This window comes from Caballeronia sp. LZ029 (assembly GCF_031451275.1).
GTDB lineage: Bacteria > Pseudomonadota > Gammaproteobacteria > Burkholderiales > Burkholderiaceae > Caballeronia > Caballeronia jiangsuensis.
This window is the reverse complement of record NZ_JARUXO010000093.1, coordinates 1-57,450: the sequence shown is the minus strand read 5'-3', so window position 1 is coordinate 57,450 and position 57,450 is coordinate 1. Positions and strand designations below refer to the sequence as shown.

The 57,450-nt window shown below is 65.5% G+C and carries 51 protein-coding genes and 1 pseudogene (1 of these 52 only partly in view); 27 read left to right on the top strand and 25 right to left on the bottom strand.

Features of this window, described 5'->3' with window-relative positions:
* The 9 genes and pseudogenes from QCE73_RS34465 to QCE73_RS34425 form a co-directional block, all read left to right on the top strand.
* A protein-coding gene (locus QCE73_RS34465; protein WP_309885397.1) for an ABC transporter permease crosses the window boundary here: on the top strand, positions 1-157 show its 3' end. The gene continues 815 nt to the left of window position 1, outside the view; the window shows 157 of its 972 coding nt (coding positions 816-972); the start codon falls outside the window, past its left edge; it ends in the stop codon at positions 155-157.
* Positions 154-987, top strand: coding sequence for an ABC transporter ATP-binding protein (locus tag QCE73_RS34460; RefSeq protein ID WP_309885396.1), 834 nt, complete (start codon positions 154-156; stop codon positions 985-987). The genes QCE73_RS34465 and QCE73_RS34460 overlap by 4 nt, the downstream gene beginning before the upstream one ends.
* Positions 974-1,783, top strand: a complete 810-nt coding sequence (locus tag QCE73_RS34455; RefSeq protein ID WP_309885395.1) for an ATP-binding cassette domain-containing protein — start codon at positions 974-976, stop codon at positions 1,781-1,783. The genes QCE73_RS34460 and QCE73_RS34455 overlap by 14 nt, the downstream gene beginning before the upstream one ends.
* Before the next feature lie 148 nt (positions 1,784-1,931).
* Positions 1,932-3,101 (top strand): porin, encoded by a 1,170-nt coding sequence (locus tag QCE73_RS34450; RefSeq protein ID WP_309885394.1) that lies wholly within the window; start codon positions 1,932-1,934, stop codon positions 3,099-3,101.
* A 78-nt stretch (positions 3,102-3,179) separates the two neighbouring features.
* Complete coding sequence (locus QCE73_RS34445) at positions 3,180-5,291, top strand: hydantoinase/oxoprolinase family protein (protein WP_309885393.1); 2,112 nt, start codon at positions 3,180-3,182, stop codon at positions 5,289-5,291.
* Positions 5,288-7,129 carry a hydantoinase B/oxoprolinase family protein gene (locus QCE73_RS34440; RefSeq protein ID WP_309885392.1) on the top strand — a complete coding sequence of 614 codons (1,842 nt, stop codon included), beginning with the start codon at positions 5,288-5,290 and terminating at the stop codon, positions 7,127-7,129. Before QCE73_RS34445 ends, QCE73_RS34440 begins: the two co-directional genes overlap by 4 nt.
* A complete protein-coding gene (alr, locus tag QCE73_RS34435; protein ID WP_309885391.1) occupies positions 7,126-8,259 on the top strand; it encodes an alanine racemase in 1,134 nt (377 codons plus the stop codon). The genes QCE73_RS34440 and alr overlap by 4 nt, the downstream gene beginning before the upstream one ends.
* Positions 8,260-8,424: 165 nt before the next feature.
* Positions 8,425-9,573: pseudogene (locus QCE73_RS34430) on the top strand (2-isopropylmalate synthase); the annotation flags it as partial.
* Positions 9,574-9,761: 188 nt separating this feature from the next.
* A complete protein-coding gene (locus QCE73_RS34425) occupies positions 9,762-10,856 on the top strand; it encodes a branched-chain amino acid aminotransferase (protein ID WP_309885390.1) in 1,095 nt (364 codons plus the stop codon).
* Between the two features lie 79 nt (positions 10,857-10,935).
* Here QCE73_RS34425 and QCE73_RS34420 read toward each other — a convergent pair whose 3' ends face one another.
* From QCE73_RS34420 to QCE73_RS34345, 16 genes are all read right to left on the bottom strand, one after another.
* Positions 10,936-11,826, bottom strand: a complete 891-nt coding sequence (locus QCE73_RS34420; RefSeq protein ID WP_309885389.1) for a LysR substrate-binding domain-containing protein — start codon at positions 11,824-11,826, stop codon at positions 10,936-10,938.
* A gap of 75 nt (positions 11,827-11,901) precedes the next feature.
* Complete coding sequence (locus QCE73_RS34415; RefSeq protein ID WP_309885388.1) at positions 11,902-12,627, bottom strand: amino acid ABC transporter ATP-binding protein; 726 nt, start codon at positions 12,625-12,627, stop codon at positions 11,902-11,904.
* A 43-nt stretch (positions 12,628-12,670) separates the two neighbouring features.
* Entirely contained in the window at positions 12,671-13,327 is a 657-nt protein-coding gene (locus tag QCE73_RS34410) for an amino acid ABC transporter permease (protein ID WP_035498348.1), read from the bottom strand.
* The gene (locus QCE73_RS34405; protein ID WP_309885386.1) at positions 13,324-14,088 is read right to left on the bottom strand and encodes an amino acid ABC transporter permease; all 765 of its coding nucleotides are present in this window, start codon (positions 14,086-14,088) and stop codon (positions 13,324-13,326) included. Before QCE73_RS34405 ends, QCE73_RS34410 begins: the two co-directional genes overlap by 4 nt.
* Positions 14,089-14,131: 43 nt before the next feature.
* Positions 14,132-14,944 (bottom strand): transporter substrate-binding domain-containing protein, encoded by an 813-nt coding sequence (locus tag QCE73_RS34400; protein ID WP_309885385.1) that lies wholly within the window; start codon positions 14,942-14,944, stop codon positions 14,132-14,134.
* Positions 14,945-14,981: 37 nt separating this feature from the next.
* Positions 14,982-16,055, bottom strand: coding sequence for an ABC transporter ATP-binding protein (locus tag QCE73_RS34395; RefSeq protein WP_309885384.1), 1,074 nt, complete (start codon positions 16,053-16,055; stop codon positions 14,982-14,984).
* A gap of 13 nt (positions 16,056-16,068) precedes the next feature.
* Positions 16,069-16,911 (bottom strand): ABC transporter permease, encoded by an 843-nt coding sequence (locus tag QCE73_RS34390; protein WP_187603258.1) that lies wholly within the window; start codon positions 16,909-16,911, stop codon positions 16,069-16,071.
* Entirely contained in the window at positions 16,908-17,828 is a 921-nt protein-coding gene (locus tag QCE73_RS34385) for an ABC transporter permease (protein ID WP_404989849.1), read from the bottom strand. The genes QCE73_RS34390 and QCE73_RS34385 overlap by 4 nt, the downstream gene beginning before the upstream one ends.
* A 5-nt stretch (positions 17,829-17,833) precedes the next feature.
* Positions 17,834-18,931 carry a PotD/PotF family extracellular solute-binding protein gene (locus QCE73_RS34380; RefSeq protein ID WP_035498338.1) on the bottom strand — a complete coding sequence of 366 codons (1,098 nt, stop codon included), beginning with the start codon at positions 18,929-18,931 and terminating at the stop codon, positions 17,834-17,836.
* Positions 18,932-19,092: 161 nt separating this feature from the next.
* Positions 19,093-20,568, bottom strand: coding sequence for an aldehyde dehydrogenase family protein (locus tag QCE73_RS34375; protein WP_309885381.1), 1,476 nt, complete (start codon positions 20,566-20,568; stop codon positions 19,093-19,095).
* Positions 20,565-22,262: a 5-guanidino-2-oxopentanoate decarboxylase gene (locus QCE73_RS34370; protein WP_309885380.1), complete on the bottom strand. Its 1,698-nt coding sequence runs from the start codon at positions 22,260-22,262 to the stop codon at positions 20,565-20,567. The genes QCE73_RS34375 and QCE73_RS34370 overlap by 4 nt, the downstream gene beginning before the upstream one ends.
* Positions 22,263-22,558: 296 nt before the next feature.
* On the bottom strand, positions 22,559-24,076 hold the full coding sequence (locus QCE73_RS34365) for a hypothetical protein (protein ID WP_309885379.1): 1,518 nt from the start codon (positions 24,074-24,076) through the stop codon (positions 22,559-22,561).
* A gap of 78 nt (positions 24,077-24,154) precedes the next feature.
* Positions 24,155-25,141: an ABC transporter permease gene (locus QCE73_RS34360; RefSeq protein WP_035498336.1), complete on the bottom strand. Its 987-nt coding sequence runs from the start codon at positions 25,139-25,141 to the stop codon at positions 24,155-24,157.
* Positions 25,138-26,118 carry an ABC transporter permease gene (locus QCE73_RS34355; RefSeq protein WP_035498335.1) on the bottom strand — a complete coding sequence of 327 codons (981 nt, stop codon included), beginning with the start codon at positions 26,116-26,118 and terminating at the stop codon, positions 25,138-25,140. The genes QCE73_RS34360 and QCE73_RS34355 overlap by 4 nt, the downstream gene beginning before the upstream one ends.
* Entirely contained in the window at positions 26,115-27,677 is a 1,563-nt protein-coding gene (locus QCE73_RS34350; RefSeq protein WP_309885378.1) for a sugar ABC transporter ATP-binding protein, read from the bottom strand. The genes QCE73_RS34355 and QCE73_RS34350 overlap by 4 nt, the downstream gene beginning before the upstream one ends.
* Before the next feature lie 35 nt (positions 27,678-27,712).
* Positions 27,713-28,840: a sugar ABC transporter substrate-binding protein gene (locus tag QCE73_RS34345; RefSeq protein ID WP_035498332.1), complete on the bottom strand. Its 1,128-nt coding sequence runs from the start codon at positions 28,838-28,840 to the stop codon at positions 27,713-27,715.
* Between the two features lie 378 nt (positions 28,841-29,218).
* On the opposite strand from QCE73_RS34345, the gene QCE73_RS34340 reads away from it, so the two are divergent.
* The 9 genes from QCE73_RS34340 (at position 29,219) to QCE73_RS34300 (ending at position 38,119) form a co-directional block, all read left to right on the top strand.
* Positions 29,219-29,947, top strand: a complete 729-nt coding sequence (locus QCE73_RS34340; RefSeq protein ID WP_309885377.1) for a FadR/GntR family transcriptional regulator — start codon at positions 29,219-29,221, stop codon at positions 29,945-29,947.
* Positions 29,948-30,022: 75 nt separating this feature from the next.
* Positions 30,023-31,507 carry a HAMP domain-containing sensor histidine kinase gene (locus QCE73_RS34335; protein ID WP_309885376.1) on the top strand — a complete coding sequence of 495 codons (1,485 nt, stop codon included), beginning with the start codon at positions 30,023-30,025 and terminating at the stop codon, positions 31,505-31,507.
* A complete protein-coding gene (locus tag QCE73_RS34330) occupies positions 31,492-32,874 on the top strand; it encodes a sigma-54 dependent transcriptional regulator (RefSeq protein ID WP_309885375.1) in 1,383 nt (460 codons plus the stop codon). Before QCE73_RS34335 ends, QCE73_RS34330 begins: the two co-directional genes overlap by 16 nt.
* Positions 32,875-33,012: 138 nt before the next feature.
* Entirely contained in the window at positions 33,013-33,801 is a 789-nt protein-coding gene (locus QCE73_RS34325; RefSeq protein WP_309885374.1) for a hypothetical protein, read from the top strand.
* A 51-nt stretch (positions 33,802-33,852) separates the two neighbouring features.
* Positions 33,853-34,413, top strand: a complete 561-nt coding sequence (locus QCE73_RS34320) for a hypothetical protein (protein WP_309885373.1) — start codon at positions 33,853-33,855, stop codon at positions 34,411-34,413.
* 80 nt (positions 34,414-34,493) lie between these two features.
* Complete coding sequence (locus QCE73_RS34315; protein ID WP_309885372.1) at positions 34,494-35,735, top strand: MFS transporter; 1,242 nt, start codon at positions 34,494-34,496, stop codon at positions 35,733-35,735.
* Positions 35,736-35,742: 7 nt separating this feature from the next.
* Complete coding sequence (locus QCE73_RS34310) at positions 35,743-36,996, top strand: arsenic transporter (RefSeq protein ID WP_309885371.1); 1,254 nt, start codon at positions 35,743-35,745, stop codon at positions 36,994-36,996.
* A gap of 22 nt (positions 36,997-37,018) precedes the next feature.
* Positions 37,019-37,465, top strand: coding sequence for a DMT family transporter (locus QCE73_RS34305; RefSeq protein ID WP_238213069.1), 447 nt, complete (start codon positions 37,019-37,021; stop codon positions 37,463-37,465).
* Positions 37,466-37,471: 6 nt separating this feature from the next.
* A complete protein-coding gene (locus QCE73_RS34300; RefSeq protein WP_309885370.1) occupies positions 37,472-38,119 on the top strand; it encodes a CHASE3 domain-containing protein in 648 nt (215 codons plus the stop codon).
* A 7-nt stretch (positions 38,120-38,126) separates the two neighbouring features.
* Here QCE73_RS34300 and QCE73_RS34295 read toward each other — a convergent pair whose 3' ends face one another.
* From QCE73_RS34295 to QCE73_RS34265, 7 genes are all read right to left on the bottom strand, one after another.
* On the bottom strand, positions 38,127-39,755 hold the full coding sequence (locus tag QCE73_RS34295; protein WP_309885369.1) for an FGGY-family carbohydrate kinase: 1,629 nt from the start codon (positions 39,753-39,755) through the stop codon (positions 38,127-38,129).
* A gap of 63 nt (positions 39,756-39,818) precedes the next feature.
* Entirely contained in the window at positions 39,819-40,547 is a 729-nt protein-coding gene (locus QCE73_RS34290) for an SDR family oxidoreductase (RefSeq protein WP_035498318.1), read from the bottom strand.
* 25 nt (positions 40,548-40,572) lie between these two features.
* Entirely contained in the window at positions 40,573-41,856 is a 1,284-nt protein-coding gene (locus QCE73_RS34285; RefSeq protein WP_035498316.1) for a sugar ABC transporter permease, read from the bottom strand.
* Positions 41,857-41,883: 27 nt separating this feature from the next.
* Complete coding sequence (locus tag QCE73_RS34280; protein ID WP_035498315.1) at positions 41,884-42,687, bottom strand: ATP-binding cassette domain-containing protein; 804 nt, start codon at positions 42,685-42,687, stop codon at positions 41,884-41,886.
* Between the two features lie 62 nt (positions 42,688-42,749).
* Positions 42,750-43,808 (bottom strand): sugar ABC transporter substrate-binding protein, encoded by a 1,059-nt coding sequence (locus QCE73_RS34275; RefSeq protein WP_309885368.1) that lies wholly within the window; start codon positions 43,806-43,808, stop codon positions 42,750-42,752.
* Between the two features lie 134 nt (positions 43,809-43,942).
* Positions 43,943-44,914 (bottom strand): AraC family transcriptional regulator, encoded by a 972-nt coding sequence (locus QCE73_RS34270; RefSeq protein WP_309885367.1) that lies wholly within the window; start codon positions 44,912-44,914, stop codon positions 43,943-43,945.
* 204 nt (positions 44,915-45,118) lie between these two features.
* Positions 45,119-46,180, bottom strand: coding sequence for a LacI family DNA-binding transcriptional regulator (locus tag QCE73_RS34265; protein WP_309885366.1), 1,062 nt, complete (start codon positions 46,178-46,180; stop codon positions 45,119-45,121).
* Positions 46,181-46,416: 236 nt separating this feature from the next.
* On the opposite strand from QCE73_RS34265, the gene QCE73_RS34260 reads away from it, so the two are divergent.
* From QCE73_RS34260 to QCE73_RS34240, 5 genes are all read left to right on the top strand, one after another.
* Positions 46,417-47,793 carry a uracil-xanthine permease family protein gene (locus QCE73_RS34260; protein ID WP_250487687.1) on the top strand — a complete coding sequence of 459 codons (1,377 nt, stop codon included), beginning with the start codon at positions 46,417-46,419 and terminating at the stop codon, positions 47,791-47,793.
* A 9-nt stretch (positions 47,794-47,802) separates the two neighbouring features.
* Positions 47,803-49,233: an amidohydrolase family protein gene (locus QCE73_RS34255; protein ID WP_309885365.1), complete on the top strand. Its 1,431-nt coding sequence runs from the start codon at positions 47,803-47,805 to the stop codon at positions 49,231-49,233.
* 12 nt (positions 49,234-49,245) lie between these two features.
* Positions 49,246-49,965 (top strand): sulfite exporter TauE/SafE family protein, encoded by a 720-nt coding sequence (locus QCE73_RS34250; protein ID WP_309885364.1) that lies wholly within the window; start codon positions 49,246-49,248, stop codon positions 49,963-49,965.
* 52 nt (positions 49,966-50,017) lie between these two features.
* Positions 50,018-51,106 carry a porin gene (locus QCE73_RS34245; protein ID WP_309885363.1) on the top strand — a complete coding sequence of 363 codons (1,089 nt, stop codon included), beginning with the start codon at positions 50,018-50,020 and terminating at the stop codon, positions 51,104-51,106.
* A gap of 91 nt (positions 51,107-51,197) precedes the next feature.
* The gene (locus tag QCE73_RS34240; protein ID WP_035498308.1) at positions 51,198-51,593 is read left to right on the top strand and encodes a hypothetical protein; all 396 of its coding nucleotides are present in this window, start codon (positions 51,198-51,200) and stop codon (positions 51,591-51,593) included.
* Positions 51,594-51,604: 11 nt separating this feature from the next.
* Here the strand turns inward: QCE73_RS34240 and QCE73_RS34235 are convergent, their stop codons facing one another.
* On the bottom strand, positions 51,605-52,552 hold the full coding sequence (locus QCE73_RS34235) for a GlxA family transcriptional regulator (protein WP_309885362.1): 948 nt from the start codon (positions 52,550-52,552) through the stop codon (positions 51,605-51,607).
* A gap of 175 nt (positions 52,553-52,727) precedes the next feature.
* Between QCE73_RS34235 and QCE73_RS34230 the strand changes: the two genes are divergently transcribed.
* Both QCE73_RS34230 and QCE73_RS34225 read left to right on the top strand, forming a co-directional pair.
* Positions 52,728-53,528, top strand: a complete 801-nt coding sequence (locus QCE73_RS34230; protein WP_309885361.1) for an SDR family oxidoreductase — start codon at positions 52,728-52,730, stop codon at positions 53,526-53,528.
* Positions 53,529-53,551: 23 nt separating this feature from the next.
* A complete protein-coding gene (locus QCE73_RS34225) occupies positions 53,552-54,418 on the top strand; it encodes a type 1 glutamine amidotransferase domain-containing protein (protein WP_309885360.1) in 867 nt (288 codons plus the stop codon).
* A gap of 87 nt (positions 54,419-54,505) precedes the next feature.
* Here QCE73_RS34225 and QCE73_RS34220 read toward each other — a convergent pair whose 3' ends face one another.
* Complete coding sequence (locus tag QCE73_RS34220) at positions 54,506-55,552, bottom strand: LacI family DNA-binding transcriptional regulator (protein WP_035498299.1); 1,047 nt, start codon at positions 55,550-55,552, stop codon at positions 54,506-54,508.
* 185 nt (positions 55,553-55,737) lie between these two features.
* On the opposite strand from QCE73_RS34220, the gene hisD reads away from it, so the two are divergent.
* The gene (hisD, locus tag QCE73_RS34215) at positions 55,738-57,051 is read left to right on the top strand and encodes a histidinol dehydrogenase (protein ID WP_309885359.1); all 1,314 of its coding nucleotides are present in this window, start codon (positions 55,738-55,740) and stop codon (positions 57,049-57,051) included.
* 20 nt (positions 57,052-57,071) lie between these two features.
* Positions 57,072-57,410: a hotdog domain-containing protein gene (locus QCE73_RS34210; protein WP_309885358.1), complete on the top strand. Its 339-nt coding sequence runs from the start codon at positions 57,072-57,074 to the stop codon at positions 57,408-57,410.
* Positions 57,411-57,450: the final 40 nt, after the last annotated feature.

Below are 57,450 nucleotides of genomic sequence, written 5' to 3'. Positions count from 1 at the left end.
GATCTTCACCGATTTCTGGTGGGTCTCGATCTTTCCCGGCGCGGCGGTGTTCGCGAGCGTGCTGGCGTTCAATCTCGTCGGCGACGGCATGCGCACGATCCTCGATCCGCGGCGCCGTCGCCGCGTGGCCGACGCGACGCAGGGAGGTGCGGCATGAACGGCGCGCTGCTATCGGTGGAAGGGCTGCGGGTCGCTTACGGGCAAGGCCGCGACGCGCTCGAAGTGCTGCACGGTCTCGACCTGACCGTGAGCGCCGGCGAGGCGGTCGGCCTCGTCGGCGAGTCGGGATCGGGCAAGAGCGTCGCGTCGCTTGCCGTGCTCGGCCTGCTCGGTTCGGGCGGGCACGTGACCGGCGGACGCATCGTCTTCGAAGGCGAAGACCTCGCGCGGGCCGGCGAAGCGCGTCTGCGCGAGTTACGCGGCAAGCGTCTGTCGATGATCTTCCAGGACCCGGGTACCGCGCTCAATCCGGCGTTCACGATCGGCACGCAGATCGCCGATGTGATCCGCGCGCATCGTCCGGTGCGTGGCCGCGCGCTCGCGGGCGAGATCGAAGACATCCTCGCGCGGGTCGGCTTCAGGGATCCGCGTCGCGCGGCTCGCGCCTATCCGCACGAACTGAGCGGCGGCATGAAGCAGCGCGCGCTGATCGCGGCGGCAATCGTGTGCGAGCCCTCGCTCCTGATCGCCGATGAACCGACCACCGCGCTCGACGTCACCGTGCAGGCGCAGATCGTCGCGTTGCTGCGCTCGCTGGTGCGCGACCTGAACATGGGCCTCGTCTTCATCACGCACAACCTCGACCTGATGGCGGAGCTGTGTTCGCGCGCCGTCGTGCTGCGTCATGGCGAGGTAGTGGAGCACGGCGAAGTCGCGCAACTTTTCATGCAGCCGGCGCACGCCTACACGCGCCAGTTGATCGACAGCATTCCGCGCCTGCCGCGCGAGGCCATGACCGGGGAGGGCCGCAATCATGCCGCAATCTGATCGCGCCGTGCCGCTGCTTCGTTTGTCCGATGTGGGCAAGTCGTATGCGCTGGGGCGCTCCGCGCTCGCGCGCCTCTTGAGGCGCGAGCACTTTCACGCCGTATCGGCGTTGTCGTTCGATGTCGCGGCGGGCGAGTCGCTCGCGATCGTCGGCGAGAGCGGCAGCGGCAAGTCGACCGTGGCGCGCATGATCGTGCGCCTCATCGAACCGACTGGCGGCGATATCGAGTTCAATGGGCGATCCATCGTGCAACTCGCGGGCGGCGATCTTGCCGCGTTCCGCAAGCAGGTGCAGATGGTGTTCCAGAGCACGATGAACTCGCTCAATCCGCGCAAGACGGTCGCCACGGCGCTCGCCGAAGCCATCGGCCGCGACGGCGTGCCTATTTCCGAACTGCTCGACATGGTGCGCCTGCCGCGCACGGTGCTCGCGCGCCTGCCGCATCAGTTGTCGGGCGGGCAGCGGCAGCGCGTCGGCATCGCGCGGGCGCTGGCGCGTCGGCCGACGCTGCTCGTCGCCGACGAGCCGACCTCCGCGCTCGACGTGTCGATTCAGGCGGAGATCATCCGCTTGCTGCGCGAACTGCATCGCACGGCGGGTGTGACGCTCGTGGTCATCAGTCACGATCTCGCGCTCGTCGGTGAACTGTGCGAGCGCGTCGCCGTGATGCAGACAGGCCGACTCGTGGAAATCGGCAGTGCGAGCCAGGTGCTGCACGCGCCGCGCGAACGCTACACGGCGGAACTGCTTGCAGCGATTCCCCGAGGACTTGCAGGACGGCACGCTGCCGCGTGAGCGGCGCAACAAACCCACTACGCGATTGAATCGAAGCCCGGACATTCGGTGGACTGCATGAAAATCCACGCGATATGAATCGATTCATTCGCGCACATCAATCGTCGCCGCGACCGGACCACCGGCGACGCCAGTCTGGAGAGAAGCAGTGAAGATCAGATCGCTCGGCATGCTCGCGCTCGCGGGCGCGAGTTGTGCGGCCCACGCGCAGAGTTCCGTCACGCTGTATGGCGTCATCAACGAGGCGCTGACGTGGTCGTCGAATCAGGGCGGCCATCACGCCGTGCAACTGACGGGCAACGGCGAGTACGGCAGCCGCTGGGGCCTGAAAGGTGCGGAAGATCTGGGCGGCGGAACCCAGGCGATCTTCACGCTGGAGAACGGCTTCAATCCCGTCAACGGCGCGCTCGGGCAGAACAACCGCATGTTCGGGCGTCAGGCGTACATGGGCGTGGCCAACGCGCAGTACGGCACGCTGACCTTCGGGCGCCAGTACGACGCCATCGTCGGCACGCTACAGACGATGACCTCCAACGGCGCGTGGGGCGGCGTGATGTTCTCGCATCCCTACGACAACGACAACACCGACAACTATCTGCGCGTGAACAACTCGGTGAAGTACACTTCGCCGAACTTTCACGGCTTTACCGGCATCGCGATGTACGCGTTCAGCAACGCGGCCGGCGACTTCTCGAACAATCGCATGTGGTCGGTCGGCAGCATCTATACGCAGGGACCGTTCTCGATCGCGGCGGCTTATTCGCTCTACGACAGGCCCGGCGTCAACACTACGCCGACGGTCAACACCGGCGGCGCGATCACGTGTTGCGATGCGCCGATCACGTCGAAGCGCGAGCAGATCGCGGGCATCGGCGCGTCGTACATTTTCGGGCCGGCGAAGTTCAGCCTGATGTACAGCAACGCGATCTACAACAACGTGGGCACGTCGCTCACGAGCGGCATCAACTATCGCTTCAACAACTACGAGGCGAACGTGCGCTACACGATCACGCCGACTCTGCTGGTCGGCGCGGCCTACACCTACACGAGCGACAACATCACCGGCGGCCCCGATGGGCCCGCGCAGGTGCACTGGCATCAGGTGAACCTGCTCGTCGATCAGATCCTCTCCAAGCGCACGTCGGTCTATCTGGAAGTGATCTGGTTGCGGACCGGCGGCGGGGTGTTTCCGCGCCCGGTCGGCGGTCCGCTGCCGGCGACGTCGGACGGCACGCTCGCTTCGCAGGTCCAGACGATGAGTCCGTCGTCGTCGAAGAATCAGGCGGTGGCGAGCATCGGCTTCGTGCACAAGTTCTGAGCGGCTTTTTTTGACGCTTTAGATGAATCGATTCACTGACGCGCTTTCGGCGGCGTCGAACATGAAGAGGCGGTGAGCATGTCAGAAAGACTTTATCGGGCAGGCGTGGATATCGGCGGGACGTTCACCGATATCGTCGTCATCGACGATCTGGGCGTGGTGCACACGAAGAAGGTGTCGTCCACGCCACAGGACTACGGCGTGGCGATCGTCACGGGACTGGAGGCGTTGCTCGCGTCGCTCGGCGCGACGCCGCGTCAGGTGACCGAGCTCGTGCACGCGACGACCATCGCCACCAACACGGTGCTGGAAGGCAAGGGCGCGCGCACGGCGCTGGTGACGACGCGCGGCTTTCGCGATGTGGTCGAGATCGGCCGGCTGCGCGTGCCGATGCTCTACAACCTCGCGTATCGCAAGCCCGCGCCGCTCGCGAAGCGCCGTCATCGCCATGAAGTCGACGAGCGTCTGAATGCCGACGGCTCCGTCGCGAAGGCGCTCGACGATGCCGAAGTCATCGCGGTGGCCGAACGGATCGCGGCGCAGGATATCGAATCGGTCGCGATCAGCCTGCTGCACGCGTATGCGAATCCGGAGCACGAGATCCGCGTTCGCGACCTGTTGCGCCGTGTGCTCGGCGAGCGCGTCTATCTGACGTGCTCGCACGAGATTCTTCCGGAGATCCGCGAATACGAGCGCACCAGCACGACCGTGGTGAACGCGTATCTCGGACCCGTTGTGGTGAGCTATCTGCACTCCTTGATCGCGAGGCTGCGCGATGTCGGCATGCGCGGGCCGGTGCAGATCATGCATTCGAATGGCGGCGTGATGAGCGCGGCGGCCGTCATGCAGAAGCCGGCGGCGATCATCGAATCCGGTCCGGCGGCGGGCGTGATCGCGGGAGCATCGGTGGCGTCGGCGTCGGGTTATGCGGACTGCATCACCGTCGATATGGGCGGCACGACCGCGAAGGCCGCGATCATCGAGGGCGGCGAACCGGCGCGCACGACGGAATATGAAGTCGGCGCGGGCATCAACCTGAGCAGCAAGCTCGTGAAGGGCGGCGGCCATGCGGTGAAGCTGCCGTTCATCGATGTGTCGGAGATCGGCGCGGGCGGCGGCAGCATGGTGCGCATCGACGCGGGCGGCCTCGTGAAGGTCGGGCCGGACTCGGCCGGTTCCGTGCCTGGTCCGGTTGCCTACGATGCCGGCGGCACGACGCCCACGCTCACCGACGCGGTTCTCGCGCTCGGCTATCTGAATCCGCATTATCTGGCGGGCGGCGAGTTGCGCATCGACCACGCGAAAGCCTGCGACGCGATGCGCGCGCACGTGGCCGAACCGACGAACACGGAACTGCACGAAGCCGCCTACGGCGTGTTCTCGATCGCCGCATCGACGATGACGCGCGCCGTGAAGGCCGTATCGACGTATCGCGGCCGCGACCCGCGCGACTTCGCGCTGTTCGCGTTCGGCGGCAACGGGCCGATCATCGTGCATGCGATCGCCGCGCTGCTCGACATGCGCACGGTGATCGTTCCGCCGAGTCCCGGCGTGTTCAGCGCGCTCGGCCTGCTGTTCTCGACGACCCAGCACGAATTCATGCAGACGATGTTCCGCCGGGTCGATGCCGACGCCGCAGCGCCGCTCTGCGATGCGCTCGAAGATCTGGCCGCGCGCGCCCGCGCCGAGATGATCGAAGAAGGTCTTGCGCGCGATGACATCGAGTTGCGCTGCTCGCTCGATCTGCGTTACGCGGGGCAGGCGTATGAACTCGCCGTGCCGCTCGCGTGGCAATCGGGCGAGGCCGTCGATATCGAGGGAGTGAAGCGCGCCTTTCACGCGGAGCATGAGCGTACATACGGTCATGCATCGCAGGACGATGTTGTCGAGCTCGTCAATCTGCGCGTGCTCGGCAGCCTGAAGTCGGAGCGCTCACGCGTGTACGACGCGCGGCGCGCGGGAGGCGCCCGCGCCGATGCGGGAACGCGCGTGATGCGGCGCGCGTACTTCGGTTCCGCGCACGGTTTCGTCGATACGCCGGTCATCTCGCGCGCGACGCTGCGCGCCGGGCCGCTTAACGGGCCGGTGATCGTCGAGGAATACGACTCGACCTGCGTCGTGCCGCCGGGCGCGCACGCCCGTGTCGACGCGCATGAAAACATCGTCATCACGCTGGGAGACAACACATGACATCCGCCACGCACACGCCGTCTCCGGACGACGCCATCACGCTCGAAATCGTCAAGAATGCGCTCGGCTCGGTGGCGGACGAGATGGCGCTCGTCGTGCTGCGCTCGGCCTATTCGCCGATCGTGCGCGACTCGATGGACTTCTCCACCGCCGTCTTCGACCGGCAAGGCCGCGTGATCGCGCAGGGTCTCACGCTGCCGATCCACCTCGGCGCGTTTCCCGCGGCGATGCGCAACGTGATCGAACGCTTCGGCGCAAGCGGCCAGCCGGGCGACGTCTACGTGATGAACGATCCGTACACCTCGGGCGGCATGCATCTTCCCGACGTGTATCTGATTCAGCCCGTGTTCTTCGGCGGAAGCATCGAAGGCTACGTCGCGACGATCGTGCATCACGCCGATATCGGCGGCATGGCGCCGGGCAGCATGGCGATCGGTGCGACCGAGATCTTTCAGGAAGGCTTGCGCATTCCGCTGCTCAAGCTCTTCGATGCGGGCGAGCCGAATCACACGCTGATCGCGCTGCTCGAAATCAATTCGCGTATGCCCGATCAACTGCGCGGCGATCTGCGCGCGCAGGTCGCGTCGTGTCGTGCGGGCGCGCGCGGCCTTGCGCAACTGATCGAGAAATACGGTGCCGATGGCTTCGCCCGGCTCGTCGATGCGCTGCACGACTATGCCGACCGGCTGACGCGCCAGGCGATCGCCGCGATGCCCGACGGCGAATACTGCTATGACGACTTCATCGACGGCCTGGGCGACCGGCCGCAGCCGATCCGCTTTCGCGTCAGGGTGACGATCGCCGGCGACGAAGTGACGATCGACTGGAGCGGCACCGATGCACAGGTGGCCGGCGCGATCAACGGACCGTTCGCGACGACGCAATCGGTCGCATACGCGGCGGTGCGCTGCGCGATCGGCGTCGACGTGCCGAACTGCGAGGGCTTCTCGCGGCCGGTGCATGTGTTCGCGGAGCCGGGCTCGATCGTCAATCCGCTGGAACCGGCGGCGTGCGCGGCGCGCGGCATCATGGCGTATCGCATGTTCGACGTGCTGCAAGGCGCGTTTGCGCAGATCGTGCCGGATGCGATGCCGGCGCTCGGCGAAGGCGGTCCATCGGTGGTGTCGATCTCGGGACGCGGCGCGGCGGGCAACTGGCTCATCACGGACGGCATCCTCGGAAGCTGGGGCGCAAGCGGGCGGTCCGACGGCAGCGAGGGCATCGCCAATCCGCTCGGCAATCTGTCGAATCAGCCGGTCGAGCTGATCGAGGCGCGCTTGCCCGTCGTCATCACGGAGTATGGTTTCGTGCCGGATTCGGGCGGCGCAGGCAAGCATCGCGGCGGACTTGCGATGCGCCGCACGTATGCGCTGCGCGCGGAAAGCGCGTCGCTGGGCTTGCGCTCGGACCGGCGCGAGCATCGGCCCGCCGGTTCGCACGGCGGACTGGACGGCTCGCCGTCGTTCAATCTGCTCACGCGCGACGGCGAATCCGTGCTGCTGCCGAGCATGCCGAGCTCGGTCATCGCGCTCGGGCGCGACGATCGGGTCTGTCATATCGCGGCGGGCGGCGCGGGCTACGGTCCGCCCTGGGAGCGCGAGCCGCAGGCGGTCCTGGAGGATGTGCTCGACGGACTGATCTCCGGGCGCATGGCGCGCGATCTGTACGGCGTGGCCATCGACGGAGGCGAGATCGATCCTGTCGCGACCGAAGCGGCACGCGCGGCGCTTGCGCAATTGCCCGCCGATGAACTGCGCGCGCGGCAGGACCGCGTCTTCGCCGAATCGAACGGCTTGCAGGAAGCGCTGTCTTTTCAGACCGGCGAGGAGCGGACATGAATGCATCCGCCGACGACCTGCGCGATTACCGTCTGCTGCGTCCCGCGTGGGTGGAGATCGATGAAGGCGCGATCGCCGCGAATCTCGCGGTGGCGCGCAAGCTCGCGGGCGGCGCGAAGATCTGGTTCGTCTGCAAGGGCGATGGCTTCGGTTTCGGCGCGGCGAAGGTCGCGCGCCTCGCCGACGCCGCCGGTGTCGATGGCTTTTGCGTCGGCAGTCCGGAAGAGGGCATGGCGATCCGCGCGGCGGGCGTCATGCGCGACATTCTGCTGTTCGCATCGACGCTGCCGGAGGATGCTGCGCGCGTCGCCGCGCTCGGCCTGATCGTCACGATCCAGAGCATGGAGAGCCTGCGCGCGTTCGTGGCGGCGGGCGTTCCGGTCGATGCGTTCATCGAGATCGATCCGGGCTTCGGCCGTTTCGGTTTTCTCGCGTCGCAATGGGCAGAAGCGTTCGCCGTGCTCGCGCAGCAGTCGAGCGTTCGCCTGAAGGGTGTCTACACGCACCTGAGTTCGCCTGGCGACGAAGCGATCACCGCGCGCCAGGCGGGCGTTTTCGATGCCGCGCTCGCCGATGCGCATTCAGCGGGTTTGCGCGATCTGGAGACGATGCTCGCGAGTTCGCGCGTGATGATCGCGCATCCGGAACTGCGTTACAGCGCGGTCGATCCGGGACGGCTGCTCTACGGCGCGCTCGATGCCGAATGGATGGCGCGCGTGCCGTTGCGCCCGATGCTCAGCGCCATTCGCGGACGCATCATCCATGTGCAGGAGCATCCGGCGGGATCGACGCTCGGTATCGGCTATGCGGCGCCCATTCGTCTCGAACACGCGATGCGCGTGGGCGTCGTGCCGATCGGCTTCGGGGACGGGCTGAATCACGTGCCGCCGTTCGGACGCGTGCTTGTCGGCGGACGCGACGCGACGATCATGGGGCGACGCTCGCTGCAGCACACGGTGATCGATCTGAGCGCGTTGCCCGAGGCCGGCGTCGCCAGCGTCGAGACGATCGTCGGCGAGGACGACGGCGGGTACATCGGCATCGACGAACTGGCCGATGCGATGCGCATTCCGGTGATGGAGTTGCTGCCACGCGTCGTGCGGATGTTGCCTCAGATATCGCGGACTTGAGTCGGGAGATGCGAACCAATCGATGCGGGTTGACCCTAGATTTGCCCGCGTCATCGTTAGCTATAATCGCGCGGTCAGGCGCTGTGATCCAGCGTCACGACAGGCAGGAAGGGTTACCCCCCATTCCCTGATCAACGCAATTGCCGTTCCCCACAGGAGACTGGCATGTCAGACCGACTCATCATTTTCGACACCACCTTGCGCGATGGAGAACAGTCGCCGGGTGCCTCGATGACCAAGGACGAAAAACTGCGCATCGCCCGACAACTCGAACGCATGCGCGTCGACGTGATCGAAGCAGGCTTTGCCGCGAGTTCCGAAGGCGACTTCGAGGCGATTCGGGCGATCGCCGGCGAGGTCAAGGACAGCATCGTCTGTTCTCTGGCGCGGGCGAACGAGCGTGACATTTCGCGTGCCGCCGAGGCGCTGAAGCCGGCCAGCCGGTTCCGCATTCATACCTTCATCGCCACATCCGCGCTGCACATGGAAAAGAAGCTGCGCATGTCGCCCGATCAGGTCTATGAACAGGCGCGGCGCGCAGTGCGTCTCGCGCGCGGTCATACCGATGACGTCGAGTTCTCGCCGGAAGACGCGAGCCGCTCCGACCTCGACTTTCTCTGTCGCGTGATCGAAGGCGTGATCGACGAAGGTGCGACGACCATCAACGTCCCCGATACGGTCGGCTATGCCGTTCCGGATGGCTACGCTGCGTTGATCCGCGAACTTCGCGAACGCATCCCCAATTCCGACCGGGCGGTCTTTTCGGTCCACTGTCACGATGATCTCGGCCTGGCCGTGGCCAACTCGCTCGCGGCTGTCAAGTCGGGCGGGGCCAGGCAGATCGAATGTGCGATCAACGGCCTCGGCGAGCGGGCGGGCAATACGGCGCTCGAGGAAGTCGTGATGGCAGTCAGAACGCGACGGGATGTCTTCGGCCTCGATATGCGCGTGGACACGACTCAGATCGTCGAAGCCTCGCGACTGGTTTCGGAGATCACGGGGTTCACGGTGCAACCCAACAAGGCGGTCGTCGGCGCCAATGCGTTCGCTCATGCGTCGGGCATCCATCAGGATGGCGTGCTGAAAGCGCGCGACACCTACGAAATCATGCGCGCGGAAGACGTGGGCTGGAGCGCGAACAGGATCGTGCTCGGCAAACTGTCGGGTCGAAACGCGTTCAGGCAGCGGTTGCAGGAGCTGGGAATCGAGATCGACAGCGAAGCCGAACTGAATGCGGCGTTCGTTCGCTTCAAGGCGCTCGCCGATCAGGAAGCTTCCGTGTCCGACGACGCACTCGTCGCCTTGTCGCGGCAGGGCAAGATAGCGGATACGGCCGGTTCGCAACCCTGACGACGTGCGCCGGATGCAACGATGCGGTCCGAAGAAGACATGCCTTCGAAAACGCCATTTCCGGGAGACGAACGCGTCCGCGTTCGCTCTCCTTTCATTTCAATCCCTCGCGAGTCTGGTGGGACCCGTCCCGTCATTGGTCGCATGAAAGTATGAAAACCGATATGCCTACACAGTTTGCCGTTTCCCCGAGCGCGACGCCGACGGCGCACGATCAGATCGTCGCGAGCATTTCAAACCCCGTGTTCGGTAAGGTGTTCACCGATCACATGGCAACGATGCGCTGGACCAGCGCGCTCGGCTGGCACGATGCCAAGGTCGAGCCGCGCCGGCCGTTTCAGATTGATCCCGCTTGCGCGGTGTTGCACTATGCGCAGGAAATCTTCGAAGGCATGAAAGCGTACCGCGGCGAAGACGGTTCGATCTCGCTGTTCCGCCCTTTCGAGAACGCCAGGCGCTTTCGTGCGTCGGCCGCGCGTCTTGCCATGGCCGACCTCCCGGAAGCGCTCTTCGTCGATGCGGTGGAATCGCTCGTCAAGGTAGACCGGGACTGGGTGCCCGGTGGCGACAGCAGTCTCTATCTGCGTCCGTTCATGTTCGCGTCCGAGAGTTTCCTCGGTGTGCGCGCGTCCCACGAATATGTGTTCTGCGTCATCGCCTGCCCGGTAGGTCCGTACTTCAAGGCAGGCAAGTCGTCGGTTACCGTCTGGGTGTCCGACCAATACACTCGCGCGGCGCCGGGTGGAACGGGCGCGGCCAAATGCGGCGGCAACTATGCTGCCAGCCTGATCGCGCAGACCGAGGCGGCGGCCAAGGGTTGCGACCAGGTCGTTTTTCTCGATGCCGCCGAGCACAAATGGATCGAAGAGATGGGCGGGATGAATCTCTTCTTCGTCATGGACGATGGCTCGCTGACGACGCCGCCGCTTTCCGGCACGATTCTGCCGGGCATCACCAGAGCTTCGATCATCGAGCTTGCGAAGCGTGAAGGCATCGTAGTCAACGAAACGCCTTATGCATTCGATGCATGGCGTGCGGATGCCGCGAGCGGCCGTGTCCGCGAGGTATTTGCTTGCGGGACCGCTGCTGTCGTCACTGCGGTCGGCGAGGTTCGCCATGCCGCCGGAGAATTTCAGATCGGCGACGGGGGCGAAGGACCGGTGACGCAACGCATGCGCACGCAGTTGACCGGAATCCAGCGCGGCAGGCTCGCCGATCCTCTCGAATGGGTGTATCGCATCGACTGAGGCCGGTTGGGTCTTAAGTCGCGCTCGCCTCTTCGGCATGGGTGCGTGGCGTCACGCGTCGCGCACTCTAGCCGCGAAGTTATCCGACAGCCAAAACAGCATCCCGATTGCGCGTGATCCATTCGCTGAAGAGCTTGACCTTCGGCTGATTCGCGACGCAATCCGGATAGACGAAGTAGTAGCGCGACCCCGTCTCGAGCACGGTGTCGAAGGGCATGACGAGCCGCCGGGCGGCCACGTCTTCGCTGACCAGCGTGCGGTCGCTGATCGCGACGCCGAAGCCCTGCATCGCGGCGTTCGTCGCCAGATCGAGCGTTTCGAATGTCGGGCCGAGCGTCGCGTCGATATCGCTCGCGCCCGCACGATCGAGCCACAGCTTCCAGTCGCGATGATCGCGCGTCGGATGCAGCAGCGCATGATGCGCCAGATCCGCCGCTGCGGCGAGCGGCCGTTCGCTGAGGAGATCGGGCGAGCACACGGGCGTGAGCTGCTCGTTGAAGAGCGGCACGGCGTGCACGTCCGCGCCGGGCGAGGAACCGTAGATGATCGCCGCATCGAACGATTCCACCTGAAAATCGACGTCGTGCTGCCAAGTCGTCGTGATCTGCAATTGCAGTTCGGGATGCTCGCTCTGAAAGCGCATGATCCTCGGCAGCATCCAGCGCATCACGCAGGTCGGCACTTTCAGCGCGAGATCGGTGCGCTGGCGCGTGAGACGCAGCGATACCTCCTCGATGCGCGCGAAGCCCTCTCTCACGACGGGCAGCAGCACGTCGCCTTCAGCCGTCAGCGTCAGCCCCCTTGCGCCCCGCTTGAAGAGGGGAAAGCCGAAATACTCTTCCAGCGTGAGAATCTGTCTGCTGATCGCCCCTTGCGTGAGGCACAGATGCTCCGCCGCACGCGTGAAACTGCGGTGACGCGCGACCGTCTCGAAGATCTGCAGCGCATTGAGCGGAGGAAGTCGTCGCATGGGGCGTGTCTCCGATCATGGAAGGCATGTCAGTCGAAACTATAGTAGCAAGTCCGACGCGACGTGACGGCGGTGTTAGTGGAGTATCTTGCTCAGGAATTCCTGCGCCCGTTCGGAGCGTGGATGCGCAAAGAACGCATCCTTGGCGTCGTCTTCGACGATGCGCCCGTGATCCATGAAGATCACCCGATGCGCGACCTTCCTCGCGAAGCCCATTTCGTGCGTGACGCACATCATCGTCATGCCTTCCTGGGCCAGCTCGACCATCACATCCAGCACTTCGTTGATCATCTCCGGATCGAGCGCGGAAGTCGGTTCGTCGAACAGCATCGCAACGGGGTCCATCGACAGCGCACGCGCGATCGCCACGCGTTGCTGCTGGCCGCCGGAAAGCTGTCCCGGATACTTGTCCGCGTGCGCGCGCAGGCCGACGCGCTGGAGCAGGCGCAGCGCCTTGTCGGATGCTTCGTCTTTCGAGCGCCCCAGCACTTTCGTCTGCGCGAGCGTGAGGTTCTCCGTGATCGACATATGCGGAAACAGCTCGAAATGCTGAAACACCATCCCGACCTTCGCGCGCAGTTTCGACAGATTGGTCCGCTTGTCGTGGACGGCCTCGCCGTTGATCGTGATGCTCCCGCTCTGGAACGGCTCGAGTCCGTTGACCGTCTTGATGAGGGTCGATTTGCCGGACCCCGACGGCCCGCAGACCACGACCACTTCGCCTTTACTGACTGTGGTGGTGCAATCGGCCAGAACCTGAAACTGGCCGTACCACTTCGACACGTTACCGATGGAAATCATGCGCAAATCCGTTTTGAAAGGACGTTGGACACCGAGTCGAGCTTCAGCGATGCCTGCCGATCCGATACCGGCGTTCGAGCGCGCGCGCATACCAGGTCAGCGGAAAGCACATCGCGAAGTACAGCAGCGCGACGAGGGCGTAGATCGGGAAAGGGCGAAACACCGCGTTCGTGATCATGGTCCCGGTCTTGGTCAGTTCCGTGAGCCCGATGATCGACGTGAGCGCCGTGCTCTTCACGACCTGCACGAGAAAGCCGACGGTAGGCGGTACCGCGATCTTCCATGCCTGCGGCCAGACGACATAACGCAACTGCTGCGTCCATGTCATGCCGAGGCTCGCCGCCGCGCTCCATTGACCGCGCGGCACCGCCTCGACGCAGCCTCGCCAGATGTCGGAGAGATAGGCGCCCGTATACAGCGTGAGCGTGACCGTTGCCGCAGCCCACGGCGACACCTCGACGCCCAGCATCGGCAAGCCGAAGAAGCCGAGGAAGAGCTGCATCAGGAGCGGCGTGCCCTGGAACACTTCGACATACAGCACGACGGCCCTGCGCAGCCACGGCAGCGGCGAAACGCGCATGGCGAGCAGCACCAGCCCTGTCAGGCCGCCGCCGGCGAACGCGATCAACGAAAGCAAAACGGTCCAGCGCGCGGCGAGCATCAGATTGCGCGCGATATCCCATAGCGTGAATTCGATCATCGTGAACGCTCCTTCGGAAGGCCGGGATCGGCCACGGCTGCACGCATGGAGAAGAGGCCGCGCAACCCGCGTCGAGGCGCGATCGTGACGCCGCGAGCGGCGCGCCCCGCGAATAGCCGCCGGCCGAGCCGGTTGATCAAGAGGCGCAGCACGATCGACAGCAGCAGATAGATCGCGGTGACGATCACGTAGCATTCGAACGAACGGAAGTTGCGCGACTGAATGAAGCTGGCGGCATGGGTCAGGTCCGGCACCGAAATCTGCGATACCACCGCCGAGCCGAGCATCACGATCAGCACCTGGCCGAGCAACGCCGGAAATACGTTGGCGAGCGCCTGCGGCAACACGACGTGGCGAAAGACGTGCGGACCCCGCAAGCCGAGCGCCATCGCGGCCTGGACCTGTCCGCGCGGAATCGAGTCGATGCCCGCCCGGACGATTTCCGTCGCATACGCACCGAGGTTCACCGTCATCGCAAGCACGGCGGCCTCGATTTCGCCGATGTGCACGCCGAGGCTCGGCAGCCCGAAGAACACGAAGAACAGTTGCACCAGAAACGGCGTGTTGCGAATCAGCTCGACATACGCGGCGACGACGGCACGAAGCGGCTTCGGCCCCGCCACGGCGATGCACGCTCCGCCGATGCCGACCAGACCGCCCAGGAGCGTCGATACGGCGGTGAGGCCGAGCGTGACCGCGACGCCATGCGCGAGCACGTCCAGGTAGAGGCCGAAGTCGCTGAAATCGAACGTGTAGGTCATCGAAGCATCCTCGGCGTGCGATTGAACGAAAAGGCTAGGCGCATCACAGATCGGCCGGCAGCGGCGCGCGCAGCCACTTCTGCGAGATGGCGTTCATCGTGCCGTCCTTCTTCGCGGCGGCGATGGCCTCGTCCACCTTCTGCTTCAGACGCGGCTCGTTCTTGTTCAGGCCCACGTGATCGGGCGAGCTGAAGAGCGAAAACTTCTGCTCGGGATCGATCGAGGGGTGACGGGCGATGATCGTCGCGCCCACGTCGTTACCGACCACGAGCAATTGCGTCTGCCCGGCCAGAAACGCGGAGATCGCGCCATTCGGGTCATCGAATCGCTTGATGGTCGCCGACGACGGCGCGACCTTGCTCACGCTCAGGTCTTCGAGCGTGCCGCGCGCCACCGCGATGCTCTTGCCGCCCAGATCGCCCGCGTTCTTCACGGCCAGCGACTTCGGACCGAACACGGCGAGGTTGTACGGCGCATAGGCTTGCGAGAAGTCGATCACCTTTTCGCGTTCCGGTGTCTTGCCGACCGAGAGCAGCATGTCGGCCTTATGGTCGACGAGGTACGCCATGCGGTTGTCGCCCGTGACCTGAATCAGTTCGACCTTCGCGTTGAGGGTCTTGCCGATCAGACTGGATACGTCGATGTCGTAGCCTTGCGGCTTCATGTCCGGACCGATAGAGCCGAACGGCGGATAGTCCTCGAACACGCCGATGCGCACCACGCCGGATTTGCTGATCGAGTCGAGCGCATCGGCCTGCGCGAGCGGCGCGAATGCGCCGAGGCCCACGACGCCTGCGAAGGCGAGCGTGACGGACGCGCGTTTGAGGAAGCGCTGCACGGAAGTCGTCGTGTTCATAGGGTGTCTCCTGTGACGATGGTTTGGTCTGCGTGAATCAATGCGCGGTACGTGCCGCGATGAGCTTGCAGGCATGCGGCGGCAATTCCGCGAAGATCGGCATGCCAACCCGAAGATCCGGTGTTTCGCGCGGGGTCGTGGCCGCGGTGAGCGTGAAGCCGGCGCAATCGATGGTGGCTTCGAGCGACGAGCCGACATCCCGGATGAACGCCACTTTGCCGGCCAGCACGTTGGGTCCGGGATTGGCCGTGACCGCCTGCATCGATACGTCCTCGGGGCGAATCAGCAAGCGGACGTCATCGGTTGCGGCGCCTGCGCGCGGCGCGCCATCGACTGTGATCTGCTGGCCGTTTGGAAGCGCGATCCGGTTCGTGCCGTCGAGCGTGACGGGCAGGATGTTGCCGAGCCCGATGAAATCGGCGACGAATTCGCTGACGGGATTGCGATAGATATCGAGCGGCTTGCCGATCTGGGCGATGCGTCCTTTTTCCATCACGACGATTTCGTCGGCCATCGTCATGGCCTCGCGCTGGTCATGCGTCACCATGATCGTCGTGATGCCGAGACGTTGTTGCAGCAGACGGATTTCGACCTGCATCGCTTCGCGCAGCTTCGCATCGAGCGCGGAGAGCGGTTCGTCGAGCAGCAGCAGCTTCGGCGACGACGCGATCGCCCGGGCGATGGCCACGCGCTGGCGCTGCCCGCCCGAGAGCCGCGAGACCGGACGGTCCGCCATATGCGGCAACTGGATCAGTTCGAGCAGCTCGGCGACGCGCGCCGCCTGCGCATCTTTCGCGACGCGGCGCAGCCGCAGCGGATACGCGATGTTCTGCGCCACCGTCATGTGCGGGAAGAGCGCGAGCGACTGGAACACCATGCCGAAATCGCGCTGGTTCGCCGGCACGTTCGTCAGATCGCGCCCGGCGAATGCCACGGTCCCCGACGTTGCCGTTTCGAGGCCCGCGATGATCCGCAACAGAGTCGTCTTGCCGCAGCCGGACGGTCCGAGAAAGCACACCAGCTTGCCGTCGGGCACGGCGAGGTCGACGTGATCGACTGCGTACGCGGTGTGAAAGCGCTTCGTCACCGCCTGAAGTGTCAGATGAGTCATGAGGGTTCCCTCGTTAAAGCGCGACGCCTTCGTCGCCGACCAGCTTTTCGAGCAGCCAGATCAGGGCGAAATCGATGAGCACGATGACGACCGCGAACGAAAACACCGTCGGATCGAGCGACGACACGGTGCGGCTGTACAGCCAGACGGGCAGCGTCATCGTGTTGATGTCGTACAGAAAGAACGTCACCGTGAACTCGTTGAAGGAGATGATGAAGGCGAACAGCATGCCGGCGAGAATGCCCGGACGCATGAGCGGCAAGACCACATCGACGATGGCGCGGCGCGGGCTCGCGCCCATCAGGCATGCGGCTTCCTCGAACTCGGGGCCGATCGAGGCGACCGATGCCGCGCAGTTCTTCACGGTGAACGGCAGGACGAGAATCACGTGCGCGATGATGAGCCGCAACAGGCCGAGTTCGACGGGCAGCACGTTGAACACGAGCAGCAGCGAAAGCCCGAGCATCACGAGCGGATAGACGAGCGGCAGCGCCACGAGCTGTTCGATCACGGCCTTGCCGCGAAAGCGGTAGCGCGAGAGCGCGTAGGCGGCGGGCACCGAGACCGCGGTGGCGATGATCATCGTCGAGACCGCGACGATGAGGCTCGTCGTCAGGGCGGTTCCCATCGAGAGCACATCGCTCGCATCGGGCGATACGAACGTGTGCCACGCGGCCTGATACCAGCGCAGTCCGAAGCTCGGCGGCGGGAATTCGAGCGTATCCGAATTGCCGAACGACATCGTGATCATCGTGAGGATCGGCAAGGCTGCGAGAAACAGCACGGTCGTGGCGAGCAGGCTGGTTGCACGGCCCAGTCGTCCGGGCATGGCCGAGGCAAGGCGCAAGGTACTCATGAGCGGGATTCCTCCGTGCGTTGCATGCCGCGCACGAGCCGTTGCGAGACCGACATGACGACGAGCGTCGCCGCCATCAGCACCACGCCGGATGCCGACGCGGCCGGCCAGTTCAGAAGCGGGGCCACCTGGTCGTGCACGAGCACGGCGAGCATGGGCACGCGTCGGCCGCCGAGCAGCAGCGGGACTGCGAACGCGCTCGCGTTGTAGGCGAAGACGAGCAGAGCGCCGGAAACGAGGCCGGGCATCGCGAGCGGCAGGACGATGTGGCAGAGCGTCTGCCAGCGGGTCGCGCCGAGCGTGGCGGCCGCTTCCTCGTAGGCGCGCGAGATGGCGCGCATCGCGCTCGCGAGCGGCAGCACGGCGAGTGGGAACGCGGTCTGGATCAGGCCGAGCAGCACGCCGTTCTCGCGATAGAGCCACTGCACCGGGCGCTGCACGACGCCGGCGGCGAGTAGCGCATGATTGAGCAGGCCGGCCGGTCCGAGCATGACGAGCCAGCCATAGCCTTGTAGCAGCAGGTTGACGAGCAGCGGCAGAAGCACGCCTGCGAGGAGCAGCCGGCGCGCGAGCCGCGACTCCGTGCGCGCCATGGCGAGCGCCACGGGAATCGCCAGCAGCACCGCGCAGACCATGCTTTGAAACGCGAGTTTCAGCGTGAGCCAGAGCGAGTGCAGGAAGTACGAATCGGCGAGGTCCGCGTAATTGCGCAGCGTAAGCGCGTGCCACTCGTTCCCCGACACGCCGAAGCTCATGCGCAGCACCACGAGCGAGGCTGCGACGAGCACGGCGAGAAAAGCCAGGATGGGCGCGAGCAGCACCCACGGCGGCACCCTCGGCAGCGCAGGAGCCGACGCCTGCCCGTGGGCGACGTCTGCCATCGCTGCCGTCCTGCGGCGAAAAAGTAGTGCGGACATGGGGCTCAGGCCGAGAAGAGTTCCGTATAGCGCTTGATCCAGGCGGGCTGTACCGCCGCCAGCGCCTTGTCGTCGTGCAGCACGGCGTTCTGAGCGATCTGCTGAGCCGACGGCACGAACGCACGGCTTTCGGCGGGAATCAGCGCCTTCGAATTCACCGGACCGTTCAGCACATCGGCGGCCATGCGGCCTTGCACGCCGGCATCGAGCGAATGGTTGATGAACGCGTGGATCAGGTCGATGTCGCCCGGATGCGCCTTCGGGATGACCGTGAACATCAACTGGGTCGCGAAACCTTCCTTCATGCCGTACGTGACGGCCATCTTGTACTCGGGCTTGCGCAACTGGTTGGGGAAGAACGCCGGGGAGTAGATGCCGCCGATGTCCAGCGATCCGGTGCGAAACAGGTCGGCGACCTGATTCGGATTCTCTCCGAGCGTGAGCACCCGGTCCTTCAGTTGAGCGAGCTTCTTGAAGCCGGGCTCGATGTTCTGCTGCGAGCCGCCGGCCATCTTCGCCGCGATGATCGCGAGATCGACCGCTTCGGCCCATTCCGGCGGCGGCAGGAAGATCCGGCCCGCATACTTGGGATCCCACAGCGCCTCGTAGCTCGACGGCGCCGTCTTGACCGACGACGTGCTGTAGATAAGCCCGTCCGACCACAGCAGGTAGCCGATGCCGAAGCCGTTGGCGCCGGTCTGGTACTGCGGGGCGACATCCTTCAGGTTGGGCAGCCGGTTCAGATCGGGCTTCATCAGCAGGCCGGCATCCGCGAGACCCGAGGCGCCCACGCCTGCGAGCGTGATCACGTCGTAGGTGGGCTTCTCGCCGGCCGCTTTCACTTTCGCCACCATGCCGGAGGTGCCGTCCGCGCGATCGGCGATGACCTGCGCGCCGGTCTTCTGACTGAAGGTCGCGGCGATGTTGCGCAGGGCCGCCGCGCCCGTGTCGTCCGACCATGTAAGCAGTCGCAGCGTCTTGCCGGCGAAGCTCTTTTCCTGCGCCCGCGCCGTGCTGATGAACGGCATCGGCAGGCTCGATGCAGCGAGCGCCATGCCGATGGTCTTGATGGCCTGCCTTCTGCCTCGTTTGATGTCCTGCATGGTTATCTCCTCGCTGAGCGTGCAGCAGTCGGTCGATGCGGTCGGTCGATCTGAAACGGCGTTGGTGAGAACACTCTAGGGATGCCAAATTTCGGCAACAATCGAAATCTCGGCATGGTTGCCATGAGCCGAGCGCATGGCTAGAAGCTTCGAAAAGCCTTTCAAACCGGGCCCGTTGCGCTCAGGACCTGCTTGATTTCCTGGAAAGCCGCGAGCCCGAACGGCCCGAGTTCGCGGCCGATGCTGCTCTTCTTGTAGCCGCCCCAGGAAGTCTGAGGAAAGATCAGTTGCGGTGCATTGATCCAGACGACGCCCGCGTGCAGCGCCCCGGCGACCCGCTGGCCACGCGCCGCGTCGCGCGTGACGATGGAGGCGACCAGCCCGAAGTCGGTGTCGTTGGCCGCCGCGATCGCGTCGTCGTCCGTATCGAACGAGCGCACGCACATCACGGGTCCGAAAATCTCTTCGCGCCAGATTGCACTGTTCGTGGGCACGTCGACGAACATCGTCGGCTGCACGAAATATCCCGGTCCTTGCGGCACCGAGCCCTCGACCACGAGACTCGATCCGTCCGCCTTGCCTCGCGCGATGAAACGCTGCACGCGCTCGTACTGCGCGCGGTTCGTGAGCGGCCCCATCTGCACGCCGGAGTCAAACGGATCGCCGACGACGGTTCGCGCCACCCGGTCGGCGAGGCGCGCGATCAGCGCCTCCGCGAGCGGCCGCTCGACGAGCACGCGCGACGTGGCCGAGCACATCTGTCCGGCATTGAAGAATGCGCCGCCCGTGACGAGATCGACGGCGAGATCGAGATCGGCGTCCGCGAAAACGACGATCGACGACTTGCCGCCCAGTTCGAGGCTCACGCCCTTGATGGATTGCGCCGCCGCTTTCATGACCTGCTCGCCGACCGCCGTGCTGCCGGTGAACGACACCTTCGACACGAGCGGATGCGTCGTGAGCGCCGCGCCGACCTCTGTGCCGGTGCCCGTCACGACGTTGAATACGCCCGGCGGCAGACCCGCGCGCTCGACGATCGCGGCCAGTTCCAGCTCAGGCAAAGGCGTGAATTCGGACGGTTTCAGCACGACGGTGCATCCCGCGGCGAGCGCGGGGGCGAGCTTCCATGCGGTCGTGACCATGGGAAAGTTCCACGGCACGATCAGGCCGACCACGCCCGCCGGTTCACGACGGATCACGGCGCGGTGATCGCTGCTCGGAATCGCGATCTCCTCTTCCGCTGCGTCCAGCGTTTCGGCGAGGCCCGCGTAGTAGTCGAAGGTCGCGACCACGTCGCCGACGTCGATGCGCGATTCGGCAATCGGCTTGCCGTTGTTGAGCGACTGAAGCGCGGCGAGTTGCTCGCCGTGCGCCTCCACGCCGCGCGCAATCGCACGCAGAAAACCGGCGCGCGCCGCGCCCGATGTCTGTTTCCAGCCGCGAAATGCACGCGATGCTGCGCGCACCGCGCGATCGACATCGGCGGGGCCGCCGGCCTCCACTTCGACGATCGTTTCCTCAGTCGACGGATTGACGACGGGCAAACGCTGCCTCGTCTCGGGCAAGCACCAGCAGCCATCGATGAAGAGCCGGGTGCGCAGCGGAAAGTCGAAAACCGGGCGTGCCTGCGCGCTCATGACGGCACCCGTGCAAACCAAGCGGCTTCGCGGATCTCGATCACGGTCGGGACTTCGCGCGATACCGCCCGCCGCAATTGCGCGTCGAGCGCCGGTGGATCGTCGACGCTCGCGGCCTCGCATCCGAAGGCTCTTGCCAGCGCCATGAAATCGGGCGTGTAGATATCGACGCCAACGGGCGAGATATCGCGCTGGTCCATGTATTTGCGAATCTCGCCGTAGCCGAAGTTGTTCCAGAGCAGCACGATCACGGGCACGCGCGCTTCGACCGCGCTCGCCAGTTCCGGCAGCGTGAACTGAAGGCCGCCGTCGCCGATCAGACACACGACGGGCCGCTCACGCGCGGCGAGCTTCGCGCCGATCGCGGCAGGCAGCCCGTATCCGAGCGTGCCGTAACCGGTCGACGAGTTGAACCATGAGCGCGGGGCCGGCGCATCGTGGAGGAAATTGCCCGCGTAGACCGGGCTCGTCGAATCGCCTGCAATGATGACGCCGGGCAGCGCGTGCACGATCGTGTCGATCAGGCGCTTCTGCGATCGCATCGCGGCGTCGCAGTTGGCGAAGATGGCGTCGCGCACCGTCGTCACGCGCGCCGCGCCCCAGTCCGGCGATGCGGGAAGCACCTCTCGCTCGTGCAGTCGCGTCGACAGTGCGCTCAGCGTCTCGCGCGCATCGCCGACGATAGCCACGTCAGGCCGGGCATTGCGCATGACCTGCTGCGCATCGATATCGACGCGGATGAGTTTTCCGTCGATCGCGAAGCCGCCATCGAAGAGCACGTCGTAGTCGGTCTCGCCCAGTTCGGTGCCGACCGCGAGCACGACGTCGGCTTCGCGAATCATCGCGCGGGTCGGCGGCAGCGATTGCGTCGAGCCGATGAGAAGCGGGTCCGCGCCCGGCAGAAGTCCTTTCGCGTTGGTCGTGAGCGCGACGGGCGCCTGCAGCCGCGCGGCGAGTTCGCGCAATTCGACAGCGGCGTGAGCCGCGCCGCCGCCGGCGAGAATCAGCGGGCGGCGCGCATCGGCGAGCAGGTCCACGGCCGAAGCGAGCGCGGCGGGATGGGCGGCGGGTTTCGCCGCGCGCACGGCGGGCGCAGCCTTCGTCGCGTTCGCCGGCGACACGATGACATCGAGCGGAATCTCGATATGCACGGGCCGCGGCCTCGCGCTCTCGAACACGGCGAACGCGCGCGCCAGCACCTGTGGCAACTCGGCGGCATCCAGCAAGGTATGAGAGAACGCGGCGAGCCCGTCGAATACTTCGCGTTGCGAAGGAAGCTCATGCAGACGTCCGTCGCCGTTGCCGAGGTGGCTACGTGCATTGACGCTCGATATCACGAGCATCGGAATGGAGTCGGCATAGGCTTGCGCCATCGCGGTCGCGATGTTGGTCATGCCCGGCCCGGTGATGATGAAGCACACGCCGGGCTTGCCCGTGACACGCGCGTATCCGTCGGCCATGAAGCCCGCGCCCTGTTCGTGACGAGGCGTCACGTGGCGGATCGACGAGTCTGCCAGCCCGCGATACAGTTCCACGGTGTGCACGCCCGGGATGCCGAAGACATACTCGACGCCATAGGTTTCGAGCAACGTGACGAGCGCTTCGCCACAGGTTCGAAGGCGTGCGCCCGCACGGCCGTTCGCCGCTCGTGCATTGCGTTCGTCGAAGTGCTTGCTGGATTCGCGAAGGTTCATCGGTCGTCGCATTCCTGGTTGGTTTGAGCGCGGACGCAGTCGGCTGGACGAGCCGACAATGCGCGCCGGTCTCGGGCATCGGTGGAATCATTCTCGATGCGGCCCGGCCGCGACGACAATCGAAAAGATCTCATGGGGCGCATGACTTCCCTGCATGAGGCAGTGAGGGCGTGAGCAGACGGATATCGTCGGAGATGGCGATCGAAGAGATCGCGCTGACGCGGCGGGCGCGCGTCGGGACGACGGAGCAGGGCGTTACCGGGAAGGCGCGGACTGGACTCGGGCCACGTGTCGTTTCATTGTTCGTCGCAGGCGCTGGGGCCGTGATCCGGGTCGTTCGGCAGGTCGGTATCGCCGAACATCTGGCGCACGAAATCGAGCAATGCGGGATTCATCACGTCGCCGTGTCCGTCGATGATGCTCGAGTCCGCCTTGACGTTCCAGACGAGCGTCTGCGCGTTGACGACGCCATCCTTCGCCTCGACGTCGAGCGTGGCGCCGCCGCAGAACTTGCGTTGCCATGTCGATGGAGCCGGCCGTTGCGCATTCAGTCCTGCAATGAAGGCTTGCGATTGAGCCACTTCGAGCCGCTTGTTGTTCGTCACCGCCTGCGCGAGTTCGTCGTTGGTCATGCCGAGCAGCTTGTCGCCCGACGTCCAGCCATCGCAGACGGGGCTGTGCGCCGCCGATGCGTCCTGTGCCGGGCCGTGCAGCCGATGCGTGATATAGCCGTCGTCGTGACCCGGCGTCTGCTTGATGGCGGTCGCCTGCGCGTCGGAGGAAGTGGGGCGCTCGAAGAGCGTGTTCAGGAAGCGGCCGGCGGGAAAGGCGATACCGGTGGCGTCGTCGGTTGCGGACGTGATCGACATGAACATCGGCGCAACGTAGCACCGATGCTGCTGCCGGTTCGCCACGCGATAGAGCGCCTCGAACTGCGACGCCTCGAACGCCGGGTTCACGAGCACGATCATGTCCGCGACACGTTCCGCCTCGGCGGTGCGTTCGTTCGACGCGCTCTGCTGCAAGGGCGGCAGGTCCGCGAGATCGCTTTCCTCGGTGAGCGTCTCGATCAACGGACCCGACGTGGCGGCATACAGAATCAGACCGCCGAAGCTGTGGCCGATCATCAGCGTGCGCATCGCGGGGCGCCGGCCTTCCTTGAGCGCTTCCAGATTGAAATAGCGCTGCATGCTGCGCAAGCGAGCGAACAGTTCCCGCACGGTGCCCGCCGATACGCGCGACGCCGTGGCCTTGCGATTCCAGAACGAGAGATTCAGCACGGGATCGGGCAGCAGCCAGGGCTTGCCGCGCCATCCGATATAGATGCCTATGACCTGACGCTTGCTCTGCTGATAAAGCTCGTCGGACGCCGCGCGTTCGAGCAGGCGGCGGAACTTCATCACGTTGTCGTCGTCCGTCTCGGCGTTGTGCTTCCAGCCGTGCACGAACAGGATCACCTTGACGTCGGTCCTCGCCTTGAGATACTGCTTGAGGTTGTCCATCAGCGCATCGATTTGCATTGCCGACTGATCGGGCGCGGCGTCCGGCGATGCGGCTGTTTGAGGATGCAGCCAGCCCTGATCGTCGAACTCGACGAAATGCAGTTCGTATTTTCCGTCGACGATTTCCGGCGTGCGTCCCGCGCACTCGGGCGCGGTCTTGCCGTCGCGATCGGTGGGACATTGCTGGCTGTCGAGCCAGGGATTGACGACCTGGGTGCGATAGGCTTCGTGAGAGGCGCAGCCGCCGAGCATCATGGCCGCTAGAAACATGACGATCGCCGTGATTGCACGCACGGATCTGCTGGCAGCCATGATGGAATGACCTCGCTGATAGCCCTCGCTCTCAGGAGAACGAATGCAGATCGCTTCTTTTGAACCGATGCGCCAACCCTACGCCTCCGGCTTGCTGCGCCCGTACAGCAGCAGCATCGCCGCGATCACCACGCCGTAGATGATCTGACGCCCCGCTTCCGGCATCTGCGCGACCGAGAGGATCGACTGCAGCAGCGTGATGAGGATCGCGCCAGCCACGGTGCCGAGATACGACCCGCGACCGCCCAGAATCGACGTGCCGCCGAGCACGACCGCCGCGATGGCCGGCAACAGGTAGGCATCGCCCATCGACTGCGCGGCCTTCGACGCATAGCCCGCGAGCAGCACGCCGCCGAACGCCGCGAACGCGCTGCACACGGCGAAAGCGGCCACGGTCACGAGCCGCGTATCGATGCCCGAAAGGTACGCCGCGCGTTCGGTGTTGCCGATCGCGTACAGCGTGCGGCCGAAAGTCGTGCGCGACAGCAGGAACATCGTCGCGCCGCCGATCACGACCCACAGCGCGACCGCATTCGGCACGCCCGGCACGAGCCAGCCCGCCGCGAGCCATCGCATCACGTCCGGCGCGGAGTCCTGCGGCGACGATCCGCCCGTGTAGACGATCATGATGCCCTGCGCGACCGCATTGGTCGCGAGCGTCGCGATCATCGACGGAATGCGCAGGAGCGCGACGAGAATGCCGTTGACGACGCCGATCAGCACGCCGCAACCAATCCCGGCGGGAATCGCGAGGACGCGTCCCAGTTCGCCGTGCCCCGCGACGGCGCACGCCATCATCGCGCCGACCGTGATCGTCCACGGCAGCGACAGATCGATGTGGCCGAGCAGGATCACCATCATCAGGCCGGTCGCGATGATGCCGAGAAACGCGCCGACCTTCAGTTGCAGCAGGATGTACTCCGGCGACAGGAAGCTGCGCGAATACATCCCGCCGACAAGCAGCAGCGCGACGATGCACGCGAACGCGATCACGATCGGCTTGTCGATCCGGCGCGCGAGCCTCGACACGAATGTGGTGCGTCCGTTCGCGGAAACGTCGCTCATTGGAACCACTCCAGGCGGTTGCGCACCCGGAACAGCCCGCACGCGCCGATCGAAACGGCGAGCAGAAGAATCACGCCCTGGAAGAGCGGCTGCCACAGCGCATCGACGTTGAACACGAACAGCAGGTCGCCGATCGAGCGGAACGCGAATGCGCCGAAGACCGCGCCGATCGCGCTGCCCCTGCCGCCCAGCAGCGACACGCCGCCGATGACCACGGCGGCGATCGAAAACAACGTGTACGAGTTTGCGCTGCCGAGGCTGGCTTCGCCGGTGTCCGTGAAGAACGTCAGAAAGAGGCCGCCGATCGCGGCGAGCAGGCCGGCGAGCGTATAGCTCACGAACTTCGCGCGGCGGATCGGCATGCCCGAGAGAAAGGCCGCGGGTTCGGACGAGCCGGTTGCATAAGCCGCGCGCCCGATCGCGGAGCGCTTGAAGGGAATCCAGACGATCGCCACGGCCGCGAGCAGAATCAACAGGCTTGCCGGCACGACGCCGGCAACCTTGCCGGTCAGTACGTCGGCGAGGTCTTCGTTGATCGCGCCGCCGGGAACCGGGCGAAGCAGCAGCGCCAGGCCGTAGTACACCGCGCCCGTTGCGATCGTCGTCACGATAGGTTGCAGACGCCCGAAAATGATGATGACGCCGTTGAGCGCGCCGCACAGCGCGCCCGCCGCGAGCACGCCGGCGATGCCGAGCGCGCTGTGCAGCGCGCCGCCCGTGACGATCCACGATCCTAGGCAATTCGTCAGCACGAGCATCATCCCGATCGACAGGTCGATGCCCGCCGTCAGCACGACGAGCGCCTGGCCCATCGACACCAGCGCGAGCAGTACCGCCTTGTTCGCCGCCGTCTGAAACACATTCGCCGACAACGTCGACGGATAGTTGAAGAGGTAGATCGCGAACATCAGCACGAACAGGGCGAATGCGAACGCCGACCCGCGATTTTCCGCGTACCAGTAGCGCAATCCGCTCATGGCGCGACTCCTTTGGAAAGCGCGACCTGTCCGACGGGCAGGTCCAGCGCACTGGCGATGAGATTCTGCTCGGTGATCGCCGCCCCGGCGAGCTCCTTCTTGATCCTGCCTTCGTACAGCACGAGGACGCGATCGCAGCAGCCGATCAGCTCGTCGTAGTCGGTCGAGTAGAACACGATTGCGGCGCCCTCGTCGGCGAGCCGCCTGAGCAACTGATAGATCTCCTGCTTGGTGCCGACATCGATGCCGCGCGTCGGATCGCAGAGCAGCAGGATGCGCGGCTGCCGGACCAGCCACTTCGCGATGACGACCTTCTGTTGATTGCCGCCCGAGAGCGAGCCCACGGCCGCGTCGGCGCTGAACGACTTGATCGCGAGAAGCGCCATCATCCGCTCGACGAACGACTGCTGGCGATCGCGATCGATCACGCCCGCGGTCGACATGCGATCGAGCGCGGCGAACGACAGGTTCTCGCGCACCGACATCGGCAGCATCAGGCCTTCGGTCTTGCGGTCCTCCGGAATCAGCGCCATGCCGATGCGATTGGCGCGGGCGGCCACGGGGCTCCCGATCGACACCGCCTTGCCATCGATCTCGATCACCCCCGTGCAACCGCGCAGCACGCCGAACAGCGCGAGCAGCAGTTCGCGCTGGCCTTGTCCGTCGAGGCCGCCCAGCCCGAGGATTTCGCCGGGCCTCACCGAAAAGCTGACGCCGCGCAATGTGTCGTTCCACGCAAGGTCGCGGCAGGCGAGCACTGCTTCGGCGGCGCCGCGTTCGCCGGGTTCGTTCGCGGGCTTGGCGGGAAACACATGCTGGTACTTGCGGCCGATCATCATCTCGACGACCTCGTTGTCGGAGCGCGTGCCCGCCTCGAAGCTCATCACGTGGCGACCGTTCCGGTAGACCGTGCATTCGTCCGCGAGCGCTTTCACCTCGTGCATCCGGTGCGAGATGAAAAGCAGCGCGAGCCCTTCGTCGCGAAGGCGCTTGAGCACGTCGATGACGCGCGCCACGTCGGCCGCGGTCAGCGCCGACGTGGCTTCGTCGAGAATCAGGATGCGCGGCTCGTGCGCCAGCCCCTTCGCGAGCTCGACCATCTGCTGGCGCGACAGCGGCAGATCGCGGACTTTCGTGAGCGGATTGATGTCGGACGCGCCGGCGCGGGCAAGCGCGGCCTCGGCCTGGCGGCGCTGCACCCGGCGATCGATCATGCCGAAGCGCCGTGGCGGATTCGCAGCGAAGATGTTGTCCGCCACGCTCAGGTCGGGGATCAGCGACAGCTCCTGATACACGCAGACGATGCCGGCCGCGTTCGCCGCGGCAGGCGACGCGAACGAGACTTCGCGGCCATCGAGGTGCATCGTGCCTTCGTCCGGCTGCACGACGCCGGACATCACCTTCAGCAGCGTGGACTTGCCCGCGCCATTCTCGCCGAGGACCGCGTGGATGCGTCCCCTGCGCACCGCCAGCTCCGCGTGATCCAGCGCGACGGCGCCGCCGTAGCTTTTCGACACGCCGGACATCTGAAAGAACGGCCGATCCGCGTCCTCCCGCATGCTTCGTCTCCCGTCACGTCGCCGCCATCATCCGCTTACTGGTTGCCCTGGCTCTGCTTCATGATTTCCTGCGCGGAGAAGTTGATGCCGCATGTCGGAAACGAGTTGCCGACGAAGAAGTTGTCGGATTCGTTCGGGAAGTAGTTGACGCCCGCCTTCAGCTTCGCGTCGTCGGTGATGTCGAGGGGCAGCTTGATCGCCACGGGAATCGTCTGACCGTCGAGCGCGGAGAGCGCGGTCTTGATCGCCACGGCCACCTGCGCGGGACCGCTGCCCGCCGACGTGCATTTCAGGCCCTGGCTGCCGTACTGCGCGCAGAACTTGCGAAAGCCGTTTTCCGTCTCGCCGCCGAACGGCACGAACGGATGCTTCGCGTCGATCATGGCGCGCACGACGCCGGTGTCGCCGCCCTGCGCCGAAATGCCGTCGAAATGGCCTTGCACCGCGATGGCGTCCGCGGCGGCCTTCTGCGCGACGCCGTCGTCCCATTTGCCATAGACCTGCACGACGTTCCACTTCTTGCCGGTTTCGTCGAGCGTTTTCAGGAAACCATTGTGCCGGTCCGTATCGACCGACGTGCCCGCCACGCCGCGAACCTCCAGCACCTTGCCGCCGTTCGGCACATGCGTCGCGAGCCACTTGGCCCACAGCACGCCGAGCCCGTACTGATCGACGTCGACGTTGATCGCGTCTTCGCTGTCGAGCGTGTTGTCGAACGCGATCAGCACGACGCCGGCTTTCTTCGCGCGGCGGATCGCCGGGCCGAACGAGGAGGGATTCTGCGCATCGACGATGATCGCGTCGTAGCCCGCATCGATGAAGTTGTTGACGGCCGAGATCTGCGCCGGGACGTCCTCGCCGGTGGAGACGACCTTGAATTCCTTGAGCTTCGCGGCGACCGCCGGTTGCGCGGTGTAGGCCTTGGCCGTCTTGATCATCTGGATGCGCCAGGTGTTGGCGATATAGCCGTTCACGAGCGCGATGCGGTAGGGGCCGTTCTTCTTCGGATACTTGACGAACTTCGTGTCGCTCTTCCAGGGAACCATGCATGCCGGATCGCTGGATGGACCGGAAACGATCGAAGCCTGCGCGAAAGCCGCACTCGCGCACAACGCCAATGCCGCGCTCGCCGTCACTCTGAGCACCTGGATTCCTGGACGCATGTTGTCTCCTTGTTGTTGGATTCAATCTACCGACTGCGGGCGCGCATGGCTCGTCGTGGATTGGCGACACGGTGCGCGGGAAGCACGGAATCTTGCGGATTTGCCAGGCGGGACGCGATCGAACTGGCAGCAGGACCATTTTCAAAAGCGCCCCTCGAAGCGTCAGGAGGGGCACGCGCGTGCGCGTTCGCGTCTGACAGTACTGGCATACCAATCCACGCGCGATAGTGGTTTACGAGCGTGCGCCGTTCGGGTCGAAACGCTTGATGGATAAGGCTGGCCCGCGATCGGCCGATGCTGCGTTGCACAGGGATTGGTGTACCATTTCGACCAGCTTCGACCGCCGCCCGGCGGACTTGACGATCTCGAGAGTTCCCGATGGCCGATCTTTCGCACACGCCAGCCGGCCGTCTCGCCAACGCGGACGCGGGCGATCGTTCGTATGTCGGGCTGGCGAACCGGATCTACGACCTCATCGCGGCCGGCGACATCGGGCCGCGCGCCCGCCTGCCTTCCGAACGCACGCTGGCCGAGCGTTTCGGCGTGAGCCGCACGCAGGTGAGGGAGGCGATCATCGCGCTGGAAGTGCAGGGCGTCGTCGAGGTGCGTGTCGGCTCGGGCATCTACGTGGCCGAAGCTCCGGAGGCGCGCTCCGTGACGTTCAGGATGCCGCGCGGGCTGGGCCCGATCGAGACGCTGCGCGCCCGGGCGGTCATCGAAAGCGGGATCGCGGCGCTCGCTGCCATCGAACGCAAGGATGCGGACCTCGACCGGCTCTTCGCCGCGTTGCGCGCGATGCGTGAAAACATGCACGACAAGTCCGCCAACGAAGCCGCCGACCGCGACTTCCATCTGGCGATTGCACGCGCGACGGGAAACGAAGTGCTCCACTCGGTCGTGACCGCGATATGGGACAACTCCCGCGCCGATCCGTTGTGGAAAAAGATCGAGGAGCACTTTCACACGCCCGCGTTGCGCGAGGCTTCGCAGGACGACCATCAGCGGATCTTTTCGGCCATCATGGCGCGCGATGCGAGCGCCGCGCGCGGGGCGATGCAGGCGCATCTCGCGCGCGTGGTCAGCGAGTTCACGCAGGCCTGGCGCTAGCAGGCGGCGACGTAACGGACCGTGGCGAGAGACTTGCTTCAGTTCGCACCAACTCAATTGGCGCAGAGACTCTTCATGCCGCGACCGTCGTTCTCCACCCAGCTCTTCGCGCTCTGGATTCTCGTCGCCATCCTGTGCGGGCTGCTCACGGCGGCCGTGTGGCTCATCCTTTCGTCGGCGCTCGGCGAGCGTGTCACGACCGCGAAGCAACAGGCGGCAGCGGCGTGCACGGCGGTCGCATCGCGCTACGACTTGTCGATGCAGCGCCCCGGCGAAACCAACATCGATCTCATGCACGCGGTGCTCGATCTCGTGCTGATCCGCACCGATGGCATCGAAGGCGGCTTCTGGAACGACAAGACGGCGGCCGGCGCGCCCAACGGCTTTCTGGCCTACGCGTTTCCCACCTACGAAGGCAGCGGCGTGAAGCGCGATGTCCCCGAGGCCGAGACGCCGCTCATTCTGCGCACGCTCAGGAAAGCGGGCGGCGCGGGCCAGATGCAGGTCGATGTCGTATCGAGCGGCGCGGATGCCGTGGTCGCGGTCGCCTGCCCCGTGCCGCGCCACGCAGGCCTGCTGGCGTGGATGCTCACGCGCGCCCGCCCGCCGCTCGGACCCTACGGCGAGCGCGCCGCGACCATCCTGGCGGGCGTGCTCGCGATCATCGTCGTGCTGGCCTTGTTTCTGGCCGTGGCGCTCAGGCGCTGGCGGCGCAACCTCACGCGGCTGGAACAGGCGCTCGCGCCCGATGGCGGATTCGAGCAGGGCCGGCGGCTCGAACGGCTCGGCGAGCGCGATCTGGACCAGATCGTCGATGCGCTCAATCGCTATGTCGAGCGCGCCGCGCGTCTCAAGCGCGAGGCGAACGCGCTGAGCACGCAACTGGCGCAGGCCGAACGCTTCGGCGCGCTGGGCAAGATGGCGGCGCAGATCGCGCACGAGATCCGCAACCCCGCGGGCGCGATGCGGCTGAAGGCAGAAAACGCGCTCGCGGGCGACGGCGCGCGCCGCGAAGCCGCGCTGCGGACGATCATCGAGCAGGTGGGACGCATCGAGGCGCAGGTGACCAGTCTGCTCGCGCTCACGCAGCCGGTGACCGTGAACGCGCGCGCCGTCGATCTGCACGCGTGGCTCGGCGACATCGTTCATACGCATGAAGCGAGCGCCGAGAGCCGTGCGATATCGTTTCGCGCTGAGATCGAAACCGGCGCGATGCAGCCCGTCTTCGATCCCGCGCAAATGGCGCGCGCGCTCGACAACCTGATCGTGAACGCGCTGCGCCATGCGCCGCCGGGCGGCCACGTGACGGTGCGCGCGAAGGGCGCACAATGGACCGGGGGCGAACGGCTCAGGCTGGAAGTGACTGACGATGGTCCCGGCGTGAGCGCGGCCGAGCGCGAGCGCATTTTCGAGCCTTTCGTGACGGGCCGCCCCGATGGCTCCGGCCTCGGCCTCGCCGTCGTGCGCGAGATCGCGGCGGCGCATGGCGGACGCGCTTACCTCGCGGAGGATTCGAACGTGACATGCTTCGTGATCGAGGTGCCATGGCGACCATACTGATCATCGACGACGACGACGCCTTTCGCGAAGGCCTCGTCGAAACCATCCAGGACCTCGGTCACACGACGCTCGAAGCGCGCTCGGGCGAAGCGGCGCTGGAACACTTGCGCAAGCGCTGCGCGCCGGACTGCATCTTTCTCGACTTCCGTCTGCCGGGCGCGGACGGTCTCGCCGTGCTCGAATCGCTGCGCGGCAAGGCGGGCCTGCAACATGTGCCGGTCGTGATGCTGACCGCCCATGCAACGAGCGACAACACCATCGGCGCGATGCGGCTCGGCGCGTTCGAGCATCTCACCAAACCCGTCGGCCGCGACGAGATCGCGGTGCTGCTCGCACGGATGCTCGCGGCGCATCCCGATGCGCCCGTCGCCGCGACGCCTGCCTTCGCGGACGAAACGCCGTCGCGCGAGCCGCAACTGCTCGGCGTGAGCGATGCCATGCGCGATGTGCAAAAGCGTCTGGGCCGCGCGGCGGGCACGCACTCGACGGTCCTCATCACCGGCGAGACGGGCACCGGCAAGGAAGTGGCGGCGCATGTGCTGCATCGCGCTTCGGCGCGGGCTGGCGGGCCGTTCGTGGCGGTGAACTGCGCGGCGATTCCGGATGACCTGCTCGAAAGCGAGCTGTTCGGGCACGGCAAGGGCGCGTTCACCGGCGCGCATGCGGAGCGGCGCGGGCGCTTCGAGGAGGCGCACGGCGGCACGCTGTTTCTCGATGAAGTCGGCGACATGCCGCTCGCGATGCAGGCCAAGCTGCTGCGCGTGCTTCAGGAACGGCAGGTCACGCCGCTCGGCACGAACCGGCCCGTCGCGGTCGATGTGCGCGTCGTGGCGGCGACCCATCGCGATCTGCCGGCGATGGTCGTCGCGGGAACCTTCCGGCAGGATCTCTTGTATCGGCTGAACGTGATCCCGCTGCACTTGCCGCCCTTGCGTGAGCGTGTAGCGGATATCCTGCCGCTCGCGGAGCATTTCCTGTCGACGCTCGCGGCATCGCCCGATGCGGCTCACAAGCGCCTCTCCGCCGATGCGCAGCGTATGCTCGTCACGTTCTGCTGGCCCGGCAACGTGCGTGAACTGGCGAACGCGATGGAGCGGGCGAGCGCGCTCGCGCCGGGCGCGCTGCTCACGCGCGAGGACTTCGCCTTCCTCTTCAACACGACCGCGAGTCCCAGTGACGCGATCCCTGCCAGCCTCGCCGAGCTTCCACTCAACGATGCGCTCGCGCAACTCGAACGCGCGCTGATCGTCCGCGCGCTCGCGCTCACCGACGGCAATCGCGCCGAGGCGGCGCGCAGGCTCGGCATCAGCCGTCAATCGCTCTATACGCGGCTGGCGAACCTCGGGATGGCCGGCTCCGACGGTTGAGTGTCAAGAGATCGGACACCCGGCGTCCGATTCCCCGACACCACCGCGCGCTTCGCCACACCGATCCCTTGAGCAGTGGGCTTTCGTTCGATGGCATGGCCCTTGCAGATCACTCCGCGTCAAGCGAAGGAGTGAATCATGCAATCGACATCGACCAAGGCAAGCCGCCGCAACACCGCCCGCATCGCAAGCGCGATGAGTCTCACCGCGCTGCTGGCGATCAGCGCGGGTTGCGTCGCCCAGACCCAACCGCCCGTTGCGCCTGCGCCGCCCGTCGCAGCAGCGGGTATGCCACCACCGCCGCCGCCCGGAGCCGCGCCTGTGCCGCCGCCCGGCCCCGGCCCCGCGCCGCTCGCGGACGAAGGGACGGCGGTCACGACGCAAGCCAGGGTGTCGCGTTTTCTCATCAACCCCGATGGCGATGTCGACGGCTTCCTGACCGGCGACGGCGCGCTCGTTCACTTCCCGCCGCACATGAGCGCACAGCTCACGTCGGCGATACATCCGGGCGACAGCGTGCAGATCGAAGGATGGCGCGATGCGGGCGGCAATCTCAAGGCGCAACGCATTACCGATGCGCGAAGCGGCCAGCAACTCACCGATCAGCCGCCGCTGCCGGGCGCGCAGCCGCTGCCGCGAGAGTTGCGCGGCGCGGGTCTTTCGCGCCTGAGCGCGCAGGGACAGGTGGCGCACGTCACCACTGCTCCGCGCGGCGAGCCCGACGGCGTGATTCTCGCGGATGGCACCGTCATCAAACTCACGCCGCCCGTCGCCCAGCAATTCCCCCGGCTCGTGCAGACGGGCGCGCGGGTATCGGCGCAAGGCTACGGCACGCGCAACCAGTACGGCACCGCGCTTCAGGCGACATCGTTCGGTGCGCCGGGCAACCTGACCCGGCTCTATGATCGCGCGCCGCCGAACCCATGAGCGCGTCGATGACCGACGCGCTTTCATCAACATCGAACGAGGATCAACGACATGCATTGGATCGACCCTGAAAGCCTTCCCGAAACGCGCGGCAAGGTGACGCGCTTTCTGCTGAACCCGCACGGCGAAATCGACGGCATCGTGCTCGGCGCGCGACAGGCGCTGCAGGTTCACTTTCCGCCTCACTTGTCGCGGCAGATCGCGCGGCAGGTCGCGGTGGGCGACGAGGTTCGCGTGCGGGGCGTGAAGCCGCGCGGCGCGGACATGATCGCGGCGGTCTCGCTTCTGCCGAAGAACGGCAAGGTCATTCTCGACGAAGGCCCGCATCACGATGGCGAGAAACATCAGAAGCCGCACGTCGAACGCAAGCCGATGGAGGCGAGCGGCGAAGTGGTGCTGTCGCTCTTCGGGCCGAAGGGCGAACTGCGCGGCGCGCTGCTCGACGATGGCACGTCGCTGCGGATGCCGCCGCATGCCGCGGCCGAACTGTCGGCGTATCTCGCGCCGGGTGCGCACGTTCAGGCGTGGGGGCACGGCATCCGCAACCGCCACGGACGGACGATCGAAGTGGATGAGATCGCCGAACTGATCGACGCGCCGGCCGCCGCCTGACGCAACACGAACGTGCGACGCGGGAGAGCGCGACATGCCGAGCTGGCCCAACAAGAACGGACGTCCCCGGTGAGCAGCCCATGAACCCTCTCTATGCGCTCGAAGGACTGAGCTTTTTCATGGCCGATGTGCAGGCGGGCATCGGCCCTTTCCTCGGCGTTTTTTTGCAGGCGCAGGGCTGGCATCCGGCATCGATCGGCACGGTGATGACGCTCGGCGGCATCGCCGGCATGCTCGCGACTTCCCCGGCGGGCGCGCTCGTCGATGCGACGCATCACAAGCGCGGCCTCATCGTGACGGCGGGCGTCATGACGACGCTCGCATCGCTCGTGCTGTGGGTGTCGCACGACTTCTGGATGGTCGCCGCCTCGCAGATTCTCACGGCGGTGACCGGCGCCGCGCTCGGTCCGGCCGTCGCGGGCGTGACGCTCGGCATCGTGCGCGAACGCGGCTTCGACCGCCAGTTCGCGCGCAATCAGGTGGCGAATCACGCGGGCAATGTCGTGGGCGCGGCGCTTTCGGGATGGCTCGGCTGGCGCTTCGGATTCGGCGCGGTGTTCGCACTCGCGGGCGTGTTCGGCGCGCTGACGGTTCTATCGACGCTGCTGATCCGCGCCGATTCGATCGATCACGACAGCGCGCGCGGCCTCGCCGCTTCGCCATCGTCGTCGTCTTCGGAGCATGAGCACGCGAGCGGCTTTCGCATGTTGCTCACGTGCAGGCCGCTGCTGTTGCTCGCCGCCGCGCTCGCGATGTTCCACCTCGGCAATGCAGCCATGCTGCCGCTCTATGGCCTCGCCGTGGTCGCCGCGCATCAGGGCGATCCGAGCGCCTTCACCGCGCAGACGATCGTCGTCGCGCAACTCGTGATGGTCGCCGCGGCGTTCTTCGCGAACCGGCTGATCCGGCGCACCGGCTACTGGGGCGTGATTCTGATCACGTTCCTTGCGCTGCCGTTGCGCGGTCTGGTTGCGGCGATGTTCATCAACGCATGGGGCGTGTGGCCCGTGCAGGCGCTCGACGGCATCGGCGCGGGCCTGCAAAGCGTGGCTGTTCCCGCGCTCGTGGTGCGTTTGCTGCAAGGCACCGGGCGCGTCAATGTCGGGCAGGGCGTGGTGATGACGGTGCAGGGCATCGGTGCCGCGCTCAGTCCCGCACTGGGCGGCGCGCTCGCCCAGCATTTCGGCTATGTGACCGCGTTTCTCGCGCTGGGCGCCGTGTCGACGGGCTCGCTCGTGCTCTGGCTCTCTTTCGGCACATCGCTCAAGAAAGCATGCGGCAGTTGCCGCGATTCTGCCAACGATCCTTCTCTCGCCACATGATCGCCACATGAATCCGATTTTTCTGTCCTGGGGCATCGGGCTGGCTGCGACCGCCGGCGTTATCCTCCGTCCCTTCAGATGGCCCGAGGCGATCTGGGCCGTCGCGGGCGCCTTGCTGCTCGTCGCGCTCGGCCTGCTTCCGGCGAGTCTCGCGTGGCAGGCGATCGGAAAGGGCACCGATGTCTACCTGTTCCTCATCGGCATGATGCTGCTCTCCGAACTCGGCCGGCGCGAAGGCCTGTTCGACTGGATCGCGGTCCTTGCCGTGAATCATGCGAAGGGCTCGCCGCGCAGGCTCTTCTTGCTGGTGTATCTCGTCGGCGTCGTGGTGACGACGTTCCTTTCCAACGATGCCGCCGCCGTCGTGCTCACGCCCGCCGTGTTCGCCGCGGCGAAGAAGGCGCAGACGAAGCCGCTGCCGCTTCTGTATGTGTGCGCGTTCATCGCCAACGCGGCGAGCTTCGTGCTGCCGATATCGAATCCCGCCAATCTCGTGCTTTATGCGAATCACACGCCGGCGCTGGGATTATGGGTGGCGCGCTTCGCGTTGCCCTCGGTGCTGTCGATCGTCGCGACGTTTTTCATGCTGCGCTGGACGCAACGCGGCGAGCTCGTCGGCGCGTGTGCCTCGGATCTTCCCGTCGACAAGCTGAGCACGAACGGGAAGGTGACGCTCGCGGGCATCGGCGTGACGGCGGTCGCGTTGCTCACGGTTTCCGCCCTCGACATGCAACTGGGCTTGCCGACGGCCATCCTCGGCATTCTCACGGCGCTGGTCGTGCTGGTGAAGGAGCGTCAATCGCCGGTCGAACTCGTCAGCGAGATTTCGTGGAGCGTGCTGCCGCTCGTCGCGGGCCTGTTCGTGCTCGTGGAGATGCTCGTGCATACGGGCGTCGTCGCGGCACTTTCGCATGTGCTCGCGAGCATGGCGCAACAGAATCAATCGCTCGCGGCTGCGGTGTCGGGCGTCGTCGTCGCTTTGGGCAGCAATGCGATCAACAACCTGCCGGCCGGACTCATCGCCAGCGCGACGGCGTTGCAGGCGCACAGCCCCGAGCGCGTGATCGACGCGTTGCTGATCGGCGTGGACCTCGGGCCGAATCTGTCGATCACCGGTTCGCTCGCGACCATTCTCTGGCTCTCGTCCATTCGGCGCGAGGGCGAGGAAGTGAGTTTCATGCAGTTCTTCAGGGTCGGCGCGGCCGTCATGCTGCCCGCGCTCGTGCTGGCGCTGGGTGCGCGGCTCCTGATCGCGCATTGAACGAAAACAACGGAGGACAACGATGAGCCAGGTGTGGATTTTTCCGTTCATCATCGCGGGCGGCATCCTTCAGGCCGCGGGTGCGCCCATCAACGGCGTCCTGAAAGGCTCGCTCGTCAATCCGTGGCTCGCGTCGAGCATTTCGTTTCTGCTGGTGACGTTTCTCGCCGTCGCGTTGTTCTTCATCCAGCCGACCCCGCTGCCGACGCTCGACGATCTGCGCAGCATGAAATGGTGGGCGCCGCTCGGGGGTATCGTCGGGGCTGTCGCCGTATTTGCCGGTCTGACGCTGGTGCAGAAAGTCGGTGTCGGCACGCTCAACGGCCTGACGATCTGCGCGAACCTCGTCGCGTCGGTCGCGATCGATCACTTCGGTTTGATCGGCGTGGCGGAGCATCCCATCACCTGGCTGCGCTTGCTCGGCACCTTGCTGATGGTGGCCGGTGTCGCGCTCGTGATGCGCTTCTGAACGGCGATGAAACGCGAACGCGGACGTTGGCGTTTTCGTGAGTCGTTCGACTGGCGCGTCGTGCCGCTCACGGCGCTCGTGATCGTCGCCGCTGCGACGTCCTACGGCTATCACCGCATCCTGCTCGCGCAACGCGACTGGATCGAACACACGTATCGGGTGATGTCGACGCTGGAGACGACGCTCCAGTTGATGACCGATGCCGAGACCGGTCAGCGCGGCTACATTCTCACGGTCAACGAAGCGTATTTAAGGCCGTATTTGCAGGCGATCAAGGAAGTGCAGGCGGAACCGACGAAGCTCAGGAAACTGGTTCACGACAGCCCGGCGCAGCTTGCGCGCGTCGATGCACTGGACCTCGCCTTGCAAGACAAGCTCGCCGAACTCGCGCGGACGCTGAGTGTTCTGAAGGAGCAAGGGACGGCGCAGGCGCGCGACATGATACTCAGCGATGTCGGCCTCGAACGCATGGACCGGATTCGGATGCTGATTGCGCAGATGCGTCAGTCGGAAACCGAACTGCTGATCGAGCGCACCGATCGTGCAACACGAACCGAGCGCGCGATGCTCGTCGTGACGATCAGTCTTGCGATGCTCTCGATAGCAGCACGGCTCGGGCTGCATTTCGTGCGCGGCAATACAACGAGAACCTGAACTCGATCTAGCCCTCGCGAATCTCCCGCGCGCAAGCCTGCAAGCGGATGAATGCGCGATATCGCGCATCGTGCAATTGCGCGAGGTCGCCGCTTGCCGGGGTGTACGTGTCTTTGACGCGCGCCATGCCGCTCATCGCCGAGCGAACGTCGTCGAACAGGCCGCCCGCCACGGCGCCGAGCATTGCAGCGCCGAGCAGCACGGGTTCCTCGGCCTGTGTCGCCAGCACCGGCTTGCCGGTCGCATCGGCGAGCAGTTGCCGGACCAGATCGAGCCGGCCCGCGCCGCCGCTGATCATCACCTGCTCGATCGGCGCGCCGGCCTGAGCCTGCGCTTCGATGATCTGACGCAGGCCGTACCCGATGCTGCACACGCCGGCGACATACAGCGCGACCAGACTGTCGAGGCCGGTTTCCATGCCGAGACCGGCGATGACCGCGCGCGCGTGCGGATCGGCGAAAGGCGCGCGATTGCCGAGGAACTCGGGGACGATGTGCAGGCCGTCGGCGAGCTTCACCGCGTCGGACAAGCTTCCGGACGCCTGGGCCGCGAGCCCGGCCAGCATGCCCGGGAGCGATTCGCCGCGCTCTTGCGCGCGCCTCGCGGCATCGGCGGCGGCGGGATGCATCGCGAGCAGGCGCTCGATCGCGGCCCCGGCGACCGACTGACCGCCTTCGTTGAGCCATGCCTGCGGCACCATCGCCGAGAAGTAGGGGCCCCAGACGCCGGGCACGAAGACCGGCTCCGCGGTCGTCGTCATCGTGCATGACGAGGTGCCGAACACATAGGCCAGGCAGGACTCCGGATTCCCTTGCGCGCCCACGGTGCCGATGCCGCCCGCATGGGCATCGATCACACCCGCGCCGACCGGCGTTCCGGCGATCAGACCGAGGTCCGCGGCAGCGCGTTCGGTGAGCCCGTTGCCGAGTCGCGTGCCCGGCTCGACCACCTGCTGACCGATGCGCGCGAAGTTCTCGTCCGCCAGCGCGCCGAGTCCGATGGTCCGAAAATAGCTGTCGTCCCAGCGCCGTTCATGCGCGAGATAGGTCCACTTGCAGGTCACGGTGCAGACCGACCTCGACAGGTCGCCGGACGCGCGCCATGTCAGGAAGTCGGTGAGATCGAAGAACTGCCACGCGGCGTTGAAGGTCTGCGGGCGGTTTTCCAGAAGCCACAAGAGCTTCGGCGTCTCCATTTCCGGCGAGATCTTGCCGCCGACGAACTTCAGCACCGCGTGGTCCGTCGCGTTGATGCGCGCCGTTTGTTCGAGCGCGCGATGATCCATCCAGACCACGATGTCACGCTCGGCCTCTTCCGACGGTCCCACGGGCAGCGGCGTGCCGCCATTGCCCAGCACGACGAGCGAACAGGTCGCGTCGAAGCTGATTCCGGCGACGGACTCGGGCGCGATCGCCGCCTGCGCGAGCGCTTCCTTCACGGCATGGCAGACGGCGCTCCAGATTTCCCCGCTCGCTTGCTCGACGATGGCGCCGCTCTCGTGGAACAGCGTGATGTCCTTTTTCGCCGACGCGGCCATATTGCCGGCGGCATCGAAAACTCCGGCGCGGGCGCTGCCGGTGCCCACGTCGACGCCGATGACATGGCGCGCGCCGGCGCTCGGGTTGCTTGCGTTCATCTCTCTGTCCGTGGTTGGAGTGGGGTCATGACGGCAAGGCTACATCGCCCGCCCGATGCGTGCTCACAGATCGACGCTGTTGGGCAGGATCACGAGATCGCGAATGGTCACGTTACGCGGGCGCGTCAGCATGAAGAGCACCGCTTCGGCGACTTCTCGCGGCTGCATCAGACTGCCGGAGGCGAGCGCTTCCTCCATCTTGGCTTTCGGCCAGTCGTCGAGCAGGGCGGTGACGACCGGGCCGGGCGCGACGGCGCCCACGCGCACGCCATGCTTCGCGACCTGACGCCGCGTGGTGTGCACGAACGCCTGCACGGCGAACTTGGATGCGGTGTAGATCGGCTCCCACACGACCGGCACGATGCCCGCGATCGAACTGGTGAACACGATATCGCCCGATTTCTGCGCGACCATATGCGGCAGGACGGCATGCACCGAGCGGAACGCGGCGTTGATGTTCAGGTTGAGCATGCGATCCCACTCGTCCGGATTGCCGTCCACGATTTCGCCGCCGATATACGCGCCCGCGTTGGCGTGAAAGATGTCGAGACCGCCGGCGAGATCGAGAATTTTCGGCAGCATCGCCGAGACTTCGGAGGGCTTGAGCAAATCCACGGACAGAGGCAGCGCATTCGCGCCCAGTTCGGCGCAGCAGGCCGCGAGCCGGTCCTGCGCGCGATCGATCAGCACGACCTTCGCGCCTTCTTCGATCAGGACGCGCGCGCACTCCAGGCCGATGCCCGACGCCGCGCCGGTGATGGCGGCCACTTTTCCCGCGATGGATACTGACATTGACGATTCTCCTGTTTGAGTCCGCTCAGGCGCGACCGTGCGATACGCGCGATTGCCGGGCGAGCGAATCGACGATCACCGCGATGGCCAGCACCGCGCCGGTGATCATGAAGCGCAACGAAGAAGACAGATTCAGCAGCGTGAGGCCGCTGGCAATCGACTGAATCACGATGATGCCGAGCACCGCCGAATACGCGCTGCCGCGGCCGCCGAACAGACTCGTCCCGCCGATCACCGCCGCCGCGATGGCGTTCAGGTTGACGTCGCCGGTGCCGGCCTGCTGGCTCGCGGATGCGAGGCGGGCGGCCGTGAGAATGCCGCCGAGCGCGGCGAAACTCGCGCACAGCACGAACGCGCTCGTATAGATGCTCGCGACCTTGATGCCCGCGCGCCGCGCAGCCTCTCGGTTGCCGCCGACGGCGTTCATCGAACGGCCCCAGCGCGTGCGCGTCAGCGCATAGTCCATGAGCACGGTGAGGCCGAGGAAGACGCCGAACATCAGCGGCACGCCGCGCCCCGTGTTGAGATAGGCGACGACGATCTCCAGGAACACCGTGATCGCGACGGCGCGCGCCAGCAGGCCGCCCATCGACGGCGCGGAGAGCCGTGCGGCCTGACGGCGCGCGCGTGTGCGCAGGCCGAGCACGAGGATCGTCACGCCGGGCAGCAGCGCCAGCACATGCGAGACGAGCGCGGGGATGATCATCAATTGTCCGAAGTCCACCATCGTCGTGGAGTAAGGCAGGTTGATGGAGCCGCTCGCGCCCAGCACATAGAGTTGCATCCCGAGAATCGCGAGCAGTCCCGCGAGCGTCGAGACGAAGCTCGGCATGCCGAGCCGGTTGAGCAGCAACGCGTACAGCGCGCCGATCGCGCCGCCCACCACGATTGCCGCGACGCATGCGAGCAGCACGGGCCAGCCTTCATTGACCCACAGCGTGCCCACGAGCGCGGAGGCGAAGCCGCTCATCGAGCCCACCGACAGGTCGATCTCGCCGACCAGCAGCACGCAGACGATGCCGAGCGAAATGACGCCGACCGTCGAACAATCGAACAACAGGTTCACGAGATTGCTGGCGGACAGAAAGACCGGATTCAGACTCGTGAACACGGTCCAGATGATGATGAGACCCGCGATGACCGGCAGCGAGCCGAGATCGCCGGAGCGCACGCGGTCGACGAACGCGGAAACGCTTTCACCGACGCCGCTCGCGTGCTTGACGCGCACATCGCTGCGGTCGAGCAGGGTGGAAGGCTGGGGCGCGCTTTGCGTATCGGGCGGCGCGCTGCCCGGAGTGTGCTTGCTCATGATCGATCCTTTACCCGATGTCCTGTTTCATGCGTCCTGTTGAGCCTGACGGCGTCCGGCGCGGCGCGATACGGCGTTCTCGGTCGCGCCGGTGATCGCGGCCACCAACTCCGCGTTCGACGAATCGGGATAGAAGATGCCGTTGTTGCGGCCGAGCCGCAGCACCACGATGCGGTCCGCGACCGCGCGCACGTCCTCCATGTTGTGACTGATCATGATGACCGCGTGGCCGCGATCGCGGACGCGCTCGATCAGGTTCAGCACTTCGGCCGTCTGCGCGACGCCGAGCGCGGCCGTCGGTTCGTCGAGCATGATGAGCTTCGGATCGAGCAGCAGCGAACGCGCGATGGCCACCGTCTGGCGCTGTCCGCCCGACAGCGAAGCGACGACGTCGCGCACGCTCGGAATGCGCGCCGACAGTTCGTTGAGCAGCGTCCAGGCGCGCACTTCCATCGACACTTCGTCGAGACGCATGGGCGCGAGCTCGCGCCCGAGATAGATGTTGGCGACGACGTCCAGGTTCTCGCACAGCGCGAGGTCCTGGAAGACCGTCGCGATACCCAGGTCGAGCGCCGTGCCCGGGTCCGACAGCGTGACTTCCTTGCCGCCGAAAGTGATGGTGCCTGCGCTTGGCTGATGCACGCCTGCGAGGATCTTGACGAGCGTCGATTTGCCCGCGCCGTTGTCGCCCACCAGCGCGACGACTTCGCCGGCGTGGACGTCGAGCTCGATGTCGGTGAGCGCCGACACCGCGCCGAAATGCTTCGAGACGCCGCGCAGGCTCAGCACCAGCTCGCCGCGCCCGGCGTGTGGAGTGGGGATTGCATTCATGATGTTCCTCTTCGGTGCGGCGGAACCCGTAAGCAGCCGGGCTTCGCCGCGATCAGTCCCGGTCAGTGCGTGATGCCGAGCTTCTTGCAGCCGTCCGCATAACGGTCCGTGCAAAGCTCCTTCGCATTTGCGAAGCCCTTGTCCACCACTTCGGCCTTCAGGTTCTGCGCCGTGATGACCGAAGGCTTGAACAACTGCGTCGGCGTGTTGAAGAGCGAGGTTTCGCCCTTCGGCGCCTGTCCCGAGAGAAAGCCGACCGCTGCCTTCGCCGCCGCCGCCGCGACGATCTCGCTCGGCTTGAGGATGGTGTTGTACTGGTCGCCCGAGATGATGAGCTGCAGGCCGGCGATGGTCGCATCGTTACCGGTCACGGGCGGCACGGGATTGACGCCCGCCGCCTTGAACGCCGCGATGGTGCCGCCGGCGGTGCCGTCGTTGGCGGCGACCACGCCGACGATCTGCGCGCTGAAGCGCGTGATCTGCCCGCTGACCCATTGCTGGGCCTTGGGCGGCGCCCATTCCGGCGTGTCGTATTCCGCGAGGGTCTTGTAGCCGCCGCTTTGCAGACCGGTGTGAATGCCCTTCTTGATGAGACCCGCCGCCGCATCCGTGGGCGAGCCGTTGACTTCGAGCACGCCGCCCTTGCCGGTCGCGACGCCCGTCGCCTTGAGATGATCGACGAGCGACGTCGCGATCGCCTTGCCGATGCCTTCGTTATCGAAGGAAACGTAATAGTCCGCGGGCGTCGACGGCACGGGCCGGTCATAGGCGATGACCTTGATTCCCTGACTCTGCGCCATATGCACGAGCGACGCGGCCGCCGTGGAATCCACCGGATCGAGGACGATCACCTTCGCGCCTTGCGCGATCACGGAATTGAACTGCTGCTGCTGCGTCGCGACGGCCGCATTGGCGTTCTGATAGAGCACCTTGCAATCCGGACAAAGCTTCGCCATTTCGGCCTTGAAGCCGGGAAAGTCGTGTTGTTCATAGCGCGTCGAGGCCTGATCGGGCATCAGGAATGCCACCGTGCCGCTGGGCGCGGCCAGCGCCGGCAGGCTGCACGACAGGCCGAGACTCAGCGCGCCCGCGCTGATCAGTTGGGTTGAGAGCTTTTTCATTGCATGTCTCCGAGTTCTTTGGATTTGAATGTCGTACTACCGTGGTTGGCCTGCCGTTTGCGCCTTTGAACAGTTTAGGTATCCTTTTCAAGAAGTCTGTTATCGGATGCCCGACGCAGCCATTGCGCCGCACACTAGCCGGCGATTTCCGGCATCTCGACCTGCTCGAGCGAATCAGCCGCGCTCGCGGCGTTGAGCCGTTGATAGGTGCGCCAGCGCGTCGGCGACATCTGCTTGAGCAACAGGAACTGGCGATTGAAATTCGAAAGATTATTGAAGCCGACCTGATAGCAGATATCGGTGACGCTCAGCTCATCCGACATCAGCAACTGGCAGGCCAGGTTGATGCGCAACCGGTTCACGTACTGGACGAACGGCACGCCCGTATGACGGCGGAAATACCGCGAGAAGGCGCTCGCGCTTTGTCCGGCGAGTTCCGCCAGTTCGGTCTCGCGCAACTCCTGCGAGAGATTCTTCCCGATGAACGAAAGCACGTGATTGATGCGGGTCTCGCCGTAACGGTCGGGGTCGGCGCGATAGGCGGCGCTCGCGAGCCTTTGAGGTTCCTCGCTCTGGGCGAGCAACTCGAACAACGCCGCCAGCAAGCCGATGCGCCGCATGCCTTGCGCGCCGAGCATCTCGCGCATGATCGGTTCGGCGGCCGCGCCCGTCTCCTGTGTGAAGAGCAGGCCCCAGCGCGATGAATCGAGAAGCGACTCCATGCGCCTGAACTCCGGAAACGCCTCGGTCGCGCGCGTGACGAATCCGCTATCGAACTGGAGCACGAGGCAGCGTTCGGCGACGCGATCGCCGCCCGGGACGTTGCTGACCCAGTTGTGCGGCAGGTTCGATCCGACCATCACGAGATTGCCCGGCGCGAAATTGCCGATGTGATCGCCGACGAAGTATTTGCCCGTGGTCGCGGTGATGAGATGGATCTCGTACTCGGGATGAAAGTGCCACCGCACGGTGCGATAGGGATAGCCATGCGACCACACCTTGAACGACTCATCGCGCGGGACGGCGACCAGCTCCAGATCGGGCTCGGTCGCTTTGGCGCGACGGGCATCGTCGTTGCGCGCGGTCGTCTCCCGGTTTGCTGTCATGCATCGTCTCCACGGCTTTTTGTGCTTTTGCGCAGCGCGTTTCATCGCGTCTTGCCATGACTGAAAAGTAGCCCTTTCGGTGTCATCTCACCACTTAAAATAACACCGCGGACTGATACTTTCTTGCATCGGGGTTAGTCCTTAGCGTGCGAAAGTCAACTTTTGTGCAAAGCAGCAGCATGCTAGGGGCGACGATGAGCGCGGCTATTCGGCGAGCCGCGCGTCCGCGACGCTGGACGATTCGCGCATCACGAGTTCCGGCAGGGCCGGCACGACCGACCGCGCGCCTTCCTTGCTTCCGAGATGGGCGAACAGCAACTCGACCGCCTGCAGCGCCATGTCGTCGAGATGGAGATCGACGGCGGTGAGCGGCGGCCGGCAGCTTCGCGCGCGCATGCCGTCGTAGCGCGTGACGACCTTGATGTCCTCGGGCACGCGCTTGCCGGCCTGCGCGATCGCCTGAACCGATCCGACCGCGAATGCGTCGACGAGCGCGCAGAGGCCGTCCACCTCGGGATGGTCGCGCAGCAATGAAGCGCACGCATCGCGGCCCGCGTCTTCGCCGCCCGATTCGTCGGCGATCGCGATCACCGGCGTCATGCCGTGCGCCGCGCAGAATCGCTCATAACTCGCGCGCGCTTCGATGTACGAATTGCGCTGCTGCGCGCCGACGAGCAGCGCGATCCGCTTGCTGCCCTGTTCCCGGAGATGATCGAGCAGCAACTCCGTGGTCGCCGACGAGTGGATGTCGACGAACGGTACGGCGTCGTTGCCCGGCTGGCGTCCGAGACAGACGACGGGCAGGCCGCGATCCTGCAGATGCGCGACATTGGCATCGTCCGTCGTGGGCTCGATGACGATCGCGCCGTCGATGTCGAGTTGCCCGAGCGGCAGTCGTCCCGCCATCACCGGCGGCACCAGCACGAGCGCGAGCCCGCGCGTGAGCGCGGCCGCCGCGGCGACGGCGGCGACTTCCATGAGGAAGCCGAGCCTCGATGCGCCGCCCGCGATTTCGAAGGGCATCGACGAAATCAGCGCGATGGTGTGCGCCTCGCCCGTGCGCAGCCGCTGCGCCCGCACGCTCGGGCGATAGCCGAGCGCGCGCGCCGCTTCCTTCACGCGCTCACGCGTGTGCGGATCGACGTAACCCTTGTCGTTGAGCGCGTGCGAGACGGTCGTCGTCGAGACGCCCGCGGCGCGCGCCACATCGGCAATGGTGGGCCGCTGCTTGTTCGGCGCCGGGTTCTGCATGGTCTTTTCGTTCACGCTGCTCACGTTTCGATGCGGGATTCTCTCACGCCACAGCGGCCCCTCCGGCGATCGATTCCTGCGATCAAAAACCGGAGCACGCGTCGCACGACCTGATGAAATCCCCTGCTTGACAGGCTGAAAATGAAGCACCATTCTACGATCACAAATCGATTTGGGGCAGGCGCCCATTTCTTTTGTCGCGATCCCAAATCGATTTGGGATTCATCAATCGTCCACCGGAGTCGACCGTCATGGCCCATCATCCACCGGTTCACGCAGTCGACGAGCGCCTGCCGCTCGCGAAGCTCGTCCTGTTTGGTTTGCAGCATGTCCTCGTCGTGGCGGCGTCGCCGATCACGGCCGTGTTTCTGGTGGCGAAGGCGCTCGGGCTTTCGTCCGCGCTCACCGTCGATCTGATCAGCGCGACGTTTCTCGTCTGCGGGCTCGGCACGCTGTTGCAGTCGTTCGGGCCGCTCAAATTCGGCGCGCGCCTGCCGTTCATCATGGTGCCGGGCGGGGCGCCGGTCGTGCTGTTCGTGCTCATCGCGCAGCAGACGAATCTCCAGACCGCCGCGGGCGCGACCATCCTCACGGGCCTGTTCTATTTCCTGCTGCTGCCGGTCTTCGCGCGCTGCCTGCGCTTCTTTCCGCGCATCGTGATCGGCACGATGCTGATTCTCGTCGCGGTCAATCTGATCCGCATCTACGGCGTGGTGATCGTCGGCACGCCGGGCACGGCGGAGTTCGGCAGCCCGCTCGGGATCGGCCTCGCGCTCGCGACGGTCGGCTTCACGGTGCTCTTCGCGAAGCTCTTCAAAGGGATGCTGGGGCAACTCGCCGTGCTGCTCGGCCTGTTTGCGGGCGCGGCGCTCGCCTGGGCGCTCGGGGTGATGAGCTTCGCGGACGTCTGGAGTGGCGCGCTCGTCACGCTGCCCACGCCGCTGCCGTTCGGCATGCCGCGCTTCGACGTGCTCGCCGCGCTGCCGCTCATCATCTTCAGCGTGATCTCGATGGCCGAAGCGACGGGTCAGACGGTTGCGATCGCGGAAGTGGTCGGCAAGGAAATCGATCCTCAGACCGAAGTGCCGAAGACCATTCGCGGCGATGCGTTGATGTCCGTGCTCGGCGGCCTCTTCGGCACGTCGCTGATCATCACGAGCAGCGAGAACATCGGCATCGTGCAGGCGACGGGCGTGCGCTCGCGCTTCGTCACGGCGGCGGCTGGCGTGCTGCTCGTCGTCATCGCGCTGCTCGCGCCGCTCGGACGGCTCGCGAACGCGATCCCCGCGCCGGTGGTGGGCGGCACGGCGCTCATCGTGTTCTCGATCATCGGCGTGATGGGCATCAACCTGCTGCGCCAGGTCGAGCTGCGCTCGCGCGCCAACATGTACACGCTCGCCGCGGCGCTCACGATGGGCGTGCTGCCGATCGTCGTGCCCGGCGTGTACAGCCGCTTTCCGGCCGCCTTGCAGATCGTGCTGGGCAACGGCCTCGCGATGGGCGCGCTCACCGCCGTCCTCGTCAACGCGCTGTTCGCGCATCTGAACCTCGACTGGCGCGAGCGCCGCGCCGCCGATCCCGCCGCGCATCTCGAAGCCGCCGTCAACGACAACCGCTCCTGCCACTGAAGAACCATCATGAAGAACGATTCCCTCACGCCTGCCCGTCTGCACGACGACGAATTCCTGCTCCTGCCGGGCTACGTGCTGCTCGCCGACGGCCCGCAGCGCGATCACGCCGTGGTCGTGTCGAACGGCATGTTCACGGCGGTCGGTCCCGCCGATGAAGTCATCGCGCGCCATCCGCATCTGAGCCCGCTCGCGCTGCCGGAGAAGCTCGTGATGCCGGGCTTCATCGATGCGCATCATCACCTGACGCAATCCTTCGGCAAGGCGCTTGCGTTCGGCGAGCCTTCGGAGATTTATCGGCGCATCTGGGTGCCGCTCGAGAACTGTCTCGACGAGAACCTCGTGTATCTGTCCGCGAAGCTCGCCGCGCTCGAAGCGCTGCGCGGCGGCTTCACGACCGTCTGCGATGCGGGCACGCGCGCGAGCGGCGATGCCTCGACGATCGCGGCGGCCACGCAGGAGGCCGGCGTGCGTTGCGTGCTCGGCCTCATCTGCAACGATCTCGCCGATGACATCGACGCCCGCGCGCGCGCCGCGATCGTCGTGCGCGCGCAGCAGCATCTGGCGCGCTGGGAAGGGCATGCGCTCGTGCATCCGTCGCTCGCGGTCTCGGTGCCGGAAGCGGGCTCGGACGGCATGCTGCAAACGGCGGCCGCGCTGTGCGCCGACGCGGGCGCGGTGTTCCAGACGCATGCGAACGAGCATCTCGCGGCGGTCGAGCGCTCCATCGTGCGACGCAAGATGCGACCGATCGAGCATCTGCATTACGCGGGCGCGCTGGGGCCGCAGACGCTGATCGCGCACGCGACGCTCGTCACGCCTTCGGAGCTGAACCTGCTGGCCGGAACCGGCGCGGCCGTGAGCTACAACCCGGTCGCGAGTTCGTGGAAGGGCAATGCCGTCGCGCCCGCGTTGCAGATGGCCGCGCTCGGCATCCGTTTCGGTCTCGGCACCGACGGCACGCGCAGCGACGCGTTCCGCCTGATCGATGCGGCCGAAACCGCGCAGCGCTTCGCCTTCGGCCTCGCGACCGGCGATTCGTCGTGCGGCGGCGGCGAGCTGTGGCTCGATCGCGCGTTGCGCGGCGGCGCGAACGCGTTGCGTCTCGACGCGCGCATCGGCGAGATCGCGCCGGGCAAGGCGGCGGACTTTCTGCTCGTCGATCTCGACGTGCCCGAGATGCGCCCGTCGTGGGACCTCACATGGGAACTGGTGCGGCTCGCGAACCGCAGCCAGATCGAAGCCGTGTTCGTCGCCGGCAAGCTGCGTCTCTGGCAAGGCTGGCCCACCGACTGGGACGCGCGCGCCTTCCTGCGCGAAGTCGACGAAATCGCGAGCGAAGTCGTCGCGCGCGCGCCCATCCAGCGCGTGCACAGCGCGCCGCGTGTGCACGAAGCCGAGCGTCACGCGGCATCGGACGCGATCCTTCCCACCGCCTGAGAGAGCCTGCCCGTGAGTCTGACTGTCTTTATCGTTCTCGCATCGACCGTCGCGATCGCCGCGTTCATTCAGGGCGCGGTCGGCGTCGGCTTCGCGCTCATCTGCGCACCCGTGATCGGACTGATCGAGCCGGGCCTGCTGCCGGTGTCGCTGCTGATTTTGATGCTGCCCCTGAACGTCTATCTCGCCTGGCGCGAGCGGCCCGCGCTCGATTCGAAAGGCACGCTATGGATCACGGTCGGCAGAACGGCCGGCGCGGTGGCGGGCGTGTGGATCATTGCGCGCATCTCGGCGCACGACCTGAACGTGTTCATCGGTGCATCGACGATCGCGGCCGCCGTCGCGACGCTATGCGCGCCGAGCTTTCTGCCGGGCCGTAATGCGCTGATGGCGGCGGGCGCGGTGACGGGCATCACCGAAACCGCGACGGGCATCGGCGGCCCCGCGCTCGCGATGGTCTTCCAGCACTATCGCGCGCCGGCGCTGCGTTCGACCATCGCGCTGTGCTTCGCGATCGGCGAGGCGCTCTCGCTCGCGATGCTGAGCGTGACGGGCACGATCACCGGCGCGAAGTTCATGTCGGCGCTGTGTCTGGTGCCGCCGGTGATCGTCGGCGCGTGGATCAGCCAGCACGTGCATCAGCGGCTCAATGCGCGCGTGTTGCGCATCAGCGTGATGGCGTTCGCCATCGTTTCGGGCGCGGCGATTCTTTATCAGACGCTGGCGTCCTGACCCTTCGCCGGCGTTCGGCCGGCTCATCCCTTCGATCGATCGAGAGACCCTCATGAACAAGAGTCGGAATGCGCTCGCCTTGTCGATGCTGCTCGTCGCGTGCGGCGTGCATGCGCAAAGCAGCGTCACGCTGTACGGCAGTCTGGATGCGGGCGTCGGATACGTGAGCAATCTGCGCGGCGCACGCGCGTTCATCGCGCAGCAGGGCACGCTGCAGGCCGATCGCTGGGGGCTGACCGGCGTCGAGGATCTGGGCGGCGGGCTGAAGACGGTATTCAAGCTGGAATCCGGCTTTTCGACGATTACCGGCGCGATGTCGAGCGCGGGCACGCTGTTCAACCGGCAGGCTTACGTCGGACTGAGCGAAAGCAGCATCGGCACGGTCACGCTCGGACGGCAGACGGATTTTCACTTCGAGATGCTCGGACCGTTGTCGACGGCGCAGACGCTCGGCGATTTCTCCGCGTTTCACCCGGGCAATATCGACGGTCTGGGCAATACGGTGCCCGTCGAGCTGTCGAACACGATCAAGTTCCGCAGCCCGACGTTCGCGGGCGTGACGCTCGGCGCGATGTACGGCTTCACCAATCAGTCGAGCAGCACAACGGGGCGCAGCATCAGCTTCGGCGCGACATATGGCTATGGCCCGCTCAATCTCGCGGCGGCTTACTCGGAGTATCGCGATCGCACGTTGAATCTCGCGGGCGGCCTCGGGCTGACGAGCTTCGAGGGCATCGGTCTCACGGCGGGCGCGCCCTTCGTCGCCGACAGCGTGCGTAACGCGGGCATCGGCGGAAGCTTTCAGATCGGGCGCGTGCAGTTGCACGCGCTGCTCACGCAGGTGCGCATCGAGGAACGGGGCAGGGCGGACAACTATCGGACGATCGACGGCGGCGCGAACTTCCAGGTGACGCCCGCGTATATGATCGGCGTGGGCGCATGGACCACGACATTCGCCGGCGAGCGCTGGACCCAGGTGACGATCGCCAACGTCTATGCGCTCTCGAAGCTCACGCAGCTTTACGCCGACGTGATGGTGGAGCAGGCGTCATCGGGGGCGGTGGCGAACACGCTGGGCATCGGGCCATCGTCGTCGAACCGGCAAACGGTCGTGTTGGCGGGCATTCATCACCTGTTCTGAGCGTGTCGCGTGTCCGAAAAACCTTGTACATGCGACATTGGAACGGCGCTGCATCCGATGAAAAATGAGGCTTTCAAGGAGTGTGACGACCATGCCCTACCTGCAACTGGACGTGAACGACCACTATTCGGTGGAAGACAAGCGGCGCCTGGCGCTGAAGATGAGCGAGACCTACGCGCGGATGATGTCGGTGGACATCAGGCGTATCAGCGTCGCGATTCGAGAGCTGGGCGAGGGAGGCGTCTGGCGGATTCCCGAACCCGGCGAGGAGCCAACGCCGGTCGCGGTGATGATGCTGGACATCAGAAAGGGCAGGCCGCCCGAACTGCGTATGGACGTGGCCAAGGCGCTTTGCGCGCATTGCATCGAAATTCTCGGCTTGCGTGAAGACCGGCTCAACGTCGAATTCACCCAGCATTCCGGCGACGAGATGTATCACCCGGCGTTGGGTGGCTACAGCCCGGAATGGACGCCCGGGGAGCAGTAGAGCGAGCGACGCTACAGCGCAAGCGGCGTGACGCCCGACGCCCGCTGAATGGTTTGCGGCGGCTGACCGAACGCACGCAGGAACGCCTGACGCATGCGTTCACGGTCACCGAAGCCCGTCTCTCTCGCGACCACCTCGATCGGATGGCGCGTCGTCTCCATCATCAGGCGGGCGGCCTCGACGCGAAGCCGCTCGACTGCCTTGGCGGGCGATTGCCCCGTTTCCTCACGAAAGACCCGGCTGAACTGGCGCGGGCTGAGCCGTGCCGCTTCGGCCAGCCGCTCGACCGACAAATCGCTCGCCAGATTTTCACTCGCGTAGGTGAGCGCCATCTGCACGCGATCCGAGCGTGCTCCCATCTCGAGCAGCGCCGAGAACTGCGACTGGCCGCCGCCGCGTCGCTGATACAGCACGAGCTTGCGCGCGACCATGCGCGAGGTTTCCAGTCCGAAATCGCTTTCGACGATCGCGAGCGCGAGGTCCACGCCCGCGCTCATCCCCGCTGACGTCCACATCTGATCGTCGACCACGTAGATGCGGTCTTCTTCGAGCCGGATGTTCGGATACTGCGTCTGGAAGGCACGCGCGTGGAACCAGTGCGTCGTTGCCCGCTTGCCTTCCAGCAGACCGGCGGCGGCCAGAACGAACGCTCCCGTGCAGATCGAAGCAATGCGCCGTGAATGGCGCGGTGCCTGCCGAAGGTATTCGACAAGCGCTGCCGAAGGCAGGCGGCATTCGTTGTCGCCCGCGACGATGAGCGTGTCGTAACCCTCTTCGGCCAGCGGTTCGCTATGCACCGAAAAACCCTGCGACGACGCGACCGGGCCACCGTGCTCGGACACGATGCTGAACTGGTACGACGTCTCGTCGCGCAGAAGATTGGCGTATTCGAAGACGCTCGCCACGGCCAGCGCGAGCGACTGGAAATTCGGATAAACGAGAAGTCCGACGGTATGCATGATGTTCGATATTCGATGGCCTGATTCGTTGAAGTTAGCACAAAAGAGACAGGCGCGACGGCCAATCGATGGCCTGAAACATTGCATATATGACATTGAGGTCGGAGGCAGCAGAGGTCAGAATTCGCTCCATGAACCAGCACCCTGTTGGCTCAACCCACTCAAAGGAACGATCATGACTGCTTCTACGAAAGGATTTGCACTGGTCACGGGCGCATCGGCCGGCATCGGCGCCATCTACGCGGACCGCCTCGCCCGTCGCGGCTTCGACCTGATTCTGGTGGCGCGCAACCAGTCCCGGCTGGATGCGCTCGCAGACCGCCTCACGAGAGAGACGGGCCGCTCGATCGAGACCGTCGCCGCGGATCTCAACGACAAGGCCGCGCTCGCGAAAATCGAAACCCTGCTTCGCGAAGACTCGCGCATCACGATGCTGGTGAACAACGCGGGCGTCGGTTCGGTTGCGTCGGTGCTCGACGGCAATGTCGACGCCATGGAATCGATGATCGACCTGAACATCACGGCGCTGACACGCCTCACCTATGCAGCCGCGCCCGCGTTCGTCGCGAAGGGCGCGGGCACCATCATCAACATCAGCTCGGTGGTCGGCATTGCGGTCGAACTGCTGAACGGTGTCTATAGCGCGTCGAAGTCCTATGTGCTGAGCTTCGGCCATGCGCTGCAGCGCGACCTCGCAGGCAAGGGCGTGCGCGTGCAGACCGTGCTGCCGGCCGCGACGGCAACGGAGTTCTGGGACGTTGCGGGTTACGCGAAGCAAAAGGAAGCGGCGAGCACGATGACCGCCGACGACCTCGTGGATGCCGCGCTCGCCGGACTCGATCAGGGCGAACTGGTGACCATTCCGACGCTGCATGACGGCGACCAATGGACTAAGTGGGAAGCGGACCGTCGCGCGCTGACGCCCCGGTTCGCGAATGCCAAGGCTGCGCCGCGTTATGCGTCGAATGTCGAGTAACCCTGCGTCTAAAGAGAACCATCATGAACATCCTCAAATTCGGCGCGGCCGCGCTCGCGATGGCCACTGCCTTTGCGTTGCCGGCGAGCGCGTCGGCACAATCGCGCGGCAAGGTGCTTGTCGTGATGTCGAGCGCGCATGAGCTCGAACTGCGCGATGGCAAGCGCTATGAAACGGGCTACTACCTGAACGAGTTCGTCGTGCCGTATCGAAAGCTCGTCGAGGCGGGCTACGAGCCGGTCATCGCGAATCCGAAAGGCGACATGCCCGTCATGGACGCCAACTCGAACAACAAGATGTTTTTCGGCGGCGATGACACGGCGCGCGCAGATGCTCTCAAGTACGCGCAAGGCATCGCTCAACTGAAGCATCCGAAGACGCTTGCCTCGGTGGTCGCGGAGGGAACGGGCGGATATGTCGGCCTGTTCATTCCCGGCGGCCACGCGCCGATGGTGGATCTGCTCAAGGACCGCAATCTCGGCAAGATCCTTGTCGGCTTCCATGACAGTGGGCGTCCGACCGGAATCATCTGTCACGGGCCGATCGTGTTGCTGTCGGCGCTCCACGATCCGGACGCCTTCATCGCATCGATGATCGCCAATGACGGCAAGGCGAATTCGTTTGCGGCGGGCTGGCCTTATGCGGGTTATCGCCTGACCGTCTTTTCCACGGGCGAGGAGCAGCAACTCGAAGGCCCGAACGGACTCGGCGGCAATGTGCAGTTCTATCCGGTGAATGCGCTTGCGGAAGCGGGCGCGCATGTCGATACGGTCGCGAACTGGCATAGCAACGTGGTCGTTGATCGTGAGCTGATCACGGGTCAGCAGCCGATGTCAGCGCCGGAATTCGGTGACGTGCTGGTGGCGAAGCTGAATTCGCAGGCTCGCTGACATTTGAGCCGGGGCGCGCATGTGAACGGACCGGATTGCGTGGTTGATGCCGCTCTCAAGCTGATTCCGAGGTTCTACGTGATCCTTTCAGCCCATCGGCCCCGTGGTATCGCGACGAACGAGCTGGATGGGCAGGACATCGTGCACCGGTGCGCCCATCCCTCCGGCTCGAATGCGCTCGACGAGTCTGCGCGCGGCGGTGCGCGCCATGGCTTCGACGGGCTGTCGGATCGACGTCAAACCGACCAGCGGCGATCCGGCAAGAGGCATGTCATCGAAGCCGATGATCGAGAGTTGCTGGGGCACCGCGATGCTCTGCCTCTTGGCCGCTTCGAGCACACCCAGTGCGATCGTGTCGTTCCCGGCGACGATGCCCGTGACGCGGGTTTCCTCACTCAGCATCGCGATGGCGCTGGAGTATCCGGCCTCGCTGGTGTAATCGCAGTAGATCAACGGCACCGATGTCGGCGATATGCCCGCGCCCGCAAGCCACTGCAAGGCTCCTTTGACGCGATCTCTGCTGGTCGACGTATTCTGCGAACCCATGACAAGCCCGATCCGTCGATGTCCAAGCTGATACAGATGCTCGACTGCGAGTGCGCCGGCGTGAACGTTGTCCACCTCGACCGTGTCGACCCTCACATCGTCGACGGACCGGACGACGAGCACCAGCGGAATGCCGCGTCTCTGCATCTCTGCCACGACAGGTGAGTCGAGCGTCGCGGTGGCGAAGATCATCCCGTCGAGATAGCCGTCGATCAAAGGTCGAAATGCCAGCAGATTGTCCGCGTCGTTCATCGAGTCGATCATCAAGGTGATCTGATAGTCGAACTCCTGCAGGGCGTCATGAAGATGCGTCAGCAACAAGGTCATGAACCGGTTATGCAGCGCGCCGACGACCACCCCGATCAGCTTCGTCGCCGACTTGCGCGTGGACCGACCCTGCGACGGAATCCGGTAGCCCATTTCAGCCGCAACTGCCTGCACGGCGCCACGGGTCTCGCTACTGATCGCGGGATGACCGGCCAATGACCGCGACACCGTTGATACCGAGATGCCAAGGCGCTCGGCAACATCTTCGAGCCGGACTTTCGATGCCTTTGCGCGGATGCCTGTACGAGGTTTGGTTTGCATAAATTTGCATTGATGCGTTGTGAAAGCGATGTCGTATTTCCGCTTGAAATCGGCCGTCTAGGGAAAGTATCGAGCATTTGCGCAAAATTTGCATAAAAAATTGCGCTACATTTTCATCAACGCAGCCAGCCTTCAAACATACGGCGCAGCTGCTTCCCCGTCACCCCGCAAAAAAGGAAATGCAAATGGCAATCCAATACTTGAAGCATGGTTGTAGCGCGGAAGAATCGTCGCAAGACGCCGACAAGGTTCGTGACGTGGTCACGGGCATCCTCGGCGACGTTGCATCGCGCGGCGACGCGGCAGTCGCCGAACTCTCGGCGAAGTTCGACAACTGGTCGCCCGAAAGCTTCCGGCTGTCGGAAGACGAGATTGCGCGCTGTGTTCGCACGCTGTCGCCGGGCCAGCTCGACGACATCAAGTTTGCGCAGGCTCAGGTGCGCAACTTCGCCCAGGCACAACGCGAGTCCATTCGCGATGTCGAAATCGAGACGCTGCCGGGCGTGGTGCTGGGCCACAGGAACATGCCGGTCGATAGCGTGGCGTGCTATGTCCCCGGCGGCAAGTTTCCACTGGTTGCATCGGCGCACATGGGCGTCGTGACGGCGAAGGTGGCGGGCGTTGCGCGCATCATCACCGCATCGCCGCCGGTCGGTGGCAAGCCGAATCCCGCGGTGGTCGCGGCCATGCACCTCGGCGGCGCCGATGAAATCTACACGTTCGGCGGTGTTCAGGCGATCGCGGCGATGGCGCTCGGCACGCAGACGATCGATCCGGTTGCGATGGTGGTCGGACCGGGCAACGCCTATGTCGCGGAAGCGAAGCGTCAACTGTTCGGCCGCATCGGTATCGACCTGATCGCGGGGCCCTCCGAAACGCTGGTGATTGCCGACGACAGCGTCGATGCGGAACTGTGCGCGACGGATCTTCTGGGTCAGGCGGAGCACGGCTTCAACACGCCGGCCGTTCTTCTCACGAACTCGATGCAATTGGCGAAGGACACCATCGCCGAAGTCGAACGCCTGCTCGACATTCTGCCGACCGCCAACACGGCAGGGGTTTCGTGGCGCGATTATGGCGAAGTGATCGTGGCGGATACGCTCGAAGAGATGGTTCCGGTGGCCGATCGCATCGCATCCGAGCACGTTCAGGTGATGACGCGTGACCCGGATTACTTCCTGAAGAACATGAAGAACTACGGTGCGCTCTTCCTCGGCGCGCGCACCAACGTCGCCTATGGCGACAAGGTCATCGGCACGAATCACACGCTGCCGACGGGTAAGGCCGCGCGTTACACCGGTGGTCTGTGGGTCGGCAAGTTCATCAAGACCTGCACGTATCAGAAGGTGCTGACGGATGAAGCGAGCGCGCTGATCGGCTCGTATTGCTCGCGGCTCTGCGCGATCGAAGGCATGATCGCGCACGGCGAGCAAGCCAACATCCGAGTGCGCCGCTTCGGCAATCGCAATGTGCCGTACGGCACGGCCGTTCCCGCGTAATTGCCGCTGAGGAGACGCTCATGACTCGGACCAGGCCGCGGCCTCGAAACGACTTTCACTGGTTTTGTCAGGTGAACACCCAGTGGAAAGACATCGATATCTACGGGCACGTGAACAATGCCGTTCATTACACCTGGTTCGATACCGCGGTCAATGGATGGCTCATCGATCGCGGTCTTCTCGACCCGGTTCGCGGCGAGGCTGTCGGGCTGGTCGTGCGCACGAGCTGCGAGTACTTCGACGAGGTCGTCCTTCCGGACCTCGTCACGTGCGGATTGTGCGTCAGCCGAGTGGGGACGACCAGAAATGTGCTTCTGGAGGCGCTCGAGACGCTGCAGAACGTTGGCGGTGAACGGTAGATTGCTCCGCCGCGTGTCGTCGATATGCATTTTCAAGGTC

Excerpts from the sequence above, each read along its gene's own strand:
- QCE73_RS34425 (WP_309885390.1), top strand. The coding sequence starts at position 9,762 with ATGAAAACCGATATGCCTACACAGTTTGCCGTTTCCCCGAGCGCGACG.
- QCE73_RS34345 (WP_035498332.1), bottom strand. The coding sequence starts at position 28,840 with ATGCGTCCAGGAATCCAGGTGCTCAGAGTGACGGCGAGCGCGGCATTG.
- alr (WP_309885391.1), top strand. The coding sequence starts at position 7,126 with ATGAATGCATCCGCCGACGACCTGCGCGATTACCGTCTGCTGCGTCCC.
- QCE73_RS34210 (WP_309885358.1), top strand. The coding sequence starts at position 57,072 with ATGACTCGGACCAGGCCGCGGCCTCGAAACGACTTTCACTGGTTTTGT.
- QCE73_RS34330 (WP_309885375.1), top strand. The coding sequence starts at position 31,492 with ATGGCGACCATACTGATCATCGACGACGACGACGCCTTTCGCGAAGGC.
- QCE73_RS34220 (WP_035498299.1), bottom strand. The coding sequence starts at position 55,552 with ATGCAAACCAAACCTCGTACAGGCATCCGCGCAAAGGCATCGAAAGTC.
- QCE73_RS34325 (WP_309885374.1), top strand. The coding sequence starts at position 33,013 with ATGCAATCGACATCGACCAAGGCAAGCCGCCGCAACACCGCCCGCATC.
- QCE73_RS34340 (WP_309885377.1), top strand. The coding sequence starts at position 29,219 with ATGGCCGATCTTTCGCACACGCCAGCCGGCCGTCTCGCCAACGCGGAC.
- QCE73_RS34225 (WP_309885360.1), top strand. The coding sequence starts at position 53,552 with ATGAACATCCTCAAATTCGGCGCGGCCGCGCTCGCGATGGCCACTGCC.
- QCE73_RS34420 (WP_309885389.1), bottom strand. The coding sequence starts at position 11,826 with ATGCGACGACTTCCTCCGCTCAATGCGCTGCAGATCTTCGAGACGGTC.
- QCE73_RS34320 (WP_309885373.1), top strand. The coding sequence starts at position 33,853 with ATGCATTGGATCGACCCTGAAAGCCTTCCCGAAACGCGCGGCAAGGTG.
- QCE73_RS34255 (WP_309885365.1), top strand. The coding sequence starts at position 47,803 with ATGAAGAACGATTCCCTCACGCCTGCCCGTCTGCACGACGACGAATTC.
- QCE73_RS34315 (WP_309885372.1), top strand. The coding sequence starts at position 34,494 with ATGAACCCTCTCTATGCGCTCGAAGGACTGAGCTTTTTCATGGCCGAT.
- QCE73_RS34240 (WP_035498308.1), top strand. The coding sequence starts at position 51,198 with ATGCCCTACCTGCAACTGGACGTGAACGACCACTATTCGGTGGAAGAC.
- QCE73_RS34335 (WP_309885376.1), top strand. The coding sequence starts at position 30,023 with ATGCCGCGACCGTCGTTCTCCACCCAGCTCTTCGCGCTCTGGATTCTC.
- QCE73_RS34445 (WP_309885393.1), top strand. The coding sequence starts at position 3,180 with ATGTCAGAAAGACTTTATCGGGCAGGCGTGGATATCGGCGGGACGTTC.
- QCE73_RS34380 (WP_035498338.1), bottom strand. The coding sequence starts at position 18,931 with ATGCAGGACATCAAACGAGGCAGAAGGCAGGCCATCAAGACCATCGGC.
- QCE73_RS34260 (WP_250487687.1), top strand. The coding sequence starts at position 46,417 with ATGGCCCATCATCCACCGGTTCACGCAGTCGACGAGCGCCTGCCGCTC.
- QCE73_RS34280 (WP_035498315.1), bottom strand. The coding sequence starts at position 42,687 with ATGAATGCAATCCCCACTCCACACGCCGGGCGCGGCGAGCTGGTGCTG.
- QCE73_RS34410 (WP_035498348.1), bottom strand. The coding sequence starts at position 13,327 with ATGATCGAATTCACGCTATGGGATATCGCGCGCAATCTGATGCTCGCC.
- QCE73_RS34385 (WP_404989849.1), bottom strand. The coding sequence starts at position 17,828 with ATGTCCGCACTACTTTTTCGCCGCAGGACGGCAGCGATGGCAGACGTC.
- QCE73_RS34405 (WP_309885386.1), bottom strand. The coding sequence starts at position 14,088 with ATGACCTACACGTTCGATTTCAGCGACTTCGGCCTCTACCTGGACGTG.
- QCE73_RS34390 (WP_187603258.1), bottom strand. The coding sequence starts at position 16,911 with ATGAGTACCTTGCGCCTTGCCTCGGCCATGCCCGGACGACTGGGCCGT.
- QCE73_RS34235 (WP_309885362.1), bottom strand. The coding sequence starts at position 52,552 with ATGCATACCGTCGGACTTCTCGTTTATCCGAATTTCCAGTCGCTCGCG.
- QCE73_RS34245 (WP_309885363.1), top strand. The coding sequence starts at position 50,018 with ATGAACAAGAGTCGGAATGCGCTCGCCTTGTCGATGCTGCTCGTCGCG.
- QCE73_RS34310 (WP_309885371.1), top strand. The coding sequence starts at position 35,743 with ATGAATCCGATTTTTCTGTCCTGGGGCATCGGGCTGGCTGCGACCGCC.
- QCE73_RS34350 (WP_309885378.1), bottom strand. The coding sequence starts at position 27,677 with ATGCGGGAGGACGCGGATCGGCCGTTCTTTCAGATGTCCGGCGTGTCG.
- QCE73_RS34400 (WP_309885385.1), bottom strand. The coding sequence starts at position 14,944 with ATGAACACGACGACTTCCGTGCAGCGCTTCCTCAAACGCGCGTCCGTC.
- QCE73_RS34230 (WP_309885361.1), top strand. The coding sequence starts at position 52,728 with ATGACTGCTTCTACGAAAGGATTTGCACTGGTCACGGGCGCATCGGCC.
- QCE73_RS34275 (WP_309885368.1), bottom strand. The coding sequence starts at position 43,808 with ATGAAAAAGCTCTCAACCCAACTGATCAGCGCGGGCGCGCTGAGTCTC.
- QCE73_RS34395 (WP_309885384.1), bottom strand. The coding sequence starts at position 16,055 with ATGACTCATCTGACACTTCAGGCGGTGACGAAGCGCTTTCACACCGCG.
- QCE73_RS34365 (WP_309885379.1), bottom strand. The coding sequence starts at position 24,076 with ATGGCTGCCAGCAGATCCGTGCGTGCAATCACGGCGATCGTCATGTTT.
- QCE73_RS34360 (WP_035498336.1), bottom strand. The coding sequence starts at position 25,141 with ATGAGCGACGTTTCCGCGAACGGACGCACCACATTCGTGTCGAGGCTC.
- QCE73_RS34295 (WP_309885369.1), bottom strand. The coding sequence starts at position 39,755 with ATGAACGCAAGCAACCCGAGCGCCGGCGCGCGCCATGTCATCGGCGTC.
- QCE73_RS34290 (WP_035498318.1), bottom strand. The coding sequence starts at position 40,547 with ATGTCAGTATCCATCGCGGGAAAAGTGGCCGCCATCACCGGCGCGGCG.
- QCE73_RS34300 (WP_309885370.1), top strand. The coding sequence starts at position 37,472 with ATGAAACGCGAACGCGGACGTTGGCGTTTTCGTGAGTCGTTCGACTGG.
- QCE73_RS34370 (WP_309885380.1), bottom strand. The coding sequence starts at position 22,262 with ATGAACCTTCGCGAATCCAGCAAGCACTTCGACGAACGCAATGCACGA.
- hisD (WP_309885359.1), top strand. The coding sequence starts at position 55,738 with ATGGCAATCCAATACTTGAAGCATGGTTGTAGCGCGGAAGAATCGTCG.
- QCE73_RS34415 (WP_309885388.1), bottom strand. The coding sequence starts at position 12,627 with ATGATTTCCATCGGTAACGTGTCGAAGTGGTACGGCCAGTTTCAGGTT.
- QCE73_RS34270 (WP_309885367.1), bottom strand. The coding sequence starts at position 44,914 with ATGACAGCAAACCGGGAGACGACCGCGCGCAACGACGATGCCCGTCGC.
- QCE73_RS34455 (WP_309885395.1), top strand. The coding sequence starts at position 974 with ATGCCGCAATCTGATCGCGCCGTGCCGCTGCTTCGTTTGTCCGATGTG.
- QCE73_RS34440 (WP_309885392.1), top strand. The coding sequence starts at position 5,288 with ATGACATCCGCCACGCACACGCCGTCTCCGGACGACGCCATCACGCTC.
- QCE73_RS34375 (WP_309885381.1), bottom strand. The coding sequence starts at position 20,568 with ATGAGCGCGCAGGCACGCCCGGTTTTCGACTTTCCGCTGCGCACCCGG.
- QCE73_RS34305 (WP_238213069.1), top strand. The coding sequence starts at position 37,019 with ATGAGCCAGGTGTGGATTTTTCCGTTCATCATCGCGGGCGGCATCCTT.
- QCE73_RS34285 (WP_035498316.1), bottom strand. The coding sequence starts at position 41,856 with ATGAGCAAGCACACTCCGGGCAGCGCGCCGCCCGATACGCAAAGCGCG.
- QCE73_RS34460 (WP_309885396.1), top strand. The coding sequence starts at position 154 with ATGAACGGCGCGCTGCTATCGGTGGAAGGGCTGCGGGTCGCTTACGGG.
- QCE73_RS34355 (WP_035498335.1), bottom strand. The coding sequence starts at position 26,118 with ATGAGCGGATTGCGCTACTGGTACGCGGAAAATCGCGGGTCGGCGTTC.